Consider the following 57671-nt stretch of genomic DNA (forward strand, 5'->3'; position numbering starts at 1 on the left):
GTCGTGCGCCTGCGCCGCCTCCGCCTGCTGCGGGGCGGGCTCCTCGTCGGCGGCCTTGTCCTCGGTGGGCTCCTCGCGCGACGCCTGCGCGTCCTCGTCCTGCGGGGCGTCGCCGTCCGGCCGCTCGTCCTCGCCGGCCTTCGCGGTCTCGGCGGGGCCGCCGGCGTCGGCGCTCTGCCGCTCGTCGTCGTCCCGGGCTTCCTCGGTCGCCACGGGCCGCGGGTCCTCGGCCGCGCTCTGAGACGTCCCGGTCTCCTCGGCGGGCTCCGCGTCCTGAGCCGTGCGGTCGTCCCCGGCGGACGCCTCGGCCTCGGCGGGACGCGCCTCCTCAAGGGTCTCGGGGGCGTCGCTCGCCGTCTCGGGACGCGACTCCTCGCGCTCCGAAGGCCCGGCCGCCTCGGCGGCGCTCTCCGCGCGGGACTCCGCGTCGTCGGCGGGCGCCTCGGCGGCCGGCGGCTCCCGGCGCGCCTGCGGGACGCGCGGCTCCTCCTCGCGGGCGGAGCGGTCGTCGCGTGCCCGGACGTCCTCGGCGGGACGGGCGGGCTCGGGGGCCTCGCGCAGCCGCGGGGCCTCGCGGGGGCCGTCGGCGGAGAGCGGGCGGGACGCCTCGCGCAGCGGCGCGCCCTCGCCGGGCGCGTCCCGGAAGGCGGGGCGCGGGTCGACCATGCGGCCGCGCTCGACGATGTACTGCGGCGGCTCGGCGGGGCGCAGCGGGCCGGGCGCGGCGGGCTGCTCCGGCTCGGCGGGCAGGCCGCGCGCGCCGGCGTCCCGGTCGCCCGGGAGCCGGTCGTTCTGCACGACCTTCATCGCGGGACGACGCGGGACGAGCGGGGTGACGGTGTCCGACAGCGTCTCCTCGTCCCACTCGACGGCGGTGAGGCGGGCGGCGATCTCGTCGAGCGGGGAGACGTGCCGGCGGCGCGGGTCGAAGGACCACTCGGCGGCGTGCGGGCGGCCGTTGTCGAAGAACGACAGCCGGACCCGCCAGGTGGAGTCCTCGCACTTCCAGGAGTCCCACTCGACCTCCTCGAGGTCGACGCCGCCGCGGCCGAGCCGCTCCTCGACGGTCTCGCCGAGCGGCGGGCCGAGCGTGGTCTCGCCGGGCCGGCGCACCGCGACGCGCTGCGCCTGCTGCGCCATGTACTCGCGTTCCTGCAGGACCGGGCCCTCGAACCAGCGGACGCGTTCGACCGGGATCCCCGCCGACTCGGCGATCTCCTCCGCCGTCTCGCCGGACCGGATGCGGGCCTGGATCTCCTTGGGACGCAAGGGACTCTCCACTTCGATCTCGAACTGGCCGAGGCGGGAGAAGTGCCCACGGACCGCTGCGCGGAGCCGGTCGTCGACGGGCAGGGTGAACCGGGTGCCTCGGCCCGCGGTGGCCAGGACGAGGTACGTACCGTCCTCGCTGACCGCGACGAGGCGCAGCTCCTGCATGCGTGTCCTTCCTGCCCTTCCTGACGGCACGGAGGGCGCCGGACCGTCCGGCCGCGGTCTCACCGGCCGGTCGCCCGTTGCCCGCCGAGGGCGCATGCGTGCCCTTCCCCCGGGTTCCCGAGTCTCTCTTCCGGACACACCTGCTGCCAGCACCGTACCCGGCATGTCCGAACATCGCCGCTCTCGAAGCCCCCTTCACGAGGCCGAAGAGGGCACCTGACCTAGCTTGCCGGTGTCGCGGGGCGGCCGGGGGCGCCCTGCCGGATTCTTGTGGATCCTTTTCCACACTCTGCCTGAGCGCGGCCGTGCGCTCCACCCGTTCGAGGTTAGGAGCGTCACGTCTGTGGCAGGAACACTCCGATCTTCCGAATAGTTTGGTTTTCGGGGGTTTCGGGCGAACGAACAGGGGTGAAAGGGTCGATGCGGCGCACGCTGCCGGATGTCAGCACGACGCAGCTGATCGCCAGTGGGGTGGCCACGCTGGCCGCCGCCGTCGGAGCGTCCTACCTGGGGGTCTACGGGACGATCATCGGCGCGGGGCTGATGAGCGTGATGTCGACGGCGGGCTCCGCGGTCGTGAAGCACTACCTCGACCAGGGCCGCAACCAGATCAAGGACCTGACGCACCTCCAGGCGGCGGTGCACCGGCAGGGCGCGGCGGAGCAGGCGGCGGCGGAGGCGCGCAGCGCCGACCCGACGCGCACCGTGGCGTGGCCGGCGGGCGACCCGAACGCGACCCGTCTCGACCTGCACCTCCCCGGCGACCTCGGCGGCGGGGACCCGAACGCGACGCGCCTGGACCGCACCCCGGCGGAGACCGTCGCCGACGCGCTCGCCGCGGCGGCGGGCCCGGAGGCCGTCCGCGAGGTGGTCCGCCGGTCGGCCCTCGACGCCACCGCCGGCTGGGTCAAGCAGCACTGGGTGAAGCTCGTGGTGTCGTCCGCCGCGATCTTCGCGATCGTCATCGGCGGCATCACCATCTACGAGGCGGCCACCGGAGCGCCGATCGGCAACGGCAAGAGCGGCGGCACGACGCTCTCCAAGGCGCTGACCGGAGGCGGCGGCGGTGGCGGCGGCACGGACGAGTCCCCGACGTCGCCCGCCCCGTCGACGCACGCGACGCCGTCCGGCTCCGCGCCGAGCGAGGGGCCGTCGGGCGGCGTCCCGACGACCGGGGCGCCCACCACGGCGCCGCCCACCTCGCAGCGGCCGACCGAGCCGACGGCGCCCACGTCCTCGGCCCCCAGCACGCCGCAGAGCCCGCAGACCCCGTCGCCGACGAAGACCTCCGAGGGCGGCGCGGGCGGCGACGGCCAGCAGAACGACCAGAACGGCGCCGACCCCCGCATCACGCAGGGCCCGTGACGCCTAGTCCCCGAAGACCTGGCGGGTGTAGGGGTTGGCGAAGCGGCGGTCGGGGTCGAGCTCGTCGCGCAGCCGCTGGAAGTCGGTGAACCGGGGGTAGACCTTCTCCAGGTAGGTGGCGTCGCGGGTGTGGAGCTTGCCCCAGTGCGGGCGGCCGTCGAGGGCGGTGAGGAGGTCCTCGACGCCGCGGAAGTACTCCTGGTGCCGGTCCTTGTAGTAGACGTGGACGGCGATGAACGCGCTGCGGCGGCCGTGGGCCATCGACAGCCAGGCGTCCTCCTGCGGGAGCAGCCGCACCTCGATCGGGAAGCTGATGCGCCAGTCCTTGCGGGCGAACAAGGAGCGCAGTTCGCGCAGCGCGGGGACGAGCTCCTCGCGCGGGATCGCGTACTCCTGCTCCTTGAAGCGGACCGTGCGGGGGCTGGTGAACACCTTGTACGAGGCGTCGCTGTAGGTGCGGGCGCCGAGCGCCTTGGCGGAGATGCCGTTGACGAAGGGCGTGGCGGCGGGGGCCAGGTGCGTCAGCCGGTTGACGGCGCCGAAGACCTTGTTGGACAGGAACTCGTCGTCCATCCAGTACTTGAACCTCGGCAGCGGTTCGGCCGGGCCCTCGACGCGGTTGTTGCGCTTGGTGAGGCAGCCCTCGGTGTGCGGGAACCAGTAGAACTCGAAGTGCTCGTTGGCGTCGTCGAACTCGTCGACGCGGGCGAGGACCTCGTCCCACTTCATCGGCTCCTCCTGCGCGCGCAGGAGGAAGGCCGGGACGGTCTTCCAGGTGATGGCGGTGACGACGCCGAGGGCGCCGAGGCCGGCGCGGGCGGCGTCGAACAGCTCGGGCCGCTCGTCGGGCGAGCAGGTGACGGTGGAGCCGTCGGCGAGGACGAGTTCGAGGGCGGCGACCTGGGAGGCGAGGCCGGCGGCGTCGCGCCCGGTGCCGTGCGTGGCGGTCTGGAGCGCGCCCGCGACGGTCTGCTCCTGGATGTCGCCCATGTTGGCCAGGGCCAGGCCGTGCTCGGCGAGGACGCGGTTGAACGCGTGCAGCGGCATCCCGGCCTCGACGGTGACCAGGCCGGTCGCGGTGTCGACGGAGCGGACCGCGGTGAGCGCCTGCGGGCGCAGCAGCACGCCCTCGGCGACGGCGGCGCCGGTGAAGGAGTGGCCGGTGCCGGTCATCCGGACGGTGAGGCCGTCGGACGCGGCGGACCGGACGGCCGCGGCCACCTCGGCGGTGGTGCCGGGGGTCGCGACGCGGTGCGGGGTGGCCTGCTGGTTTCCCGCCCAGTTCTGCCACTTCTGGTGGGTCACGGGTGACATGCGGCGACTCTACTCGGCAATCGATCGTGAGGAAAGTTCACGTTTACTGAGGGTCCGGGACCCCGCCAGGCCGATCAGCGCGGCCGCCACCGCCGACCCCAGCGGGACGAGGAACGCCGCGTGCCCGCCATGCGCGTCCACGACCCGTCCGGACAGCGACGACCCGGCCGCCACCCCCACCCCGACCGACGTGGAGACCAGCGCCAGCCCCTCGGTCAGCTGGTGCGGCGGGACGAGCCGCTCGACCAGCCCGTAGCCGGGGATGATCGTCGGTGAGATCGCCAGCCCGGAGAAGAACACCACGGCCATCATCGGCCACAGGTTCCCGACCAGGACGGGCGGCACCAGCCCGGCCGTCAGCAGGCCGAGCCCGGCGAGGAAGCGGCGGGCGAGCGGGCGCCGCCAGTGCCGCGCCCCGTACCAGAGCGCCGCGGTGCCGCTGCCGAGCGCGTAGCAGCCGAGCAGCACGCCGGCGAGCGCCTTGTGCCCCTCCTCCTGGGCGAACGCCACGCCGCTGACGTCGATCGCGCCGAACACCATGCCGAGCGCCAGGAACACCGGCGTGATCACGACGACGCCGGGATTGCGGAACACCCCGCCGCGCATCCCGGGGGCGCGCGGGCGCGGCGGGGGTTCGGTGCCGCGCTGCGCGGCGAGCACCAGGCAGCCCGCCAGCGTGCAGGCGGCCGCCGCGCCGAGGCCCGCCGCCGGGTGCACGCCGGTGGCCAGCGCCGTGACGACCAGCGGCCCGGTGACGAAGATGCCCTCGTCCACCACCGACTCGAACGAGAACGCGGTGTGCAGCCGGGTGGGGGAGTCGCGCAGCACGTGCGACCACCGGGCCCGCACCCACGCGCCGAGCGACACCTGCGTCAACCCCGCCGCCGCGGCGGCGGGGAACAGCGTCCACACCGGCAGCCCGGCCAGCGCGAACACGATCAGCACGGCGAAGCTCGCGGTGTTGGCCGCCACCAGCGGGACCAGGACGCGGCGCTGCCCGTACCGGTCCGCGTACCGGGCGCTGAGCGGGGCACCGACGGCGTAGGCGACCGAGAGGGTCGCGGTCACAGAACCGGCGATACCGTACGATCCGGTAACCGCGGACACGAGAAGGACGATGCCGATCCCCACCATGGACATCGACATGCGGCCGACGAACCCGGCGGCGACGAACGGCCGGGCGCCGGGAACCGACAGCAGCTCCCGGTACGGACCGGACATCCGCGACTCCCCTCCCCACCGGGAGGAGGGGCGCCCCCGGCCCCATCGATCGACTTCAGCCCCATGATCACGTTACCTGGGGGAAAGAAGTGCCAAGACGTGTAACTCACCCGTAGCGACACTCGTTGGGAAATGTTGTGGCTCCTCCATCAGCACCGCGCGCGGCCGAGGACGGGGCGCCGGACGCTCCGGCGACCGCCGCGCGCCCGCCCCGGCAGAGGCCGCAGAAGAAGCGGCGCAAGGGCCGGTCGTCGCCCGGCGCCCCGGCGGGCGCGGCGGGCGGGGGCCGCCCGCGGCGCGTCCTGCCGCTGCTCATCGCGACCATCGCCGCGCTCGCCGTCGCCAGCACGTCCGCCGGCGTCTACGCGGCGCTGACCACGGACGGCTCCGGCGGGCACGCCGCCTCGCCCGGCGGGTCGCACGGCGACGCCCCGCCGAGCGCGGGCCAGGGCGACCCCGTGAAGGTCGTCGACGAGGGGCAGGTCGCGCCGCTGCGCCGGGTCGTGCCGCCGGACGTGCTCGCCGCCGAGGCCGGGTCCATCTCCGCCGCCAAGATCGCGAAGATCGCGAAGCTGAAGAGGGTCCGCGACGTCGTGGCGGTCGCCGGCGGGGCCGTCCAGCTCCAGGGCCGGCAGGTGAACGCGTTCGCGGTCGACCCGTCCTCGTTCCGCTCCTGGACGCCGCCCGGCACCGCGAAGAGGACCGACCTGTGGGCGGCGCTCGCGGCCGACCGGTTCGTCGTGTCGCCGGACGCCGCCAAGCAGCTGCAGCTGACCAAGGGCTACGAGTACCCGGTGGTCGGCCGGACGATCCCGAAGCTGACCATGGGCGGCTCGGGAGACCTCGGCCTGCCCGGGATCAACATGCTGGTCAGCAAGAAGTCCGGGACGCAGATGGGCCTCGTCCCGAACGTCGCGGTGCTCGTCAACGCGCCCGGGGTCAGCCCCGCGAAGGTCGTCACGGCGGTCCGCAAGATCCTCGGCCGCGGCGCGAACGTGGTGAACCTGCACGACGCCAAGTACCAGTCGTCCGGCACGGGCGGGAAGGCGAACAGCTACCTGGACCTGTACAAGCAGGCCGCCACGAGCTGCCCCGGCCTGTCCTGGACGGTGCTCGCCGCGATCGGGCAGGTCGAGAGCGACCACGGCCGCAACGCCGGCCGCTCCAGCGCCGGCGCGCTCGGCCCGATGCAGTTCATGCCGGCCACGTGGAAGAGCTACGGGGTGGACGGCGACGGGGACGGCAAGGCCGACATCATGAACCCCTACGACGCGATCCCGGGCGCGGCGAAGTACCTGTGCGCGAACGGCGCGGGCCGCGGCGGCCAGCAGCTCTACCGGGCGATCTGGCACTACAACCACGCCGACTGGTACGTCCAGAAGGTCCTGAACCTCGCCAGGGCGTACGCGGCCCGCTACAGCTGACCGGCCCGCCGCGCCCGGGCGCCCGGTGCTCCACCGGAGACGGGGCACCGGGAGCGGGCTGGTTGGATGGAGCCATGACGTCCCACGACGCGTTGCTTCTGCTGTCCTTCGGGGGGCCGGAGGGGCCCGAGGACGTGATCCCGTTCCTGGAGAACGTCACCCGCGGCCGCGGCATCCCGCGCGAGCGGCTCGAGAAGGTGGGGGAGCACTACCACCTGTTCGGCGGGGTCAGCCCGATCAACCGGCTGTGCCGGGAGCTGAAGGCCGCCATCGAGGCGGACTTCGCCGCCCACGGCGTCGACCTGCCCGTGTACTGGGGCAACCGGAACTGGACCCCGTACCTCGCCGACACCGTCCGGCGGATGCGGGACGACGGTGTCCGGCACGCGGCGGCGTTCGTCACGTCCGCCTACAGCGGCTACTCCACGAACGACCAGTACCTGCAGGACATCGCGCGCGCCCGCGAAGAGGTCCCCGGCGCGCCCGAGATCGACAAGCTGCCCGTCTACTGCGACCGCCCCGGCTTCCTCGATCCGTTCGTGGACGCCGCCAGGGACGCGCTCGGCCGGCTCCCCGACGGGGCGCGGCTGCTGTTCACCGCGCACAGCGTCCCGCTGTCGCAGCCGAACCGCGAGCTGTACGTCGCCGAGCTGGAGGAGGCCGCCCGGACCGTCGCCGGCCGCGCCGCCCCCGGGACCCCCTGGGACCTGGTCTACCAGAGCCGCAGCGGCCCCCCGTCCCAGCCGTGGCTGGAGCCGCAGATCACCGACCACCTGGAGAAGCTCGCCGGCGAGGGCGTGCGCGCGGCGGCGGCCGTGCCGATCGGGTTCGTCTCCGACCACATGGAGGTCAAGTACGACCTCGACGTGGAGGCGGCCGGACGCGCCGCCGAGCTGGGCATCGCGTTCGTCCGGGCCGCGACGCCGGGCCGCGACCCGCGCTTCGCCGCGCTGCCGCGCCTGCTGATGGAAGAGGAGGAGGGCCAGTGAGCCTGCCGGAGGAACTGCTCGACCTGGCCGCCGCGACCGCCCGCGAGGTGGGCCGGATGCTGGTCGACAAGCGGCCGGCCGGCGGTCCGGACGTCGTGCAGACCAAGTCGTCCCCGACCGACGTCGTCACCCAGATGGACCGCGCCGCCGAGGCGCTGATCATCGAGCGGATCCGGGCCGCCCGCCCGGACGACGCCTTCCTCGGCGAGGAGGGCGGCGAGCGCGGCGGCGGCAGCGGCGTCCGCTGGGTGGTCGACCCGATCGACGGGACCGTCAACTACCTCTACGACCTGCCGGACTGGGCGGTCAGCATCGCCGCCGAGGTCGACGGCGTCGCGGTCGCGGGCGCGGTCGAGATGCCGCGGCGCGGCGAGTCGTACACGGCGTTCCGGGGCGGCGGGGCGCTGCTGCGCACCGCGTCCGGCGCCCGCGAACTGCGGGTGACCGAGCGGGTGCCGCTGGGCCAGGCCCTGGTGGCGACCGGGTTCGGCTACGACGCCGTGCGGCGCGCCGCGCAGGCGCGGGTGCTCACCGGGGTGCTCCCGGCCGTCCGGGACATCCGGCGCGGCGGCTCCTGCTGCGTGGACCTGTGCTCGCTGGCGGCCGGGCGGCTCGACGCCTACTACGAGCGCGGCGTCCAGGCGTGGGACATCGGCGCCGGCGCGCTGATCGTGCAGGAGGCGGGCGGGCGCGTCGAGGGCCTCCACGGCGCCCCGGCGGGGCCCGAGCTCACCATGGCGGCCGGGCCGGGCACGTTCGAGGCCCTGCACGACCTGCTGGCGCCCCTCGACCCCCTCACGGACTAGCGGGGCCGGGAGAGGCGAGCAGAGGCCCGGAGGGACGAGAAGAGCCCGGGACGTGGGCGTCCCGGGCTCCCTGCGGTGGGGCGTCTCAGTCGCAGCGGGGTGGTTCGACGCCGATGTCGTTGTTCGCTGCGATCCGGCGCAGTTCGTTGATCTCCTCCTGACGGATGTCCGCCAGGTAGGTGTCGCCTTCCGCGTGGGCGCTGCGCAGCGACGCGTACGCGTCGTCGAGCCGCTGCTGAATCGTGCGGGACAACTCGCCCATGGGCCTCCTCCCGGATCGTGCCCATGCCTACCCAGCCGTAGGCTGAAGGTAAACCTGTTCGCCGGTGCAATTTTCGCGGATCCTTACGCCGCCAGTTAACGCGCCGAGGCGAACGCCGTCTTGAACAGGTGTTTACGGGCGTCTTACGACTTCCGTGGCATATCTGGACCACGGGGCGACCGCGCCCCGACCGGAAGGGGACGCAGAGTGCGTGTTCTAGTCGTCGAGGACGAGCGGGTGCTCGCCGACGCGATCGCGACCGGGCTGCGCCGCGAGGCGCTGGCCGTGGACGTGGCCTACGACGGCGCCGGCGCGCTGGACCGCGCCGGGGTGAACGAGTACGACGTGATCGTCCTCGACCGCGACCTGCCGCGGGTGCACGGCGACGACGTGTGCAAGCAGCTGGTGGCGCAGCGCTACCCCGCGCGGATCATCATGCTGACCGCCGCGGGGGAGCTGGACGACCGGGTCGAGGGGCTGTCCATCGGCGCCGACGACTACCTGGCCAAGCCGTTCGCCTTCGCCGAGCTGATCGCCCGGGTGCGGGCGCTCGGCCGCCGCGCCGCGGCGCCGCTGCCGCCGGTGCTGGAGCGCGCCGGGGTCGCGCTCGACCCGGCCCGCCGCGAGGTGACCCGGGACGGGCGCCCGGTGGAGCTGACCCGCAAGGAGTTCGCGGTGCTGGAGGTGCTGCTCAGCGCGGACGGCGCCGTCGTCAGCTCCGAGCAGCTGCTGGAGAAGGCCTGGGACGAGCACATCGACCCGTTCACCAACGTCGTCCGCGTGACGATGATGACGCTGCGCAAGAAGCTCGGCGACCCCCCGGTCATCGAGACCGTGCCCGGAGTGGGATACCGCCTTTGACTTCCGAATCCGCACCGCAGAGCGAGCCGAACGGCCCGAACGGCCCGAACGGCCCGAACGAAGCGAACGAGCCGGGCGGGCCGCAGGCCCGCCAGCAGCCGGCGCAGCCGGGGACGGACGACCGGTCCGCGCGCCCCGGCCGCTGGCGGCGGCCCGGGCCGCAGCAGGTCCCCGGCCCCGAGCCGGGCGGCCGGAACGTGTGGCGCGGCGAGGGCGGCGCGTCGTTCGGCGAGCTGAAGAAGCTGCCCGGCCGGATGAGCGTCCGGCTGCGGCTGACCCTGCTGTACGGGCTGCTGTTCTTCATGGCCGGGGCGCTGCTGCTGTTCGTGATGTCGGTGCTGATGGCCAACATCCTCGGCAACGTCAAGGTCATCGGCCTCGGCATCACCGACGCCGAGGCGGCCGAGCTGCAGCACCAGTTCGTCGAGCAGACGATGAAGCAGCTGGTCGGCCGGTCGCTGATGGCGCTCGCCGGGGTCGGGGTGATCACCCTCGTGCTCGGCTGGTTCGTCGCCGACCGGGCGCTCAGCCCGCTGCAGCGGGTCACCACGACGGCCCGCCGGCTGTCGGAGAGCACCCTGCACGAGCGGATCGCGCTGGAGGGCCCCGACGACGAGATCAAGGAGCTGGCCGACACCTTCGACGCGATGCTGGAGCGGCTCGGCCAGGCGTTCGACTCCCAGCGCCGGTTCGTCGCGAACGCCTCGCACGAGCTGCGCACCCCCCTCGCGATCAACCGGACGCTGCTGGAGGTGGCGCTCGGCGACCCGGAGGCGTCCGACGACCTGCGCACCGTCGGCAGGACGCTGCTCGCCACCAACGCCCGGCACGAGCGGCTCATCGAGGGCCTGCTGCTGCTCGCCCGCAGCGAGCGCGAGCTGACCGCCCGGACCCCCGTCGACCTCGCCGAGGTCGCCGCGACGGTGCTGGAGCACTCCGCGCGCCGCGAGCACGACAACGACGTGGCCGTGCACCGGGAGCTGACGTCCGGGACGGCGCTCGGCGACCCGGTGCTGCTGGAGCACCTGGTGTCCAACCTCGTCGAGAACGCGATCAAGCACAACGACGCCGAGGGCGGCGAGCTGTGGATCCGCACCGGCATGCTCGACGGCTACGCCACCGTCCAGGTCGAGAACACCGGCCCGGTGGTGCCCGCCTACGAGGTCGAGCGGCTGTTCGAGCCGTTCCGGCGGCTCAACGCCGACCGGGTCGAGTCCGCCAAGGGCGCGGGCCTCGGGCTGTCGATCGTCCGCTCGGTGGTGCTGGCGCACCGCGGCGCCGTCTACGCGGTGCCGCGCCCCGGCGGCGGGCTGATCGTCACCGTCCGGCTCCAGCCCGGGTGAGATCCCGGTCCGCTACTTCAGCGCGGCGGTCGCCACCGTCGGGTCGCCGTCGTAGTCCAGCCGCAGGTTCACGAACCGGTCGCTCGCCAGCGCGCCCGTCCCGGTGTAGACGAGCGGGATGAGGGCCATGTCGTCCAGCGCGGTCTTCTCGGCCTGCTGGTAGAGCCTCGTGCGCTGGTCGTCGGAGGGGGTGCGGACCGCGTTGGAGATCAGGCCGTCGAACGAGGAGTTCTTCCAGCCCGACAGGTTGTAGCCGTCGCTCCTGCCGACCAGCGTGCCGCCCAGCAGCGACCACAGGCTCGTGTACGGCGACGGATAGTCCGGCCCCCACGCGAACAGCGCCAGCCCCGACGCGTCATCGGCGGTGACCGCCTGCCGGAACTTGCTCCAGTCGGACAGCGGCGTCGTCTTCAGCTCCACGGACCAGCCGAGCACCTGCCGCAACCGCGCCTGGACGGCCTCCGCCGCCGTGGTGGAGGTGCTCGTCTGCTGCAGGTAGAGGGTGATCCTCGTGCCGGACCCGAGCCCGGCCTTCGAGGCGAGCTCCTTCGCCTTCACCGTGTCCGGCGCGTCGCACGACGGGCACACGCCCGCCTTCCCGAAACCGGGCAGCGCGGCCGGGACGATCCCGTGGGCGGGCGCGTACCCGGTGCCGTAGAGCCCGGCGAGCGCGCTGCGGTCCAGCGCGTACGACACCGCGAGCCGCGCGTCCCGCGACTTCATCGGCCCGCGCGCCGTCACCGGGACGAGCATCCGGGTGTACGCCAGCGTCCTCGTCACCACCGTCCCGCCGGACGGCGAGGTCGCCGAAGCGGCGGCGGCGCCGGTGGCGCCGGTCAGCGGTGCCCAGTCCGTCCCGCCCGACGCGAACGTCGCGCGGCCCTGCGTCGTGTCGTCGAGCGCGTTGACCTGGACGGTGTCGAGCTTGGTCTTGCCGAACGCCCACCGGTCGTTGCGGACCAGCGTGTAGCTCCTGCCCTTGCTGGAACCCTGCAGCTTGAACGGCCCGTTGCCGACCGGGTTCTGGTTGTAGGACGCGTTGTCCCACGACCCGGCGGACTGCGGCAGCGGCGCGAACGCGGGGTCGCCCAGCCGCTTCGGGAAGTCGCAGCTCGGCGAGGTCAGGTGCACGTCGATCACGCTGCCGGACGCCGACACCCCCGACAGCGTGCCCGCCTGGCCGGTCGAGGCGTCGGCGTACCCGGCGATGTCGGCCATCAGGACCGGCCCGCCGCCGGTCGAGGTCCGCGCCGCGCGCGTCCAGCCGCGCTGGAACGCCGCCGCGTCGACCGGCGAGCCGTCGCTGAAGGTCGTCCCCTCCCTGATCCCGATCGTCCAGTTCGAGCACGTCCCGTCGGACTTGATCGAAGTGGCGAGGCGGTTGCGGGCGGTGCCGTCCGGTTCGACCTCGGTGAGGCCGGTGAACAGCAGCTTGGCGAGGAACCGCTCGGTGCCGGTGTAGGCGTGCGAGGGGTCGATCTCGCCGCTCGTCGAGCCGAGGCTCGCGGCGGCGATCCGCAGCGTCCCGCCGACCCGCCCGGTGGGCCTGGGGGAGGGGTGGTCGCCGCCGTTCGACAGGACGATGATCAGCGTGGTGGCGACGGCGACCGCGACGGCCGCGGCGCCCCCGGCCCCGGCGAGCACGCCGATCCGCCTGCGCCGCCGCGTGCCGGGCGGCCCGGTCCGGTCCGTCCCGGACGGGGCGCCCTGGCCGCCGCCCGAGGGCCACGTCGGCTGCCCCGCGTAGCCGGACGGCCCCGCCCACGGCGGGGAGGGCGGCTGCGGCCCCGGCGGCGTCTGCGCGTACGGAGTCTGCGGAGGTGGCGTCTGCGCGAACGGGGAGGCCGGCGAGGGAGGCGTCTGCGCGAACGGGCTGGACGGGGGAGGCGTCTGCGCGAACGGTGAGGCCGGCGGGGGAGGCGTCTGCGCGAGCGGGGACTGCGGGTGCTGCGCGAGCTGCGGGTAGGACGACAGCGACTGCGGCGCGAGCGACTGCAGCGGGTTCGACGGCGACCGCGTGTCCTGCAGCCGCGCCGAATCGGCGGCGGCCGTCTCCGCGCCCTGGCTGAGCATCGCCTCGCCGCCACCGCCGCCGGGCTTCGGCGGGTTCCCCGCGAGCGTCAGCAGCGTCGCCAGGACCTGCTGCGACGCGGGCCGCAGCGCCGGGTCCTTGCTGAGGCAGTCCGCCACGACGCCGCGCAGCGGCTCGGGCATCATGCCGAGGTCAGGCGCCATGTTCAGGATCCGGTGCATGACCGCCGGGATGGAGTCCTGCCCGAACGCGGGACGGCCGGTCGCGGCGACCGCCATCGTCGCGCCCCAGGCGAACACGTCGGCCGCCGGTCCGACCGGCGCCCCCGAGATCTGCTCCGGCGCCATGTAGGCGGGCGTCCCGACGGCGGTGCTCGACAGCGTGCCCGTCGCGTCGAGCGCCCGGGCGATGCCGAAGTCGATCACCCGGGGCCCGTCCGCGGCGAGCAGCACGTTCGCCGGCTTGAAGTCGCGGTGTACGACCCCGGCCTGGTGGATGGCCACCAGCGCGGTCATCGTGCCGATCGCCAGCCGGTCCAGGTCCGCGCCGCGCTGCGGGCCGCCCTCCGCCAGCGCCGCCGACAGCGACGGGCCGTCGATGTACTCGCTGACGATGTAGGGCCGGTCGCCCTCGACGTCGGAGTCCAGGATGCGGGCCGTGCAGAACGCCGAGACCCGCTGCGCCACCGCCACCTCGGCGGCGAACCGCGACCGGGCCTTCGGGTCGGCGCTGAAGCGCGCGTGCAGCAGCTTCACCGCGACCCGGTGGCCCGGCTCGTCCTCGGCCAGGTAGACCGCGCCCTGCCCGCCCTCCCCGAGCAGCCCCGTCAACCGGTAGCCGCCCAGCCTTTCCGGATCGCCCGGGCGCAGCGGGCGGATGTCGGGCATCTGGATCCTTCGGGGGGAGGCGCGGATGTCGTCGTGTGTCCGGGTCCGGCCGGTCCGGCCGGCGGAGCGGTCAGTCGCTCACCGTCCCGGACGCCGAGGGGCTCACCGCGTCGCGGGTCTGCCGCCACTCCCAGCGCATGGTGCTGCCGCCGGGGTTGACGAACCGGACGTAGCCGGGCGCGCAGTTCTCCGTCTTCTGCCCCGCCATCGGCGTCTCCTGGTACTCGACGTAGCTGCTGGTCTCGTCGCCCGACAGCAGCGCGAGGTTCGTGTAGCAGGTCGGCTGGACGCTGCCGTAGTCGTACTTCGCGGTGCCGTGCGTGTAGACCAGCGCGAACTCCGCCTTGAAGTTCTGGTGGCCGGCCGGGGCGCCCGGCTGGTAGCCGTCGCCGTTCCACACGCCGACCAGCCCGCCCTGGGACGAGCCCGTCGGCGAGCTCTCGGTCGGCGGCGTGTAGATCGACGACGTCGGCGTCGGGTCGGCGTCGTCGCTGTTGTTGGCGGCGATGATCACGAACACCACGACGCCGATGAGCGCGATCAGCGCCAGCACGCCGCAGCCGATCGCGATGGCCGGGCCCGGCGAGCTCGACTTCGCGGGCGGCGGCCCGTAGGCCATCGGCGGCTGCATCGGCCCCTGCACGGGAGGACGCTGCCCCATCGGCATGTTCGGCGGCGGGGGCTGCATGCCGCCCTGGTACATCGGCATGGGCGGCGGCGTGATCGGCTGCGGGGGCGGCGTCGCCGGCCCTCCCATGCCGCCCTGCACGCCCGCGCCCTGCATGCCCGCGCCCTGCATCCCGGCGCCCTGCATCCCGCCCTGGTGCAGCGGCATCGGCGGCGGGGTGATCGACTGCTGCGGCGGCTGCGGGCGCGGCGCCGGCGGCACGCGCGGCGGCGCGGGCATCTGCGCGGCGATCCGGGTGCCCTGGTTGAGCAGGTCCTCCGGGTCGGCGCCGGGGTTCGACGGCGCGGCGCCGACCGCGCCGAGCAGGTTCAGCAGCAGCTGCGGCGCCGGCGGGCGCAGCCCCGCGTCCTTGGACAGGCAGCGCGCGACCAGGTCCCGCACCGGGCCGGGCGGCAGCGCCGACAGGTCCGGGTCCTCGTTGAGGATGCGGTTGATGATGACCGGCAGCGTGTCGGCCTCGAACGGCGACTGCCCGGTGGCCGCGAACACCATGGTCGCGCCCCAGGCGAAGATGTCCACCGCGGGCGTCAGCGGCGCGCCGGTCAGCTGCTCGGGCGCCAGGTAGCCGGGCGTCCCGACGACCATGCCGGTCGCGGTGACGGCGCTCTCCTGCGAGTTGACCGTCCGGGCGATGCCGAAGTCCACGACGCGCGGGCCGTCGGAGGCCAGCATGACGTTGTTGGGCTTGAAGTCGCGGTGCACGATCCCGGCCTCGTGGATGGCCGCGAGGGCCGTCACGGTGCCGATCGCCAGCCGCTCCAGCTCGGCGGCGCCGAGCGGCCCGTTGTGCGCGACCACGTCGTGCAGCGACGGGCCGTCGATGAACTCGCTGACGACGTACGGCTGGTCGCCGTGCACGTCGGCCTCCAGCACCCGCGCGGTGCAGAAGGGCTCGACCTTCTGCGCCGCCGCCACCTCCCGCGTGAAGCGGGCGCGCGCGGCGGGGTCGTTCGCCATCTGGGCGTGCAGCAGCTTGACGGCCACGTACTCGCCGCCCGGCGCGCGGCCGAGGAAGACCGCGCCCTGCCCCCCGGCGCCGAGCCGGCCGACGACCTCGAACTGACCCAGTGCCCTGGGATCGCCCGGCTCCAGCGGAGCGGCATCCGGCATCTGATCCTCCAGTGACCCGCAGTGATGTCCCGCGACATTGTGCGTCCGGACCTCGTCGCGAGGCCCGGGTCCCCCTGCCGGCCCCGCACGGCGCCGGCGAGCCCGGCCCCCGACCTCAGGCGGGCACGATATCGCGTTAGTTCAGACGTTTCACCGAAGCGTCTGGTTCAGCGGTCCACCAGCCGGTTCGGGCCGTCCCGCGCGCCGCGGGCCGGTCGGCGCGCGCAACGCTCCCGGGACCGATATGATCCCCGCCGCCGCGGGAACCCCGGCAGGCGCACCGGCCCTTCGGGAGCATGCCGGAACGCCGGCCGGGGCGTGTGACGGACGACACAACCTGGGGGTGGGAAGCGGGTGATCGGTGTCACCCGTGGGAACGGTCGCGCCTTGTGTGTCACAGCTCACCAACCGTGACAGAATTTCCCGCCCGGATCGGGCACAAGAACGGTCCCCCGAGCGTTAGTTCCGCGCGACGGGGCGCATAAAGCACTGAGGGGGATGGAGATAGAAGATGGCGACCGACTACGACAGCCCACGCAAGACAGACGACGACCTGAGCGAGGACAGCCTCCAGGAGCTCCAGGCCCGGCGCGCCGACAAGGCCGCCAGCATCATCGACGAGGACCTGGACGCCGGTGAGGTCGCCGAGCTGCCCGGCGCCGACCTGTCCAACGAGGAACTGACCTTCCGGGTCGTCCCCCGGCAGGCCGACGAGTTCACCTGCACGCGCTGCTTCCTCGTGCACCACCGCAGCCAGCTGGCCACCGAGAAGAACGGCCAGCCGATCTGCACCGAGTGCGCCGCCTGACACGTCCGGGGGGTCGGCCCTTCGGAGAGGCACCAGCGGGAGCGGCATGACGGGAGAACTGGAACGACGGCACGACGACGTGGAGCCGGCGCGCGGCGACGGCTCCACGGAGCTCGGCGAGCTGATCGGCAGGCTCGCCGGCGACGAGGAGATGGACCGGGAGACCCGGCGGCGGCTGCTCGGCCGGCTGGTCCGGCTGCTCGGGCAGGGCGCCCGCCGGGCCGGCGCGGCGGGCATCGGGCGCGGCCGCTGGCTGGCCGACCTGCTGCTGGAGGCGGCCCCGCACATCCCGATCCGTGATCTGGAGACGCTGAGCCGCCACCACCACGGGCTGTCCGGCGAGGATCTCGCCGACAACCTGGTGAAGGTGGCGGGCAACGCCACCACCGCCGTGGGCGCGGCGGGCGGTGCGCTCGCCGCGGTGGAGTTCGCCGCTCCGCCGCTGCTGCTGACCGCCCCCGCCCAGATCGCCGCCGAGACCCTCGTGGTCGCGGCGATCGAGGTGAAGCTGATCGCCGAGCTGCACGAGGTGTACGGGGTCAGCGTCCAGGGCACCGGCACCGTGCGGGGGGCGGCGTTCGTCACCTCCTGGGCGCGCCAGCGCGGCGTCAATCCGCTGGAGGGCGGGACGTTCACCAGCGCGCTCGGCTCGGCGGCGAAGGCGGCGCTGCGCAAGCGGATGATGCGCACGTTCGGCCGCCACATGACGACGATGGGCCCGCTGCTGACCGGCGCCGCCGCGGGCGCCGCGCTCAACCGGGCCGCGACGAAGGCGCTGGCCGCGAAGGTCCGGCAGGACCTGCGCGGATCCGCGGGGGCCCTGCCCCCGCCGCCGGGCGGCACGTTCGGCTGAGCGGCGTCCGGCCGCGGCGGATCCGCGTCCCCCTCGCGGAGCCGGACGGCGCGCGCCGGCGGCGGCCGCGGCCGCCCCATCCCCCTGTATCCATCCCCGTCCCCCGGCCCGAAGGCGGCACGAGAGCACCGCGCCGAAGGCGACATCGGGCACGAAAGCAACCGGTCGCGATCACCGGGCCGACAACGACCGGCCAACGGCCACAGGCCAAGGCATCAGGTGAAGGCATCAGGACCGCAAGCGTCGTGGCCGGTCCCGGACGAACCGGGACCTGCCACGACGCGTTCGGGCCCTCGACCGGGCCCGCCTGATCAAGCGCTCGCGATCAGGCGTCCACCTTGAGGTGGGAGGGGAGCTCGCCGGTCCCCTTGGCCCACTGGTGGGCGGCGGCGCGGGTGGCCACCAGCCGCGCGACCTCCACGCCGACGCCCACCACGACCGCCCAGCCGATCGCCTCGGCCAGCGCGACGTCCGGCGACTCGGGGTTGGTCGGCGGCTCCTTGCCGGTGCTCTTCTTCCACACGAGCGTGATCGCCTTCTTCGCGGCCCAGCCGCTCGCGAAGGCCGCGGCGCCGGCCATCACGCGATAGCCGATGTCGCCCTTGTCCGCCATCATCGTCCTCCAGTCGTCCTGTCGCCTCCGACGCTACCGGAACGCCCCGCTCCGGGCGGGAAAGGCCGCCGCGTCGGCGCGGGCAAGTGGCATGCGGAGGGGACGGATGTCAATACCATTGCCCCATGACAGAGCAGCCGCGTACGCCGAGCGTCCCTCCCAAGCCCTCCCTGGACGGCCTGGAGGACAAGTGGGTACGCGCCTGGGAGGACGCCGGCGTCTACCGCTTCGACCGCACCCGGCCGCGCGGCGAGGTCTACTCGATCGACACCCCGCCGCCCACCGTGAGCGGCTCCCTCCACGTCGGCCACGTCTTCTCCTACACCCATACCGACACCGTCGCCCGCTTCCACCGCATGCGCGGTCGCGCCGTCTTCTACCCGATGGGCTGGGACGATAACGGGCTGCCCACCGAGCGTCGCGTGCAGAACTACTTCGGTGTGCGGTGCGAGCCGTCGCTGCCCTACGACCCGGAGTTCGAGCCGCCGGCCAAGCCCGACCCGAAGCGCCAGGTCCCGGTGTCGCGGCGGAACTTCATCGAGCTGTGCGAGCGGCTCACCGAGGTCGACGAGAAGGCGTTCGAGGAGATGTGGCGCCGCGTCGGCCTGTCGGTCGACTGGACCCACCTCTACTCCACCATCGGCGAGGCGTCCCGGACGGCGTCGCAGCGCGCGTTCCTGCGGAACCTGGCGCGCGGCGAGGCGTACGTGTCGGAGGCGCCGACGCTGTGGGACGTGACGTTCCGCACGGCCGTCGCGCAGGCCGAGCTGGAGGACCGCGAGCAGCCGGGCGCGTTCCACCGGATCCGGTTCCACGGCGACGAGCGGCCCGTCTACGTCGAGACGACGCGCCCGGAGCTGCTGCCGGCGTGCGTGGCGCTGGTCGCGCACCCCGACGACGAGCGGTACCAGGAGCTGTTCGGGACGACGGTCCGCACGCCGCTGTTCGGCGTCGAGGTGCCGGTCCTCGGGCACCGGCTCGCCGAGCCCGACAAGGGGTCGGGCATCGCGATGATCTGCACGTTCGGCGACGTCACGGACGTCACCTGGTGGCGCGAGCTGAACCTGCCGACCCGGGCGGTGATCGGCTGGGACGGCCGGCTGTCGGCCGAGCCGCCGGCGGGCGTCCCGGCGGGGCCGTACGCGGAGCTGGCCGGCAGGACGGTGTTCTCCGCCAAGGAGCGCGTCGTCGAGATGCTCCGCGAGTCCGGTGACCTGGACGGCGAGCCGCGCAAGATCAGCCGTCCGGTGAAGTTCTACGAGAAGGGCAACAAGCCGCTCGAGATCGTCACGACCCGGCAGTGGTACATCCGCAACGGCGGGCGCGACGCCGCGACCCGCGCCGAGCTGCTCGCGCGCGGCGCGGAGCTGAACTGGCACCCGCCGTACATGCGGGCCCGCTACGAGAACTGGGTGGAGGGCCTGAACGGCGACTGGCTGATCTCCCGGCAGCGGTTCTTCGGCGTGCCGATCCCGGTCTGGTACCCGCTGGACGCGGCCGGGGAGCCGCGCTACGACGCGCCGATCGTCCCGCCGGAGGACGCGCTGCCCGTCGACCCGTCCTCGGACGTCCCGCCGGGCTTCACCGAGGACCAGCGCGGCAAGCCGAACGGGTTCACCGGCGACCCGGACGTCATGGACACCTGGGCGACGTCGTCGCTGACGCCGCAGATCGCGGGCGGCTGGGAGCGCGACGCCGACCTGTTCTCCCGGGTGTTCCCCTATGACCTGCGGCCGCAGGCGCACGACATCATCCGGACGTGGCTGTTCTCGACGGTCGTCCGGTCGCATCTGGAGCACGGGTCGCTGCCGTGGACGGACACGGCGCTGTCGGGCTGGATCCTCGACCCGGACCGCAAGAAGATGTCGAAGTCCAAGGGGAACGTCGTCACCCCGATCGACCTGCTGCGCGAGTACGGCTCGGACGCCGTCCGGTACTGGGCGGCGAGCGGCCGGCCCGGCACCGACACCGCGTTCGACACCGGCCAGATCAAGGTCGGCCGGCGGCTCGCCATCAAGATCCTCAACGCGTCGAAGTTCGTGCTGGGGCTCGGCGAGGTGGACCGGGACGCGGCGGTGACCGAGCCGCTGGACCGGGCGATGCTGGCGTCGCTGTCCGGTGTCGTCGCGGACGCGACGGAGGCGTTCGAGGGCTATGACTACACGCGCGCCCTGGAGCGCACGGAGCGGTTCTTCTGGGAGTTCTGCGACGACTACCTGGAGCTGGTCAAGGCCCGCGCGTACGGGGAGGGGCCGGAGGCGCGGTCGGCGCGCGCGGCGCTGCGGTCGGCGCTGTCGGTGCTGCTGCGGCTGTTCGCGCCCGTGCTGCCGTTCGTGACCGAGGAGGTCTGGTCGTGGTGGCGGAAGGGCTCGGTGCACGCCGCGTCCTGGCCGCTGCCGGGCGAGCTGCCCGCGGGCGGCGACCCGGCGGTGCTCGCCGCGACCGGTGAGGCGCTGCGGCAGGTCCGCAAGGCCAAGTCGGAGGCGAAGGCGTCGATGCGCGCGGACGTGTCGCGGGCCGTGGTGCGCGGCGCGGAGGCCGGCCGGGTCTCCCGTTCCGACCTCGCCGCCGCGGGGCGGATCGCCGAGCTGACGCTGGAGAGCGCGCCCGCCGACCTGACGGTGGACGTGACGCTGGCGCCCGCCGGCTGAACCCGTCGGGCCGTCCGGTCCCGCGCGGCGCGCGGGACCGGACCGTGCCGGACCAGGCGGCGGCGTCCCGGCGGGGTCAGATCGCGCAGGGCAGGTGCTTGATCCCGTTGATGAAGCTGGAGAACAGCCGGTCGGGCTCCCCGGTCGCGCGGATCCGCGGGACGCGGGTGAACAGCTCGCGGTACATCACCGTGATCTCGCGGCGGGCGAGGTTGGCGCCGAGGCAGAAGTGCGGCCCGGGGCCGCCGAACCCGACGTGCGGGTTCGGCGAGCGGGTGATGTCGAACGCGTCCGGGTTCTCGAAGACCGTCTCGTCGCGGTTCGCGGAGTTGTAGAAGAGCAGGACCTTGTCGCCCGCCTTGTACTCGTGGCCGTTCATCTCGTGGTCGCGGGTCAGCGTCCGGCGGAACTGGATGACCGGCGTCGCCATCCGGACGATCTCCTCGACCGCGCCCGGGATGTGCGCGTCGAAGTCCTCCAGCAGCAGCGCGCGCTGCTCGGGGTTGTCGGTCAGCAGCTTCAGCCCGTGCGACATCGCGTTGCGGGTCGTCTCGTTGCCGGCGACGACGAGCAGGATGAAGAACGAGCCGATCTCCTGGTCGGTCAGCGACTCGCCGTCCACGTTCGCCGAGATCAGCGCCGACACCAGGTCGTCGCCGGGATTCCTGCGGCGCTGCCGGGCCAGCTTCATCGCCAGGTGGTTCAGCTCGTACCCGGCGGCCAGCACCTTGAGCAGCCCGTAGAGGGCGCCCATGCGGGTGATGCCGTCGCGGGCGTAGTTCTTGCCGCCCATGTACTCGGGGTCGCCGAGGCCGAGGATGAGGTTCGTCCGGTCGTACACCATCGGGCGGACGTGCTCGGGGATCCCCATCATGTCGCAGATGACCTGCAGCGGGAGCCGCGCCGCGACGTCGGTGACGAAGTCGGTCGAGCCCTTGGCGAGCAGGTCGTCGACGATCCGGGTGGCGCTGCGCTGGAGGTCGTCCTCCGTCTTCTCCAGGACGCGGGGGGTGAACGCCCGCGACACGATCCGGCGGATCTTGGCGTGCCGCGGGTCGTCCATGTTGATCATCGAGCCGAAGTAGCGGGCGAGGAACCGCGGCAGGTCCGCGATGCTGTTGGAGCACGGCTCGCTGCTGAAGATCTGCGGCGTCCGGCTCGCCTCGACCACGTCGGCGTGCCGGGCCAGCGCGTAGAAGCCGGCGCCCGACTTGACGAACGGCAGCTTCAGCTCCCGGAAGAACGCGGGATGATCCCGCTCGCGCAGCCGGGCGAAGGCGGCCAGCCGCCGCTCCTGGGGCAGGGCCCAGAACTCCAGCGTGGACAGGTTGCCGTCGATCTCGTCCCGCGCAGCGGTCGTCACGCCCGCTCACCGCCCTCGGCGTCGTGTCCAGAATCGGGTTCGGTTTCTATCGAACCGGCGTCCAATGGAGCCGTCAAGGCGAACCCGGCGATTCAGGCCGCCGGCGCCGCCGTCCGCCCGTGCAGGACGGCGCGCTCCACCGCCGTCCACATGCCGGACGCCAGCAGGTACAGCACGGCGGCCAAAGGCACGAACGCGGCGAAGACCACCGTCCCGAACGGTGCCACCCGGGCCAGCGCGCCCGCCGCCCCGGCCGGAGCGGTCCGCGCGGCCCGCCGCGACGACCACACCGCCAGCGCCGCGAGCAGCGCGAACAGGCCGAGGAACACCAGCGACGGCGGCGCGAACAGACCGCCGCCGACCAGCCCGATCCAGTTCTGCCCCAGCGGCGCGCCGAGCAACGTGTGCGCGAGCAGGACGTTCTGGTGCCCCGCCACCGTCGCCGACCGGAACAGCCGGTACATCACCATGAAGAACGGCACCTGCGCGAACATCGGCAGGCATCCCGACAGCGGGGTCGCGCCCTCCGCCTCGTACAGCGCGGCCGTCTCCCGCTGGAGCCGCCGCGGGTCCCTCCCGTGCTTCTTCTGCAGGGCCTGGACCTGGGGCAGCAGCCGCGCCCGGGTCCGCTCGCCGCGGGCGGCCGAGACGGCGAGCGGCAGCATCGCCAGCCGGACCAGGAGCGTGAACAGGAGGATCGCGGCGGCGGCCGCCGACGGGCCGGCGACCGGGCCGATGCCGTCGGCCAGTCCCTTGACCAGGGTGTACGCGAGCGAAACGGGAACGTCGAACACGGGCATGAGCACCTTCCGGTGGGAGGGGGATCGAGGGCGTGCCGGCCGCGCTCAGGCGGCCGCGATCTCCGCTCCCGGTGCCCGCGGGCGGGGGCGTCCCGCCGCGTCCGGATCGCGCTGCGGGAGGAAGGCGGTCCGCAGCGTCCGTTCCCGCAAGGTCGTCCGCACGCGCGCCAGTGCCGCCCGGTGGCCCGGCCCGGCCGCGCGCACACGCACCACGGCCAGGACGACCAGTCCCGCCACGGTGACCGTCGCCAGCGCCACCAGCACCGGCTGCCCCGGCGCCGTCCCGGCCCACTCGGCCGCGGCGAGCACCCGCAGCAGCGCGGCGACCACCAGCGACCAGAACACGAACGGACCTTCCTGACGATACGGACTATCCACAGTGTCCCACTCATCCCCGCCGGTACGCCATCGGTGCCGGGTGCCGGGTGCCGGCGGGGAAACGGGGTAGGGTCGCGCGCGAAACAGGACGCGAGGGCGTTTCACATGCGGCCCGCCGCCCTCGGCCCCGGTATTGTCGTGTGGCTTCTCGGCGGGACCGCCGGAACGCTCCCGAACGCGAGGTGGACGTTGGGCAAGGTCGATGTGCTGATCAAGCGGCTCGATCCCGGGCTGCCCCTGCCGCAGTACGCGCACGCGGGCGACGCGGGCGCCGATCTGGTCGCCGCCGAGGACGTCGAGCTGCCGCCGGGAGAGCGCGCCGTCGTCCCCACGGGCATGGCGATCGCGCTGCCCGACGGCTACGCCGCTTTCATTCACCCCAGGTCCGGTTTGGGCGCTAGGTTGGGGGTCACCATAGTCAACGCACCCGGTACGGTCGACGCCGGCTATCGGGGTGAGATCAAGGTGACCCTGCTGAACACCGACCGCCGCGCCACCGTGCGGCTGCGGCGCGGCGACCGCATCGCGCAGATGGTCGTGCAGCGGGTGGAACAGGCTGTGTTCCACGAGGTCGCCGACCTTCCCGGATCGGCCCGCGGGACCGGCGGATTCGGCTCCACGGGCGGGTACGGCGGGCCGGAGGCTCCCGGGCATGGGTGACACTGGTAACGAGCACAGTCGAGAAGGAGCGTGAGTCGTGGCTTTTGGACGTCGCCGGCAGGCCGAGGAGCCCGAGAAGGGGCCCGAGGCGACCGAGGAACCGGCGGAGGCCGTTGACGAGGCCGCCGAGGAGGCTCCCGCCGAGGCCGCGAAGGCCGAGGGCGGGCCCTGGGACTCCGAGGACTCCTTCCCCGAGATGCAGCGCCTGGACTTCGGCTCGATGCGGGTGCCGATCGCGCCGGGGCTCGGTTTCCAGGTGAACTTCGAGGCCACCCAGGTCGACGAGGAGGGCAACCCCCTCGACGGCCGGCCGGTCGCGGTGCTCGTCCAGTACGAGGAGAGCGCCATGCAGCTCCAGGTGTTCGCCGCGCCCAAGCGCAGCGGCATCTGGGACGACGTGCGCCGCGAGACCGCCAAGGACATCGAGGAGGAGGCGCAGGGGCAGACCCAGGAGGGCGAGGGGCCGTTCGGTCCCGAGCTGCTGGCGATGATCCCCGCCGCGCTGACCGAGGAGGTCCTCGCGGAGATGCCGCAGGAGGTCCGCGAGCAGATCCCGCAGGAGTTCGTCGACCAGGGCTGGGCGCCGCAGATCATCCGCTTCCTCGGCGTCGACGGCCCCCGCTGGTTCCTCCAGGCCGTGGTGCAGGGCGCCGCGATCGAGGACGAGGAGCAGTGGCAGGTCCTGGAGGACGTGCTGCGCGGCGTGGTCGTCGTCCGCGGCGACGCGCCGATGCCGCCGCGCGACCTGCTCGAGCTGCAGATCCCCAAGGAGTTCAGCGAGGCCGGGGAGAACGGCGAGGAGCAGGGCGGCGAGGAGACCTTCAACCCGTTCGAGCGCGGCCCCGAGATCACCGAGGTCCGCTGACCCGGGACCCCGTTGCGGGACCCCGTCCCGGGACCGCCGTCGCCCGCCGGGCCGTGCGCCGCTTTTCGGTCGCACGGCCGGCGGGTTTCTGCGGTCCGGGGGGCGCCGGGTTCCTTGCGTCCGCCGCCCCCCGGGTGGTCAATCGGGACATGTCGAAGAGAACGCGGAAGCGCCGGGCCCGCAAGCGCAGCAAGCACAACAAGGGCAAGCGGCCCAACGCCCGGCACTGAGCCGCGCGCCGGGTCGCGGTCGCCGCGCTCAGGCCGCGTTCGGCGCCGTCACCCTCCGATCATCTCGAAGGGCATGGCGTGCTCCACGCCCACGGCCCGTCCGGTCGGCTCGACGATGCCGGTGAGGAACGCGGCGGCGTCGAAGCCCGCGCCGAGGTTGCCGAAGTACACCTCGTGCGCCAGCAGCGAGTCGATGCCGTCCTGCAGATGGCCGGTGACGTCCACGTAGTGCCCGGCCTGCGGCGACCCGCCGAACAACGCGAACCGGACGCCCTGCCACGGCTCCAGGCCGAGGTCGCGGAACACCCAGCGGTTCGCCGCGTCCCTGATCGCGTCGGCGACCGCGAGGCCGAGCACCCGGTGGTCGGCCATGTTGAAGCCGCCGCCGGGGAAGGTCTCCCGGAAGTTCACCGACAGCACCACCTCGGGCCGGTGCCGCCGGATCGCCGCCGCGAGGAGGCGCCGCAGCGGCAGCCCGTACTCCAGCACGCCGTCCTGCAGGTCCAGGAACTCGACGTTCTCGACGCCGACCCGGCGGGCCGCCTCGATCTGCTCCAGGGTGCGGACACGGCGCACCTCGTCCGGGTCCATGCCGTCGATCCCGGCCTCGCCCCGGGTCGCCAGCACCTGCGTCACGCTCTTGCCCTGGGACGTCCATTTCGCGACCGCGGTCGAGCCGCCGTACTCCAGGTCGTCGGGGTGCGCGACGATCGCCAGCGCCCTGTCCCAGTCCTCCGGTACCGGTTCCATGGCCCCATCCTGGCGGACGGGCGGCGGCCGCCGAAGCTCCTAAGATCGCGCCATGACATCGGCGCCGGAACCCGTCCGTCCCGCGGGCCTGCTCGATTCCGGGACCGCGCCCGCCGCACCGCCCGCGCCGGACGGTGCGCCCGCGTTGACCGGGCCGCCCGAGGCGGCGCTCGCGCTGGCGCGCCTCCACCTGCGCGGGCACGTCCGGACCTGGCCGGAATGGCGGTCCGCCGGCCTGCCGGAGGCGGTCCGCACCGCGTGGCTGAGCGCCGAGATCGCCGCGGGCCGCACGGACGTCCGCGACGAACCGGCGGGCGAACCGCTCTACCAGGCGGTGCGGGCCCTCCACGCGGCCGACGCGGACGACCCCGGGGCGCTCGTCCGCGCCCTCGCCGGACGGCCCGACGCCGTGCCGCGCGCGGAGGCCGTCCGGCTCGCGCGCGAGGCGCTGGACGCGGCGCTGCTGCCGCCCCGCGCCGTCCGGGAGGTCATGGCGGGGCTCGCCCGCGACGTCCCCGCCGCGCTGCGCGAGCTGGCCGAGCCGTGGGCGGCCCTCGACCCGCTGCCGCACGAGCGGGTGCGCCGCCTCCTCGGCGGCGGGCGGGACGGCGCCGCGATCGAGGTCGCGGCCCGGCACGGGCACCGGGACCTGCTCCGGGGCGTCGCCGCCGACCCGTCCCGGGCGCCGGCGGTGCGGCGCCGGGCGCTCGAGCTGCTCGGCGACCTCGCGGACCGCGACGGCCTCGCCGACCTGCTCGGCCTCGCCGCCCAGGACCCGCCGCTGCTCGCCGCGCCCGCCGCCGCGTGCCTGCGCGGCCTGCACCGGCGCGGCCACTTCCCCGCGGCGCACCACGTCCCCGCGATCGTCGGGCTCGCCCTCGCGGACCACGGCGTGCCCGCGGCCGAGATCGCGGTGGTCCTCTTCTCCCGCCGGCACGAGGCGCTGCGGGAACTGGCCCGGCCGGAGCCGCAGGGGGCGGACGGCGGCTCGTGGGCCCGCCGCCTCGACCTGCTCGTCGCGCTCGACGCGCAGGGCGCCCCCGGGCTCGGCGTGGCCGGCGCGGTCGCCCGCCTCGCGCGCGACGCCGCCGACCCGCGGCCCTTCCTGCGCGCGCTCCGCGAACTGCGGGACCCCGCGGCGGAGGAGACCGTCCTCGCGCTGCTGCCGGACGCGCCCCGGGAGGCGCTCGACGCCCTCGAAGCCGTCGGCGGCCCCCGGACGGCCGCCGCCCTCTGGACCGGCCTCGGCCTGGACGGAAGTGATCCGGACGGGAGCGATCCGGACGGGAGTGATGTCGTCCCGCATCTAGTCCCGTTCCGGCGCCGCGCGCTGGAGCTCCTCTGGCACCTCGACCGCGACCCGGAGCGGCGCCGGACCCTGCTCGACCGCCTCGACCCCCGCCACCTGCCGCGCCGCGTCGCCGACGACCTCGGCGGCCCCGATCCGCGCGAGCTGGCGGTGCTGCGCGCGGCCCCGGACCCCGGCGACCCCGCCGAGGCGCTCGCCCGGCTCGCGCGCAACGGCGACGCCACCACCCTGCCCGCGGTCGCCGACCTGCTCCTGCGCGTCGTGTCCGGGCTGGCCGGAGCGTGGACGCCCGGCGGCCCGGGGCCCGAGCCCGCCGTGCCGGACGGCGTCCTGGACGCCGTCCGCGACCTCGGCGGCCGGCTCTTCCGGCGGGGCGCGATCCGGCCGCGCTGCCTGCTGGACGCCGAGGACGCGCCCGCCGCCGGGAACGCCGTGCTCGCGAGCACCCTCCTCGACCTCCTCGACCGGCCCGGGCTCGTCCCGGCGGAGCGGGCGATCCTGCTCACCGTCCTGCGCGGCGCCCCGTACCGGCGGACGAGGGCGCGGGTCCATCCGCTGCTCCGGCACCGCGACGTGCACGTCCGGGCCCGCGCCGCCGCGCTCTTCGCCACGGACGCGGAGGGCGCCCGGGTGCTGTCGGCGAGCCTGGTCCCGCTCACCTCGGCGGACGACCCGGCGACCGTCCGGCAGGCGCTGCGAGCCCTGGCCGAGGCCCGCGCGACCTGGGCGGCTCCGGCGATCGCCGGGTGCCTCGACCATCCCGAGATGAGCGTCAAGAAGACCGCGGCGGCGGCCCTCGCGTCGGCGGGCGCGCCCGCCGCCGTCCCGAAGGCGCTGTTCTGGCTGGGGCACCACGGCAATCCCGGCCTGCGCGAGGCCCTCATCGAGGCGCTCCGCGCCGTGCTGGGCGACGCGTCGGCCGCCGTCGTCCTCGCGGCGGCGGACCAGGCCGCCGACGACCGCGCCCGCGCGCTCCTCCGCGCCGCGCTGCCCGCACTCGCCCCCGGCCGGTTCTCGGAGGAGGCGGACACCGCCGCCGACGTCCGAGGGCTCGCGGAGCACGGCTGGGACATCGAGACCGCCCGCCGCGTCCTCGACGCGCGGACGCGCGGCAAGGCGGTCCCCGCGTCGTTGCGTCCGCTGCTGCCCCGCTGGCTCGACCTCGCCGAATCGGACCCGCGCGCGCTGCGCCTCGCCGTGGACCTCTGCGTCCCGCCGTGGACGGCGACGGAACTGGAGGTCTTCGCCCGGTCCGCCGCGCTCCTCGTCGAGGCACTGGTCACCGGCGAGGAGCGCCGCGACGCCCCGTCCGGCGCGACCGGGCGACGGCTCCGCGAGCTGGTGAAGCAGGTGGTGCCTCGGCTCGGCGCGGGGGAGAGGTTCCAGGTCGCCGAGCGTGTACGGGCACTGCCGCCGAGCACGGCGTCGATCACCCTGCTGAACCTGTGCGGCGCGGTCGTGACACGCGACGATCTCGAGCGCGCGCTCGCCGCCGCACGGCACGTCCCCGATCGGGCGGCGGACGAGGAGGCCGTCCTGCGGGAGGCGTTCGCGCAGGACCCGCTGGAGCACGCGACCGCCGCGCGCGAGGCGGTCAGGGACGCGGCCCGCGAGCCGGACGAACTGCGGCGCCTCCGGGACGTGCTGCGGAGCCCGTCCCGCGAGGTGCTCGACGCCCTGATCCGGGCCTTCCCGGACGCCCCCGCCGCCGCGCGGCCGCTCCTGCTCGACTGGATGGAGGCGGTGCAGCCGCTCGGCGCACCGCCGTGGACGCTCGCGGAGCGCCGTGAGGAGCCCGAGGAGCGGACGCCGCGCGCCGGCGACCTCGACCAGCCGCCGTCCGTGGCGCAGCGGCGCCGCCTGCTGGCCATGCTCGACACCGGCCCGGCCGACCGGCGGGCGAAGGCGGCCCGTCTGCTGCTCGACCGGCCCGAACCCGAGGGCCGGTTCGCCGTCCTCCGCGCGTTCCTGGACGGCCGCGACGGGCTGACGGCGACCCACGAGCTGGCGCACGTCCTGCTGGAGGCGCCCGAGGTGCCGGGCGGCGGCGACCGGTTCGTCCAGCTGGCCGCCCACCTGTACGGAGCCGACCTCGACCGGTTCGTCCCCGCGCTCGTGTCGCGCTGGGAGGACGGGGACGCCGCCGCCGGGCGGGTGCTCCGGCAGGCGTCCGCCGACGCCGTCGCGGGGGAGATCGCCGAGCGCCTGGCGGACGGCGCGCGGGGCCTGCTCGACCTCGTCGCCGGCCGGAGGCTGACCCGCACCGCGGCGCTCGACCGGGCGCGGCGGCGCCTCATCGAGGAGGGACGCGACGACCTCGCGGACCGGCTCGTCTTGGTGGACGGCCCCCTCCGGGCGCCCGGCGCCACCCGCCGCGACGCGGCCGCCCTGGCGGCGATGCGCGAGCACGAGCCCCCGGCGGCGAGCGAGCCGTCGTCGGCGATGCTGTTCCGGGAGGCGCGGGGCGGCGGCGCGAGAGTGGTGCGCCGCGCGCTCTCGCTGCTCGCCGATCGCCGCGCGGAAGGGCTGGAGGACCTGCTCGCCGAGCTGATCGGCCACCGCGAGACGAAGGTGAGGCTGCACGCCCACCGCGTGTCGCGCAGGGTGCTGAGCCGCGAGGCGTACCTGGAGCAGACCGTGCGGCTGCTCGACGACCCCGAGCCCGACGTCGTCCGCTCGGCGGTCCGGACGCTGAGCCACGCCGGCTGGACGCCCGCGATCCCCGGGCTGGTCGGCCTGCTCGGCCACCCGCGTCCCCAGGTCCGGCAGGCCGCCGCGGACGGGCTCGTCCGGTTCGGCGAAGCGGCGGTCCCGGCGCTGCGGCACGCCGCCGGGCGCGCCCGCCCCGACCGCCGGTCCCGCTACACCGCCCCGTTGGCCGAGATCAACGGTTCTGACGCATGATGGGGCGCGGGACACCGGGGAAAGGGGGGCGATGAACATCTACCTGGGGGTCTTGCTGATCGCGGCGGGGGCGCTGCTCGTGGTGGTGGGCGTGCTGACGGCCGACGGCCGGATCCCGCGCAACCAGTTCGCCGGCATCCGCACCAAGCGGAGCATGGCCGACGACCAGGCGTGGCTGACCGTGCACCGGGCCGCCCGGCCGTGGATGATCGGCGCGGGCGCCGTGCTGGCCGTCGCGGGCGTCCTCGCGCTGGCGGTCCCGTCCGAGCTCGCGGGGTCGCTGTCGGCGGGGATCGGCGCGATCCTGACCGCCGTCCTCGCGCTCCGGGGCACCGCCGCCGGGCACGCCGCGCTGCGCCGGAGGTAGCGCGCCGCCCGGAGCCGTGGCGCCGTCCGAAGGTGGGGTTTTGCCTACCCCGATCGGCGTGCTGGACCCATCCTCCGCCGCCCTCGCTCTCCGTAGCGTCGTTTCCGGAGGCGCTCCACGGGAGGGGCGCCGGGCGGAGAGGTGAAGGCGATGTTCGGACACAAGGCGCGGCCGGGAGGGACGGCCCCGTCCGGCGGCGAGGCGCTCCGGCTGGAGGACGTCCGGAAGGTGTACGGCGCGGAGGACAACCGGGTGGTCGCGCTCGACGGCGTGTCGCTGTCGCTGCCGTCCGGGTCGTTCACCGCGGTGATGGGCCCGTCCGGGTCGGGGAAGAGCACGCTGCTCCAGTGCGCGGCGGGGCTCGACCGGCCGAGCGCCGGCCGGGTCGTGGTGGACGGCGCCGAGCTGTCCGGCGACGGCGAGGCGGCGCTGACGAGGTTCCGCAGGGAGCGGATCGGGTTCGTGTTCCAGCAGTTCAACCTGCTGCCGACGCTGACCGTCATGCAGAACGTCACGCTGCCGCTGAAGCTCGCGGGCCGCCGCGTCGACAAGGCCCGCGCCCGGGACGTCCTCGACCGCGTCGGCCTCGGCGACCGGCTCGCGCACCTCCCGGCGGAGCTGTCGGGCGGGCAGCAGCAGCGGGTCGCGATCGCGCGGGCGCTGGTGACCGAGCCGCGGATCCTGTTCGGCGACGAGCCGACCGGCGCGCTCGACAGCCGCAGCGCCCGCGACGTCCTCGGGCTGCTGCAGGAGGCCGTCCGGGTGTACGGGCGGACGGTGGTGATGGTGACGCACGACCCGGTCGCCGCGGCGCACGCCGACGCGGTGCTGTTCCTCGCCGACGGGCGGATCGTCGGCTACCAGACCGCGCCGACGGCCGAGGCCGTCGCCGAGCGGATGACGCACCTGGCCGACGAGGTCGAGCGGCAGCGGGCCGCCGGCCGCACCCAGGCGGGGGTGTGACATGGGCGGGCTGGCACTGCGGTCCCTGCGCAGGCGCGCGGGCGCGTTCACGGCGAGCTTCCTGTCGATGCTCCTCGGCTCGGCGATCATCATGGCGTTCGCCTCGATGTACGACACGGCCGAGGCGAGCGGGGCGACCGGGCAGACCCGGTCCACGCTGGTCACGATGGCGATGGTGGTCGGCGGCTGGGGACTGCTGCTGGTCGTCTTCGCGGTCACCTCCACGCTGACCCTGGCGGTCCGGCAGCGGGCGGCGGAGATGGCGCTGCTGAAGAGCGTCGGCGCGACGCCGGCGCAGATCACCCGGATGATCGTCGGTGAGGCGGCGGTCCTGGCCGTGCTGGCGGCGCTCCTCGGCGCCGTCCCCGGCGCGCTCGGCGGGCGGGGCCTGCTCGGGCTGCTGCACGGCACCCACCAGGTCCCCGGCGACGTGTCCTACGCGTTCGGGACGTTCGCGCTCGGCACCGGCGCCGGGGTGACGTTCCTGTCCGCGACCGTCGCCGCGCTGATCAGCGCGCGCCGCGCCGCCCGCGTCCGCGTCACCGAGTCGCTGATGGCGGCGGCCGCAGACCCGGGCCGGCTCGGCCGCAGGCGCGCGGTCTTCGCGGGGGTGTTCCTGTTCCTCGCGGTGGACGAGGCGGTCGTGACGATGACGATGATGCGCGGCAAGGGCACCGACGCCATGGCGGCGTCCGGGCAGGCCGACATCTTCGCCGCGATCGGGCTGGCGCTGCTCGCCCCGGTGATCGTCCGGCGGGCGACGGCGCTGCTGGCCGGGCCGGTGCGCGCGTTCGGCGTCGCCGGGGACCTCGCGGTGACGAACCTGCGGCGCCGGACGGGCGCGATGGCGTCCGCGGTGACCCCGATCATCCTGTTCACCGGCATCGCCGTCGGGACGCTGTTCCTCCAGGCCACGGAGAACGGCGCCATGGACCGGTCGGGCCTCGCCAAGACCGCCGACCAGAAGGGGATCGAGACGCTGAACCTGGTGGTCATCGGGATGGTGGTGCTGTTCGCCGCGATCATGCTGGTGAACACGCTGGTGGCGGCGACGGTGCACCGGCGCCGCGAGTTCGGCCAGGCCCGGCTGGCGGGCGCCACCCCGGCCCAGGTGCTCGGCACGGTGGCGCTGGAGTCGGCGGCGCTGACCGTCGTCGGCGTCGCCTGCGGGACGGTCGCCTCGGTCTTCACGATCATCTCCTTCGCGGTGGCGCGCAAGGGCTCTGCCGTCCCGGACGGAAGCGCCTGGATCTACGCCGGGGTCGTCGCCCTCGCGGCCGCCCTCACCGCGGTCACGGCCCTGGCCGCCGCCCGCCGCACCCTCCGCACCCCCGCGGTGGACGCCGTCACCGCCTGACCGCCCCGTCCACCTGCGGCGAGTCGTCGCCATGGAGCCGTCCATGGCGACGACTCGCCGTACGCGGTGGAGGCGAGGTAAGCTGGGTGAGCACTCACTCATTGGAGGCGGCCATGGACGGAACGGCCGGTGCGGTCCGCGGCGGGCGCCCGCCGGCGGCCGCGATGCGCGCGGCGATCGCCGGGATCTGGACGGACGGGCGGCGCGTCGAGCGCGCCTGCTACGCCGTCGGCGGGCTGCTGATGCTCGGCGGCCTCGCCCACCTGCTGGTGTTCGCCGTCGACGGCGGCCCGTGGACCGGGCCCGTCTCCTGGCGCAAGCCCGTCACCTTCGGCCTGTCCTTCGGGCTCACGCTGATCACCATCGCCTGGGCGGGCTCCCACCTCGAACTCGGCGAGCGGGCCCGGCGCGTCCTCCTCGGGGTGTTCGCGGCCGACTGCGTCGCCGAGGTCGCGCTGATCACCCTCCAGGCGTGGCGGAAGGTCCCGTCCCACTTCAACATGGAGACGCCGTTCGACACCGCCGTCTCGCGGACGCTGGCGGCCGGCGGCGCCGTCCTGGTGGTCACGCTCGTCGCGCTGACCGTCGCCGCGTTCCGCGCGAACCCCGGCACCGCCCCGAGCATGCGCCTCGCACTGCGCGCCGGGTTCGCCGCGCTCATGGTCGCGCTGGCGTCCGGCGCCGCGATGATCGCCAGGGGAGTGGCCGAGGCGCAGAGCGGCCACCAGCAGGCCGCCTACCACGTCGCCGCCGCCCTGAAGCCCGCGCACTTCGTCACGATGCACGCCGTCCTGGTGCTCCCGGCGCTGGCCTGGCTGCTGACCTTCACCGGATCCACGGAGGCGCGCCGCGTCCGGGTCGTCGCGCTCGCCGCCGCCGGCTACGGCGTCGCGGCCGCCGCCGTGGTCGCCGTCTCCGCCGTCCGGTTCGCCACCGCCTGAGACGGGCCGCACAACCAGGCGGGCCGACCGGTCCGATTCACACCGGGATGCCATACGCTTCCACTTATGGACGAGGTTTCGGCCCGCACTTCCCCGGAGACCGACCCGGCCCCGCCGGAACGGGGCAAGGGCGGCCTGCGGCGCTTCCTGCGGCGCATGGCGTCGAGCAAGGCCGAGCTCGAAGCCGAGGAGCTGCAGAAGACGAGCGGTGACGAGGGCGCCACCCCCATCACCGCATGTTCGGCGCGCAAGCGGCACTGCGTGGCGGGTACGCTGCGTACGGTGACCCTCCGGCCCCGGGGCGGCGCCCCCGCGCTGGAGGCCGAGCTCTACGACGGCACCGACGTGATCAACCTGGTCTGGCTCGGCCGGCGGCGCATCGCCGGCATCGACCCGGGCCGCCGGCTGCGCGCCGAGGGGCTGGTCAGCGTCCAGGACGGGCGCAAGGTCATGTTCAACCCGCGGTACGAGCTGCGCGGCGGTTCCTGATCCCGCCCGGCGCGGACGCGTGGGGCGGATCCGGGGACGCGAGGTCGCCCCGCAGCGATACGGCCTGGAGTGCGATGTGAGCGAACGGGAAGCGACAGAGACGGCGGCCGCCACCGGTGACCCCGCGGCGGCGCCCGGCGGCCCCGCGCACGCCCCTGCGCCCGACACGGCGCCCGACGCGGTGCCTGCCCCGGTGCCCGCCACCGTGACGGAGTCCTCCGGGGCGACCGCCGCCCCGGGCGACGCCCACGACACCGTCGAGGCCGCCGTGCGGGCCCAGCTCAGCAAGGCGCTCGGCGGCGTCCGCGGCATGATCGAGGCCGCCGTCCCCACCATCGGCTTCACCGCGACCTACGTCGCCGCCAAGGACATCAAGCTCGCCGTCGGCGTCGGGATCGGCGCGGCGGTGGTGCTGCTCGCGCTCCGCGTCGCGCAGCGCACCAGCGTCCAGTTCGTGCTGAACAGCCTCGTCGGCATCGCGATCGCGGCGTTCTTCGCGCTGCGCTCCGGCAAGGCCGAGGACGCGTTCCTGCCCGGCATCATGCTGAACGCCGGCTACGCCGCCGCGATGATCTTCTCGATCGTGGTGCGGTGGCCGATCGTCGGGTTCATCATCGGCTCCGTCACCGGCGATCCGACCGCTTGGCGGTCCGACCCCGGCATCGTGCGGCTGTGCTCACGGCTGACCTGGCTGCTGGTGCTGCCGTGCGCGCTGCGGGTCGCCGTGCAGTACCCGATCTACCTCGCGGCCGGCGACCAGAGCGGGCTGCTCGGCCCCGCGAAGATCATCATGGGCTGGCCGCTGCAGGTCGCCGCGCTCGCCACGATGGTGTGGCTGCTCGCCCGCGGCCGCACCCCGCTCCCCGCCGGCGAGGGCGCCGACGAGCCCGAGCGCGCCTGAACCACCGGCCCCCGCGCTCTGAACCACCGCACCCCACACGGCCCGCGGCCGACCGCGGCGCGGGGACGGGCCGTCCGGCCCGTCCCCTCCGCTCCCGGCGGCCTACCGGCCCCCGAGCAGCTCGGCGAGCTCGTCCTCCACGTCCTGGCTGGCGACGAACATCAGCTCGTCGCCCGGTTCGAGGGTGTCGTCCGGCGTCGGCACCAGCACCCGGCCCTCGCGCAGGATCGCCACCAGCGCCGTGTCGCGCGGCCAGCTCACCGACCCGACCCGCTCGCCGCCGAGCGGCGCGTTGTCGGGCAGCGTCAGCTCCACCAGGTTCGCCTCGCCCTGCCGGAACGTCATCAGCCGGACCAGGTCGCCGACGCTGACGGCCTCCTCGACCAGCGCCGACAGCAGCCGCGGCGTGGACACCGCGACGTCCACCCCCCACGACTCGTTGAACAGCCACTCGTTGTTCGGGTGGTTGATCCGCGCCACCACCCGGGGCACCCCGTACTCGGTCTTGGCGAGCAGCGACACCACCAGGTTGACCTTGTCGTCGCCGGACGAGGCGACCACCACCTGGCAGCGCTCCAGCGCCGCGTCGTCCAGCGCGGAGATCTCGCACGCGTCGGCCAGCAGCCACTCCGCGCGCGGCACCATCTCGACCTTGATGGCCTTCGGGCTCTTGTCGATCAGGAGCACCTCGTGGCCGTTCTCCAGCAGCTCCTGGGCGATGGAGCGGCCCACCGCGCCGGCCCCGGCGATCGCGACCCGCATCAGGCGCCCTCCTCGTTCCGCGCCGCGACGGCGGCGTTGATCCGCTCGACCTCGTCGGCGCGCGCGATGATGTGCACGATGTCGCCGTCCTGGATCACCGTGTTCCGCTCCGGGACGAGCGCCTCGCCCATCCGGGACAGGAACGCCACCCGGCAGTCCGCGTGCTCCTCCAGCGCCCCGACCTTCTCGCCGACCCACAGGTGCCCGGAGTCCAGCTCCGCGAGCAGCACCGCGCCGGTCGGGTCCCGCCACAGCGGCTCGGCCCCCTCGGGCAGCAGCCGGCGCAGGATCTGGTCGGCCGTCCAGCGGACCGTCGCGACCGTGGGGATGCCGAGCCGCTGGTACACCTCGGCGCGCCGGGGATCGTAGATCCGGGCCACCACGTTGTCGACGCCGAACGTCTCGCGGGCCACTCGCGCGGAGATGATGTTGGAGTTGTCGCCGCTGCTGACGGCCACGAACGCGTCCGCGTTCTCGATGCCCGCCTCGACGATCACGTCGCGGTCGAACCCGAACCCGGTGATGCGCCGGCCCTTGAAGCCGCTGCGCAGCCGGCGGAACGCCTCCGGGCTCTGGTCGATGATGGCCACGGTATGGCCCTTGTCCTCGAGGATGTGGGCGAGCGTCGACCCGACCCGCCCGCAGCCCATGATCACGATATGCACGGCCGTTCCTTCTTCCGTCCAGGGGGACGTCCCCCCTGTACCCCCCGCGCCGTGCACGGCATCCGCCGCCGGTCCGCCGACGCCGTGCTGCACCCGAGGATCGCTTTCCTGAATGATCCCTGCCGGGCTGCAAAACTACACATCCGCCCAGGCGAGCACTACCCGGTGGCCCAGAAGGCGGGGCCGGGGAAGCGCGTTCGGCGGACGGGCTAGGCTCTCCTTCCGTGTCAAAGGTTCCGGACCTTGCGAAGCGGCTCATCTTGGGCCGCGCTCTCAGCAGCGCCCAGCAGCACGAACAGCTGCTGAAGAAGAGGGTCGCGCTGCCGATCTTCGCCAGCGACGCCCTGTCCTCCGTGGCGTACGCCCCCCAGGAGATCCTGCTCGCGCTCGCCGCCGCGGGTCTCGTGACCTACCACTACACCCCCTGGGTCGCCGCCGCCGTCGTGGTGATCCTGCTCACCGTCGTCGCGTCGTACCGCCAGAACGTCCGGGCCTACCAGAGCGGGGGCGGCGACTTCGAGGTCGCCACCACCAACCTCGGCGGGAACTGGGGAGTGGTCGTCGCCAGCGCCCTGCTCGTCGACTACGTCATGACCGTCGCGGTCTCGGTGTCGTCCGGCGTGGAGAACCTCGGCGCGCTGCTGAAGTTCATGCAGCCGCACGAGGTGGCCGTCGCCATCGGCATCGTCGTGCTGCTCACGATCGGGAACCTGCGCGGCCTCAAGGAGGCCGGGGTCGCCTTCGCGATCCCGACCTACCTGTTCATGTTCTCCATCGTCGCCATGCTGGTGTGGGGCCTCGGCCGGCTGGTGACGGGCGCGCACCTGGACGCGGAGACCGCGCACTACCAGATCCACGGGGACGAGACGGGCGTCGCCGGGTTCGCGCTGGTGTTCCTGCTGCTCAGAGCCTTCTCCTCCGGCTGTGCCGCGCTGACCGGCGTCGAGGCGATCAGCAACGGCGTGCCCGCGTTCCGCAAGCCGAAGGGCGAGAACGCCGCCAAGACGCTGCTGGCGCTCGGGATCGTCGCGATGACGATGTTCGGCGGGGTGACCGCGTTCGCCTACATCACGCACGCCAAGTTCGCCTCGCCCGACCAGGGCAGCCACCTGATCAACCCCGCCACCGGCCGGGAGGTCACCGACGCCGACCCGGTGATCGCGCAGGTCGCGCACACCGTGTTCAGCAACTTCGAGGTCGGGTTCGGGCTGGTCACCACGATGACCGCGCTGATCCTGTTCCTCGCCGCGAACACCGCCTTCAACGGGTTCCCGGTGCTGGCGTCCGTGCTCGCGCAGAACCGGTACCTGCCCCGCCAGCTGCACACCCGCGGCGACCGCCTGGCCTTCAGCAACGGCATCATCATCCTCGCCACCATGGCGGGGCTGCTGATCTACGCCTACGACGCGTCCGTCAGCCGGCTGATCCCGCTGTACACCGTCGGCGTGTTCGTCTCGTTCACGGTCAGCCAGGTCGGCATGGTCCGGCACTGGAACCGGCTGCTCGCCATCGAGACCGACCAGGCGCAGCGGCGGCGGATGCGCACGTCCCGGGCGATCAACGCCTTCGGCGCCACGCTGACCGGCATCGTCCTGATCGTCGTGCTGCTCACCAAGTTCCTGCTCGGCGCCTACATCGTCTGCATCGCGATGCCGCTGCTGTTCCTGCTGATGCGGGCGATCCGCCGGCACTACGACCGGGTCGCCGAGGAGCTGGTGCCGTCCGGCGAGGACGTGGCGCTGCCCGCCCGCAACCACGCCATCGTCCTCGTCTCCAAGATCCACAAGCCGACGCTGCGCGCGCTGGCGTACGCCCGCGCGACCCGCCCGTCCTCGCTGGAGGCCGTCACGGTCGCGGTGGACGCCGAGGAGTCCAGCCGGCTCCAGGAGGAGTGGGACGCCCTCGACATCCCGGTCCCGCTGAAGATCCTCGACTCCCCGTACCGGGAGATCACCCGGCCCGTCCTCGCCTACGTCAAGAGCGTCCGGCGCCGCAGCCCCCGGGACGTCGTCACCGTCTTCATCCCCGAGTACGTCGTCGGACACTGGTGGGAGCAGCTGCTGCACAACCAGAGCGCGCTGCGGCTGAAGGGCCGGCTGCTGTTCCAGCCGGGCGTCATGGTCACCAGCGTCGCCTGGCAGCTGCACTCCTCCGACCGGCTGAAGGGCCGGGTGGAGCCGCCGGGGCCGGGCGCGTCCCGGCGTCCGCCGCGGGTCGAAGCGCGCCCGTCCGGCGGTAGTGTTGCGGACCGTGAGTGAAACCGACGGAGTCGGCCCGGGGGGCACGTCCCCCTCGCGAGGCACCGGCTCGGACCCCGATGTCCCCGAGATCCTCGAACTGGAGATCGGCAACGTCGCCAACGGCGGCTTCTGCGTGGCGCGGTACGAGGGGCGCGTGGTGTTCGTCCGGCACGCGCTGCCCGGCGAGCGGGTGCGGGCCCGGGTCACCGACCGCACCAAGAACTTCCTGCGCGCCGACGCCGTCGAGATCATCGAGGCGTCCCCGGACCGGGTCGAGCCGCCCTGCCCGTTTGCCGGGCCCGGCCGCTGCGGCGGCTGCGACTGGCAGCACGCCTCGCTGCCCGCGCAGCGCGCCCTCAAGGCCGCGGTCGTCGAGGAGCAGCTGAGCCGGCTGGCCGGGATCACGCGCACGGTCGTCGTCGAGGAGGTCCCGTACCCGGTCGACGCCGAGGTGATGCCGCAGCCGGGGCTCGGCTGGCGCACCCGCGTCCAGTTCTCCGTCGACGGCGGCGCGGTCGGCCTGCGCCGGCACCGCTCGCACGACATCGAGCCGGTCGACGAGTGCCTGATCGCGCACCCCGGCGTCGAGCTGATGGGCATCGAGCGCAAGCGCTGGCCCGGCGCGTCCGGCGTCGAGGGCATCGTGTCCGCCACCACCGGCGACCGGCTCGTGGTGCTCCGCGGCCGGGACCGCCGCAAGATCCGGGTGCCCCGGCTGGACGTTCCGGTCCGGCTGGTGCGCGGCAAGCCCGAGCCGGGATCGAACCCGCCGTACGTCCGCGAGAGCGTCTCCGGCCGGATGTTCCAGGTCAGCGGCAGCGGGTTCTGGCAGGTCCACCCGGGCGCCGCGCAGCTGCTCGCCGACGCCGTCGTGGACGCGCTGGAGCCCAAGCCGGGCGACATCGCCCTCGACCTGTACTGCGGCGTCGGGCTGTTCGCCGGCGTCCTCGCCGACCGGATCGGCCGCGACGGCCTCGTCGTCGGCGTCGAGTCCGACGGGCAGGCGGTCCGGGACGCCCGGTTCAACCTCCGCGACCTGGACAACGTCTCGATCGAGCGCGGCCCCGTCGAGGAGATCATCGCCGACCTGGAGTTCGGCCGCGCCTCCGGCGGCTCGCGCACGCAGAACAAGCGCGGCGGCGGCCACCACCGGGGCGAGCGCGTCCGCCGCGCCGACGTCGTCGTCCTCGACCCGCCCCGCACGGGCGCGGGCCGCGACGTCGTCGAGCACATCACCCGGCTCGCCGGCCGCAAGATCGCCTACGTGTCCTGCGACCCCGCCACCCTGGCCCGCGACCTCGGCTACTTCGGCGAGCGCGGCTGGACGCTGGAGACCCTGCGGGCGTTCGACGCGTTCCCGATGACCCAGCACGTGGAGTGCCTCGCGACGCTGGTCAGGGGCTGACCGGCCGCCTCCGGAAAACCGGTTGCGGGCGCTGGTTACCGTGGGCGCATGACCGATCTGGAGATCAGGGACGTCCCCGAGGACGCCCTGGACGGCATGATCGACTTCTCCGGGCTGGTGTTCCACCAGCGCATCCGCGAGCGCGACCTGGAACGCTGGCGCTGGCTGATGCGCCGCGCCGAGCGGATCGGCGCCTGGTCCGGCGACGTCCGGGCGGGCCAGCTCGCCGCGCTGCCGATGCGGCTGGCCGTGCCGGGCGGGACCGTCGACTGCTCCGCGATCACCGCGGTCGGCGTGCTGCCGACGCACCGCCGCCGCGGCGTGCTGTCGGCGATGATCGAGCGGATGCACGCCGACGCGACCGCCGCGGGCCGCCCGGTCGCGGTGCTGTGGGCGTCCGAGGGCGCGATCTACGGCCGCTACGGCTTCGGCCTCGCGGACCGGGCCGCCGAGCTGGAGGTCGACACCTCCCGCCCGCTGGACCTGCGCACCGAGCCCGACCCGCGGCCGCTGCGGTTGGTCGACCCCGCGGAGGCGCCCGCCGTCCTCGGCCCGATCCACGAGACCGCCCTGTCCCGCCGTCCGGGCGGGCTGGTGCGCGACGGGGAGTGGTGGTCCCGCAACGTCCTGCCCGAGGAGGAGCTGAGCGACGAGCGGCTCACCGAGCCGCGCGTCGTCGTGCACCCCGAGGGCTACGCGATCTACCGGACGGGCCACGGCACCGTCCGGCTGGAGGACCTCGTCGCCGCGGACGCCCGGGTCGAGGCGGCGCTGTGGCGGTACCTCGCCGGGATCGACCTGACCTCGCGGATCAAGGCGCCGAGCCGCCCGGTGGACGACCTGCTGCCGCACATGGCCGCGGACCCCGACCAGGTCCGGGTGACCGGGGAGTACGGCGCGCTGTGGCTGCGGCTCGTCGACGTCCCGGCCGCGCTCCGGGCCCGGTCCTGGGCGTCCGGCGACGCGTTCGTGCTGGACGTCGCGGACGCCCGCATCCCCGCGAACCACGGCCGGTGGCGGCTGACGACCGGGCCCGCGCCCGGCTGCGCGCCCACCGCCGACCCGCCGGACCTGTCCCTGGACGTCGCGGACCTCGGCGCCGTCTACCTCGGCGGCGCCAGGCTGAGCACGCTGGTGCGCATCGGCGCGGTCACCGAGCACACGCCGGGCGCCGCCGTGCGCCTGGACGCCGCCCTCGCCGTCCCGCTGGCCCCCTACACCAACGACGACTTCTGAGATCGAGCCGCGGCGTGCCGCTGCCATGAGCGCCTCATGACGACGACACGCCGCGGCTCAACGGGGCGGCGCCGGGCGGATCAGCGCCAGAAGAAGACCTTGGCGCTTCCTCCGGTGGCGACCTTCGCGGCGCCGGAGCCGTGCTGGACGACCTGGAACCGCACCCGGTAGCCGTCGCCCACGGTGTCGGCGCCCAGCGAGTACACGATGTGGGTCTGGTCGCCGGCCGACACGTAGTCCTGCACGGGCCCGCCGGTGACCTTGCTGTCGTCCTTGCTGTCGACCTCGACCGTACGGGCCTGGATCAGCGTGCCCGCGGGCACCCCGGTGACCGTGACGGCGGCGGTCAGCGCGTAGCGGGCGGAGCCCCACAGGATGCTGGGGCCGCCCGCGTCGCTGTGCTGGTGCTCGGAGTCGGCGTAGTCGTGCTGCCAGCTGACGTTGGTCCACTGGCCGGCGGGCAGCTGCTGCTCCTTGGTCGTGCCGACGGACACGTAGCTCGGCATGTCGTCGTTCTCCTCCTCGGGCGAGACGCCGACGCGCCACTGCCCGTAGTCGCTCTTGACGGCGCGGTCGTAGTCGAGGCCGACGCCGTTGATGGTGTGGTCGTTGGAGTACTGCTGGAGCTGGGCGCGCGCGTCCCACCGGCCGCCGGACCAGGCGTAGGTCTGCCACCCGTAGGTGATCTTCCCGGCGTCGAACGCCCGGTTGACCGGCCCGTATCCGGCGTACAGGCCGACGCGGTCGCGGCCGAGGACGGACGCGGCGCCGTCCAGGTAGGCGTTGATCGCGCTCTGCTGGGAGGACGAGGCGTCCCAGTCGACCGCGAAGTAGATCGGCCGGTCGTCGGGCATGCCGCACGCCTTGGCCTGGCCCGCGGCGGCCTGCGCGTCGGCGGTCCCCGCGGCCTTGCCGTCCAGCGCCCGGTTCGCGGCGGTCTCCCACACCACCACCAGCCAGATGCCCGCCTCCGACAGCTCGTCCGCCTCGGCGCGGGTCAGGTTCTTGCCGGTGGTGTCGTGCGAGAGGTAGCGGCACGCGAACTTCGCCCCGGCGCGTTTCAGCGCGGACGCGCCGGGGCGGCCCCACGCGTAGTCGACGCCGAAGACTGCCATGTCAACTCCATGATTCGGATCCAGGTCATTGCCGATTCAACAGCTTGTGCCCTTTTCGTCGCAGGAGATTCCCGAGGTTGGATCGCCCAGAACGGGCCGCTCCGCCCGAAGTGACTCTCCGTCACGACACGCCCACGTTGCGCTAGCGCCTTTACCTCCCGCTCGCTACAACGGACCTGTCCGCTACGTAAATGCAGGCCACGGGGGGTTTCAGGATGATGCGGAAGAGGACGGGGCACGCCGGCGCGCGGGCGCTCGCGGTGCTGGCGGCCGCGCCGCTGCTGGGCGTGGTGCCGCTCGCGGGCGCGGCCGCGCGGGCCGACGGCCCAGGCCCGTCGGGGCACAAGGGGCAGCACGGACACCAGGGCAAGGGGCACGAGGGCGAGCACGGCCACAAGGGCAAGGGCAAGGGGCAGGGGCACAAGGGCAAGGGCAAAGGCAAGGGACGGGCCCGCCCTGCGCCGCACCGCAAGCCCGTCAAGCAGCAGAAGAAGGCCAGGTCGGTGCGGCTGCACACCAGCGGTCCCGGCCAGGCCGTGCTCCCCGGCCGCACGTACGACTGGCCGTTCGCGGTGACGGCGAACGGACCGGGGAAGGCGGGCCGCGCGGTGGTCCGCGCGACGCTGCCGAAGTCGCTGGAGTTCGTGTCGGGGCGGCGCGACTGCGCGGTGAGCGGGTGGACGGTCGAGTGCGATCTCGGCGCCGTCCGGCCCGGTGAGACGGTCGCCGGGATGATCCGGGCGAAGGTCGCCCGGCGCGCCCGGCCGGACGAGGCGCTCCGGATCCCCGCGACGGCGACGTGGCGCGGGATGCGCGCCGCCGCGAGCTTCCCGGCGGTGCGCGTCGCCCGGACGGCGGACCTCGTCATGCAGAAGACCGCGCCCGCGACCGCGCGGGCCGGCGCGCCGATCTCCTATCAGCTGAAGATCGGCAACCGGGGCCCGGCCACGGCCGAGAACGTGTTCGTCCACGCGTCGGGACCGGTGCGGCTGCTCGTCGGGAACGCCGCGTGCGTCCCCGAGCGGCGGGGCTTCGTGTGCGGGGTCGGCTCGCTGCGGCCCGGCGAGACGCGGACGCTGCGCTTCAAGGTGCTGCCGGCCGGGAACGTCCGGGCCGGGAAGGTGCTCCAGTACGCCTCGCGGGTCACGTCGTCGACCATCGATCCGCGCCCCGGCAACAACTCCGCGACCGTCCGCACCAGGATGACGGCGCAGAAGAGCCCGGTGAAGAAGAGCCCGGTGAAGAAGGGCCACGCCGAGCAGGCCGGGGGCAAGAAGCACGCACCGAAGGGAACGCCGAAGCACGCGCCGAAGAAGGCGCCGAAGAAGGCGCAGGCGGGCGCGCCGCAGTCCAAGCGGGCGGCCGGGAGGTAGGTCCCGCGGCGCGGGCAGGGGCGCGGACGTACGAGGATGGACCCATGCGTCTACGGATCTTCACCGAGCCCCAGCAGGGGGCGAGCTACGAAACACTGCTGTCGGTCGCCAAGGCGGCGGAGGACCTCGGCTTCGACGCGTTCTTCCGCTCCGACCACTACACCAAGATGGGGGACGTGTCGGGCGAGCCGGGCCCGACCGACTCCTGGGTCACGCTCGGCGCGCTGGCCCGCGAGACGAGCCGGATCCGGCTCGGCACCCTGGTGACGGCCGGGACGTTCCGCTACCCGGGCCCGCTGGCGATCTCCGTCGCGCAGGTCGACCAGATGAGCGGCGGCCGCGTCGACTTCGGGATCGGGACGGGCTGGTTCGAGGAGGAGCACGTCCACTACGGCATCCCGTTCCCCAGCCTGAACGAGCGGTTCGAGCGGCTGGAGGAGCAGATCCGGATCGTCACCGGGCTGTGGGGCACGCCGGACGGGGAGACGTTCTCCTTCGCCGGGAAGCACTACACGCTCAAGGACTCGCCCGCGCTGCCGAAGCCGGCGCAGGCGGGCGGCCCGCCGGTGATCCTTGGCGGTTTCGGGCCGAAGCGGACGCCGCGCCTGGCCGCCGCCTACGCCGACGAGTACAACGTGCCGTTCCACCAGGTCGAGGACACCGGTGGCGCGTTCGGCCGGGTCCGGGCCGCGTGCCGGGACGCAGGGCGGACCAAGCCGATGGTGTACTCCGCCGCGCAGGTCGTCTGCTGCGGGCGGGACGAGGCGGAGATCGCGCGCCGCGCCGACGCCATCGGCCGCCGGGTCGACGAGCTGCGGGAGAACGGCCTGGCGGGCACCCCGGCCGAGATCGTGGAGAAGATCGGGCGGTTCGGGGAGCTCGGCGCCGAGCGGCTCTACCTGCAGGTCCTCGACCTGAGCGACCTGGACCACCTGGAGCTGCTGGCGTCGGAGGTGCTGGCCAAGGTCTGACCGGCGCCGCTCCGGCGCCCGCTCGTCGAGAGGCGCCCGGTACGCCGGGCCCGGTATGGCGGAAGGCCCGCGGCGGGACGTGCGCTCCACGCAGGAGCGCTCGTCCTCGCCGCGGGCCTTTCTCCGGGGTTGCCGGGCCGGGTCGCGGAACCTCGGGGCCGCCGGGTCGCGGGACGCCGGGCCGGGAGCCGCCGGAGCCGTGGGGCGCCGCCGGGCACGGGGCGTCAGGCGACCGCGGGCTGCGCGCCGCCGCCGGCGGGGTCCTGCGGGCGAGCGTGCCTCGGCAGCAGGAACACGGCCAGGAACGTCAGGCCGAGCATGCCGACCACGATCCACAGCGTGATCTTCATGGCGCCGGTGAAGCCGACCTTGGCCGCGTGCGCCGCGTCCGCCGCCACCGCCTTCTGGATCGCGGGGGCGGAGGCCGGCGCCGCGGCGATCGCCGCCTTGACGTCCTCCTGCATCCGCGCGCAGGACGGCGGCACGGCCTGGGCGTCCTTGGCGGTGGCCCGGTCGTGGCCGCACGCCCGCAGACCCGTCACGATGCGCTCCTGCTGCGCGGCCGGGACGGACGCGGCGGTGAGCCGCCCGCGCAGCGCGGCCGACCCGTCGTCGGCGGCGGTGGCGACGTGGCCGCCGAGCAGCCCGAAGAAGATCGTGCCGAGGACGGCGGCGCCGAGCGAGCTGCCGAGCTGCTGGATCGCGGTGAGGGTGCCGCCCGCGGAGCCGGCCTCCTCGGGCTCGACGCCCGCCAGGGCGGTGTCGAAGAACGGGGCCATCAGCAGCCCCATGCCGAGCCCGGTGACGGTCAGGGCCGGGACGAGCTGCCACGGCGTGACGCCGGTGCCGGCGAGCTGCAGGGTGGCGAACATCCCGGCGATGCCGGCCGCCATGACGAGGGCGCCCGCCTGGATGACGATGCGGCCGAACCGCTGGACGGCCTGCGCCGCGCCGAAGCCGAGGACGATGCCGACCGACCACGGGATCTGCGACAGTCCGGCCTTGAGCGCGGAGAAGCCGAGGCCGAGCTGGAAGAACAGCGAGAGCACGAGGCCGGTGCCCGCCATGGCGCTGAAGAAGACGACGCCGACGACGAGCCCGCCGGTGAAGCCGCGCTTGCGGAACAGGCTGGGGATGATGAGCGGGTCGGCGCCGGCCCGCTGCTTGCGCGCCTCGTACCAGGCGAAGAGCGCCCAGACGGCCAGGGACGCGGCGATCATCGCGAACGTCCAGGCGGGCCAGTCCAGCTCGCGGCCCTGCACCAGCGGGTAGATCATCAGCCCGGCGCCGACGGACGCCAGCACGGCGCCGGTGAGGTCGAGCCGGGTGGCCTGCGGGGACTTCCCGGAGGGCAGGAAGCGCAGCCCGGCGAGCACGGCGGCCAGGCCGAGCGGCAGGTTGATCAGGAAGATCATCCGCCAGCCGGTGCCCCACAGGTCGGCGTCGATCAGCCAGCCGGCCAGCACCGGTCCGCCGACCGACGACAGCCCCATGACCGGGCCGAACGCGCCGAACGCGGCGCCCATCTCCTTCTCGCTGAACATCTGCTTGATCATGCCGATGCCCTGCGGCAGCATCATCGCGCCGAAGAGGCCCTGCATCAGCCGGGCGCCGATCAGCATGCCGGGCGAGACCGCCACGCCGCACAGCAGCGAGCCGGCGGTGAAGCCGGCCGCGCCGACGACGAACATCTGCTTGCGGCCGTACAGGTCGCCGAGCCTGCCGCCGGTGATGACGCCGACCGCCATGGCGAGGGTGTAGCCGGCCGCGAGCCACTGGATGGTGGCGGCGGATCCGCCCAGCTCGGCGCGGATGGTGGGGGCGGCGATGTTGGTGATCAGGGAGTCCAGCATGTCCATGATCTCGCCGGCGAGGATCACGAAGAGGGCGGCCCACCGCCAGCGGTAGCCGGCCGTGCCGGTGGCCCCCGCGGGGGTCTGCAGTGTCTCGGTCATGGTCGTCTCCATCACGGGGGGGGAACACCGTTCTTAACTACGAACACCGTTCTACGTTGGGAACGCCGTTCGTGTCAAGTACGATGTTCGTGAACGCGAGTTTGTCTCTCAGGTAGAGAAGATATATCGCGTTCCGGGATAGTCAAGATGTATCGCGAAATTGGGAGGTCCCGAGGTGGCCAGCGCACGTCCGGACATGCCGACGCCGCCGGGCCGCCGGCCGCGCAGGGCCGCGCCGTCCCGGCAGCCGCTCACGCAGGAGCTCGTCGTCGAGACGGCGATCGCCGTCCTGGACGCCGAGGGCCTGGAGGCCGTCACCATGCGCCGCGTCGCGCAGGAGCTCGGCACCGGCCCGGCCTCCCTGTACGCGCACGTCTCGGACAAGCAGGAGCTGCGGGAGCTGATGCTCGACCGCGTCGCCGCCGAGATCAGGCTGCCCGCCGAGCCCGACCCGGCCCGGTGGCGCGAGCAGCTGAAGGAGGTCGCGATGGAGATCCGCCGCGTCTACACCTCGCACCGGGACATCGCGAAGGTCTCCATGGGGCTGATCCCGACGGGCCCGAACCTGCTCGCCGTCGCCGAGTCGCAGCTCGCCCTCATGATCGCGGCCGGCGTCCCTCCGAAGATCGCCGGGCTCGCCGTCGACACGCTGGGCATGTACATCGACGCCGACGCCATCGAGGACACCTTCTACACGGCGACGATCAAGGGCGACGAGGACCCGTGGGAGCACTTCCAGAAGTACCTCGCCCAGATCCGCGAGTACTACAAGGCCCTGCCGGCCGACCGGTATCCCCGCATCGTCTCGCTGGTGGACGACCTCACCGACGAGGGCGGCGCCGAGCGCTTCGAGTTCGGGCTCGACGTCCTGCTGCGCGGCATCGCCTCCTACATCGAGGACGGCGGCGGCGCGTAGGCCCGCGGTGCCGCCGCGGGCGGCACCGCGAGGGCGTCAGCCGAAGACGCGGCGGAACGCGTTGCGCCTGGGGGTGTCCTTGGCGGACTCCCAGACGGCGAAGACGACGTGCTCGAAGCGGTTCTCGAACTCGCCGCCCGGCCCGAGCGGACCGGCGAACGCCTCCGCCACCTCCGCCGGGTCGTTGCGGAACACGCCGCAGCCCCACGCGCCCAGGACCAGCCGCCCGTGCCCCCGGGCCAGCGCCACCGCGAGGACCTTGCGCGCGCGCACGCGCAGCACGTCAGGGATCCGCTCCGCCTTCTCGGGGTCGCGGATCGCGCCCCGGTTCGGAGCGGGCGAGGTCAGGAACGCCACCTCGTACGGCTCGTCGAGCAGGCGCCCGGCGTCGGTGCGGATCACCGGCACGCCGGGGGAGTAGATCATGTGGTCGCTGTAGAGCAGGTCGCCCTGCGCGCGGTGGAACTCGTAGTACTCCCTGGCGGCGCGCAGCGACGGGTACAGGCCGGACGAGCGGGCCAGACCCTCCTCCTGGGCGTGCGCGCCGTTCAGGAACCCTCCGCCGGGGTTCTTGGCGGAGGCGAAGTTCAGCGCCAGCGGGACCTTCCCGGGCGCGACCAGGCGCCGCGCCGCCGCGAGGGTGGTCTCGTCGGTCACCTCGATGCGCGTCGCGGCGCCGCCGGCGGGGCCCGCGCCCGGTGCCGTGCCCGGCAGGTCCTTGAGGAGGGCGTCCAGCTCCTCCGGGCGGTAGAGGACGGTGTCGCGCACGCAGCGCGCCAGGTCGTCGGCGATGGAGACGGTGTGCCCGGCCGGGGCACGGTACTCGCCGCGTTCGAGGACGGCCACGGTCTCCTGCGCGGTCATCCGGCGGGGGTGTCTGCTCATGTCGCTCCGGATTGTGGCGGTCCCGCGCCGCCGGCCGCAAACCCTTTTCGCGCTCGGCACGCCACTCTTCGTGGTCGGGCGAGTCATGCCAGAGATGTTGGCACTTGTCGCGCTACCTGGGGATTTGTGGGAAATGATCATATTCTGACTACTTTCTGGCATGCTGGCCCGCGATGCAGCCTCCACGATCCCGAGAAGGCCGGCGCCGGGCGTCGTCCCACCGCCGGGCCCCCGCGCCCCCGCCCCAGCCGCCGATGCCGCCCGCCGGGTCCGGGTACCCGGGCCCGGCGCAGGAGCCGTTTCCGGGACAGGAGCCGTTCCCGGGAGAGGCGTCCTTCGCGGCGGAACCCCCCGCACCGCGCGGCGGACGCGGGGGCCAGGGCGGGCGCCGGCGCGGCGGGCGCGGGCAAGGCGGAGGCGGGCGCGGCGGGCGCGGTGGAGGCGGGCCCCGCCGTCCGTCCACGGGGGACTGGCTCGGCGACGACCTGGAGCGCGAGTTCGAGGGCGCCCGGCGGACGCGGCTGCGCGGAGTGATCCTGGGCGTCACCGCCCTGGTGCTGATCAGCGTCGCCGGGCTCGGCGCGATGGCCTACCTGAGCTTCGGCGGCGGGACCAAGCACGCCGCCGCGCCGCCGCCGCCCGCACGGGAGACCGGCAAGGGGGACGGCGGCGCGCGGGTCGAGACGGAACCGCCCGACGCGCCGTCCGCCACGCCCAAGAGCTCGCTGTACATCCCCACGAAGGGGACGGGGAAATTCCTTCTGCCCGCTTCCGGAAGCCGCGTGTTCGGCCACGGAAAGGTCATGCGCTACATGGTCCAGGTGGAGGGCGGCTTACGGCAGAACCCCACGAAGTTCGCGCGCAGCGTCGACAAGATACTCGCCGATCCGCGCGGGTGGACGGCCAGCGGCAAATGGGCGTTCCAGCGCGTGAACTCCGGCCAGTACGACTTCGTGGTGCAGCTCGCGTCGCCGAAGACCGTCGACCGGATCTGCGGCTCGTACGGCATGACCACGAACGGCACGGTGAACTGCAGCGGCGGCAAGCAGGTCGTGGTGAACCTGCGGCGCTGGCTGCTGCTGACGAAGTACTACCGCGGGCAGCCGGACGCCTACCACGCCCTCACCATCAACCACGAGGTCGGCCACCGGCTGGGATTCGGCCACATGACCTGCCCGGGGCGCGGCCGCCCCGCGCCCGTGATGATGCAGCAGATCTACGGGCTGAAAGGCTGCAGGATCAACCCGTGGCCGTACGACACGCACGGCCGTTTCCTGACCGGCCCCTCCGTGCCCGGAAAATGAATTAGAAGCGCATCGCCGGGTTCCGCCACACTCGAGGCGTGCTCCTCACGATCAGTACCACCGCGGACCAGGCGACCGACCTGGGCTTCCTGCTGCACAAGCATCCGGACAAGGCGCAGAGCTTCGGCCAGTCCTTCGGCACCGCGCACGTCTTCTACCCCGACGCGGACGCGGGGCGCTGCACGGCGGCGCTGCTGCTGGACGTCGACCCCGTCAAGCTGGTGCGCACGCGCGGCAAGGGCACGCCCGACTTCTCCCTCGGCCAGTACGTGAACGACCGCCCGTACGCGGCGTCGTCGCTGCTGGCGTCCGCGATGGCGAACGTCTTCCGCACCGCCATGCGCGGCAAGTGCGCGCTGCGCCCGGAGCTGGCGGAGTCCGCGATCCCCCTGGAGATCGTGCTGCCGGCGCTGCCGTGCCGGGGCGGTCCGGGGCAGGCCGAGCGCTTCTTCGCGCCGCTGGGCTGGGACGTGTCGGCGGTGCCCGTGCCGCTGGACCCGGAGTTCGCCGAATGGGGCGACTCCCGCTACGTGACGCTCACGCTCACCGGCCGTATGCGGCTCGCCGACGCGCTCAACCAGCTCTACGTGCTGCTGCCCGTGCTGGACGACGCGAAGCACTACTGGATGGCGCCGGACGAGGTCGACAAGCTCATCCGGGCGGGGGAGGGGTGGCTCGGCACGCATCCCGACCGGGCGGCCATCACCCGCCGCTACCTCGCCAACCGGCGCGCGCTCGTGCGCGCCGCGCTGGGCCGCCTGGCCGACGCGGAGGACGCGCCGGAGGAGGCCCTCGACCCGGTCGAGGTCGAGGAGGAGCCCGCGCGGGCGGAGAACGGCGCCACCGCCGCGAACGGCGCGGACGGGGCCGCCGCCGAAGAAGAGGCGCCGGTCTCGCTGTCGGAGCGGCGGGTCCAGGCGGTCGTGCAGGCGCTCCACGACGAGGACGCGCGCCGCGTCATCGACATGGGCTGCGGGTCGGGGAAGCTCCTGGCGCGCCTCGCCCGGGACGACTTCTTCGCGGAGATCGCCGGTACGGACGTCTCGTACCGCGCGCTGGAGGGGGCGGCGCGCCGGCTGCGCCTGGACAAGCCGCGGCACCGTCCCGACAAGCGCGTCCTGGACGTCTTCCAGAGCGCCCTCACCTACGCGGACGACCGCTTCCGCGGCTACGAGGCGGCCGTGCTGATGGAGGTCGTCGAGCACATCGACCCGCCCCGGCTCCGTGCCATGGAGCAGGTCGTGTTCGGCCACGCCCAGCCCCGCGTCGTCATCGTGACGACCCCCAACGCCGAGCACAACGTCCGCTACGAGGGGCTGGCGCCCGGCGCCATGCGCCACCCCGACCACCGCTTCGAATGGACCCGCGCGGAGTTCCGCGCTTGGGCGGACGGCGTCGCCGCCGCGCACGGCTACCGCGTCCGCCACGTGCCCGTCGGCGACGACGACCCCGAGGTGGGCGCGCCGACGCAGATGGGAGTGTTCGTCCGATGACCGAGATCCGGCTTCCGGAGATGGGGCTCGTCGTCCTGGTCGGCGTGACCGGGTCGGGCAAGTCGCACTTCGCGCGCAAGCACTTCGCGCCGACGCAGGTGGTGTCGTCCGACCGCTGCCGCGGCATGGTGTCCGACGACGAGAACGACCAGTCCGCCACCGGCGACGCGTTCGACCTGCTGCACTACATCGTGGCCAAGCGGCTGCGGCGCGGCCTGCTCACCGTGGTGGACGCGACGAACGTGCAGAGCAAGGCGCGCCAGGCGCTGCTGCGGCTCGCCAAGGAGCACGACGTGCTGACGGCGGCGATCGTCCTGGACGTCCCCGAGCGGCTCGCCGCCGAGCGCAACGCCGTCCGGCCCGACCGGGACATGCCCGCGCACGTGATCCCGCGCCAGCGGCGCGAGCTGAACCGCGGGCTGCGGACGCTGGGCCGCGAGTTCCGGCGCTGCTACGTGCTGTCCGGCCAGGAGGAGATCGACGCCGCGACGATCGTCTACGAGAAGGCGTGGAACGACCGGCGGGACCTCACCGGGCCGTTCGACATCATCGGCGACGTGCACGGGTGCCTCGCCGAACTGGAGGACCTGCTGGGCGACCTCGGCTACGGGATCGAGCGGGACGCGCAGGGCCTGGCCGTGGACGCGAACCACCCGGGCGGCCGCACCGCCGTCTTCGTCGGGGACCTGGTCGACCGCGGCCCGGACTCACCGGGCGTCGTCCGGCTCGTCAAGGGGATGGTGGAGGCCGGCAACGCGCTGTGCGTCTCCGGCAACCACGAGGCGAAGCTCGTCCGGGCCCTGCGCGGGCGCCAGGTTCGGCTGTCGCACGGGCTCGCCGAGTCGATGGAGCAGTTCGGCGCCGAGACCGAGGAGTTCCGCGACGGCGCGCTGCGCTTCATGGACGGGCTCATCAGCCACTACGTCCTCGACGAAGGCCGACTGGTCGTGGCCCACGCCGGGCTCAAGGAGGACTACCACGGGCGCGCGTCGGGCCGTGTCCGGTCGTTCGCGCTGTACGGCGACACCACCGGGGAGACCGACGAGTACGGGCTGCCCGTCCGGTACCCGTGGGCGCGCGACTACCGAGGCAAGGCGATGGTGGTGTACGGCCACACGCCCGTCCCGGACGCCGAGTGGATCAACAACACCATCTGCCTGGACACCGGCGCGGTGTTCGGCGGCAAGCTGACCGCGCTGCGCTACCCGGAGCGCGAGCTGGTGTCGGTGCCCGCGCGGCAGGTCTGGTACGAGCCGACCCGGCCGCTGCACGCGGCGTCCGCCTCGGCGCCGGGCGGCCACCGCGAGAGCGACGTCTTGAAGATCGACGACGTTCTCGGCAACCAGGGCGTGGAGACCCGGCTGATGGGGCGCGTCACCGTCCGGGAGGAGAACGCGCTCGCCGCGCTGGAGGTGATGAGCCGGTTCGCCGTCGACCCGCGGTGGCTCGTCTACCTGCCGCCCACGATGGCGCCCGCCGCCACCTCGCCGCTGCCCGGGTACCTGGAGCACCCCGCCGAGGCGCTCGCCGCGTACCGGGAGAAGGGCGTCCTGCGCGCGATCTGCGAGGAGAAGCACATGGGCTCGCGCGCCGTCGCGGTCGTGTGCCGCGACGCGTCCGTCGCCGAGACCCGCTTCGGCGTGGACGACGGGACGACCGGCGCGGTCTACACCCGCACCGGGCGGTCCTTCTTCCGCGACGCGTCCGCGACCGAGGAGGTGCTCGGCCGCCTCCGTTCCGCGATCGGCGCCACCGGGCTGTGGGACGAGCTGGAGACCGGATGGCTCGTGCTGGACTGCGAGCTGCTGCCCTGGTCGGCCAAGGCCATGGACCTCATCCGCACCCAGTACGCCGCGACCGGCGCGGCGGCGCGCGCCGCGCTGCCGATGGCGTCCGACGTCCTCGCGCGCGCACACGAGCGCGGCCTCGACATCGGCGGGCTCCGCGAGCACATCGACCGGCGCGCGGCCAACGCGGCGCGCTTCCGCGACGCCTACGCGCGCTACTGCTGGCCCGTGAACGGGCTGGAGGGAGTGCGGATCGCGCCGTTCCAGGTGCTCGCCGCCGAGGGCCGCTCCCTGGCCACGGCACGCGACCACGACTGGCACATGGACGTGGCCGCCGGGCTCGCCGCCGCCGACCCCACCGGGCTGCTCCAGCGGACCGAGTCGGTCGTCGTGGACCTGGCGTCGCCGGAGTCGGAGGCCGCCGCGACCGAGTGGTGGGAGAAGCTCACCGCGTCGGGCGGGGAGGGGATGGTCGTCAAGCCGCTCGGCCCGCTCCCGGAGGGCACGAAGGTCCAGCCGGGCGTGAAGTGCCGGGGCCGGGAGTACCTGCGGATCATCTACGGGCCGGACTACACCGAGCCGGAGAACCTCGACCGGCTGCGCGGCAGGTCGCTCGGCCGCAAGCGGTCGCTGGCGATGCGCGAGCACGCCCTCGGAACCGAGGCGCTCGACCGGCTCGCCGCCGGGGAGCCGCTGTGGCGGGTCCACCAGGCCGTCTTCGCCGTGCTGGCCCTGGAGTCGGAGCCCGTCGACCCGCGCCTGTGACGGCCGCCGCCGCGGCCCGCCGGGCGCGCTTGCGCGGCCCATAGGGCCGGGAACGACCGCGGCCCGCCTCCCAGAGGGGCGGGCCGCGTGCGGGTCAGGTCGAGAAGAGCATGTGGAAAACGCCGCCGTGGTGGCCGTGGTGCCCGTGGTGGCCACCGTGGTGATGGTGGTGCACGGCCGCCGCCGGGGCGCCCCATCCGGGCGGCGGCGGAGCGGCCCGGTGCCGGGCCTCCATCTGGCTGAGGGCCTCGAGCTCGCCGTAGTCGAGGAAGATGCCCCGGCAGTTGTCACACTGCTCGATGTGGACGCCGCTGCGGTTGTAGGTCCGCATCAATCCATGACACTTAGGGCAGTGCATCGCCTTGTCGTCCTTCCGTTATGGATCCCCAGGTAGAGGCTAAACGTAGGGCGGGTTCCGCGCCACGTCACGCCGGCCGTCATGCCGCGCCCCCCGTCGCGGAGATTCTGCCGCAGGCGTCCACCATCGCCTGCTCCGGTCCGTCCAACGGGCGCTCATCCTCCCGTGCGGATATGACGCACGTGGCGGCGATCTGGATCGCCAGACTTCGCGCGGGCATGTCGAGGTGCGTCCAGGGGGCGCCGGCGTCCGGCACCGCGGGGCCGCCGGCCTCGACGTAGGCGTCGAGGAACCGCGCCCAATCGTCGGGGTGCAGGACGCCCGACAGGTACAGCGCCGCAGGGCGGGCGAGGTCCCACGCGGGGTCGCCCCTGCCGAGGTCCTCGATGTCTATCAGCCGCCAGCGGCCATCCCGCGCGCGCACCATCTGGCCGAGATGCCAGTCGCCGTGAATGAGGCACTCCGCGCGCGCGGGACGCGCGTCGCCCGCCCCTTCACCGCGAATCCAGGCGGGCAGGGTCGCGAACGCGCGCCGCACCTCCTCCTCGGCAGGGCCGTCGCCGAGGCGCGCCACCTGCGTCGCCACGCGCGTGGGACGCCCCCAGGACGGTGCGTCCGCCGGTATGGGCGTGGAGTGGAGCGCCGCCAGAAGCCGTCCGGCGTCCTCCCACGGAAGTTCCTCGTGCGGATCCACCGGCTCCCCGTACGCGGAGAGCGTCACCGTACGGCCGTCCACGATCGACGGCGGACCGAGCGGCCCCAGCAGGAGGTCCGGCAGGGACGCCGCCACCTTGATGCGTTCGAGGAACGGCTCCCCGTAGTCGCGGCCGGGCTGATGCGCCTTCACCACGACGTCGCCCACCCGCACGACCAGCACGCCGTGACGGTCGTACAGCGTCTCCGGATCGAGCGGCGCGTCCGAAGCGCGCGCGGCGACGCGGGACGAGTCACGCCCGATCTCGACGAGCCGGGCGGAGAGCTCCGGCGGGGCGGTCTCGGTCTCCACGGGGACAGTCAACCACCCGGCGGGCGCCCCCTACGCCGGAGAATTCACCGATTCGTCGCGCAGCTTGCGCCGCACGACCTTCCCCAGGACGTTCCGCGGCAGCTCCGTGCGCGGGCGGAACTCGGCGGGCACCTTGTAGTGCGAGAGGTAGCGCTCGCAGTGCCGCCGCAGCTCGTCTGCGGAGAACGGGTAGGCGGGGTGCTCCACCACGTGCGCGATGACGCGCTCCCCGCGCCGCTCGTCCGGCCCGCCGACCACGGCGCAGTCGTACACGGCGGGATGGCGCCGCAGGACCTTCTCCACCTCGGACGGGAAGACGCTGAAGCCGCTCACCTTGATCATGTCCCGCTGCCGCTCGAGGATCGTGATGAACCCGTCCTCGTCCATCACCGCGATGTCGCCCGTGCGGAGCCAGCCCTTGGACAGGGCCTGCGCGGTGGCCAGCGGCGCGTTCCAATAGCCCGCGAACACCTGGGGGCCGCGCACCACCAGCTCGCCGACCTCCCCGGGAGGCAGGTCCCGCGTCGGCTCGTCGATGTCCACGATGACGGCGTCCGTCATCGGCAGCGGCAGCCCCACGGTCGTGTTCCGGGCGCCGCCGCCCAGCGGGTTGCCGGTGACGGCCGGAGACGCCTCCGTCAGCCCGTAGCACTGGATCAGCCCGCGCGCCCCCAGCTCCTCGAAGCGGTCGAGCGTCCGCTGCCCCAGCGCCATCGCGCCGCAGATGTACACGCGCAGCGACCGCAGGTCCGACGGCCGGAACCGCGGGCTGTCCAGCACCTGCTCGTAAAGCGTCGGCACACCGGGGAACACCGTCGGACGGTACTTGCGGATGGCGCGCAGCACCCGGTCGCGGTCGAAGCGCGGGAGCAGTACCACCGCCCCCGCCGTCATCACCGGCGCGATGAGGCAGCTCATCAGGCCGAACGAATGGAACAGCGGCAGCACCCCGAGCGTCACGTCCTGCCCATCGCGCCCGCCGACGTCCCAGGCGTGCTGCTGGCACGCGTTAGCGACGAGGTTGCGGTGCGTCAGCATGGCACCCTTGGGGCGCCCCTCGGTCCCGCCCGTGTACTGGATGGCCGCCAGGTCCCGCGACGGTTCCACCGGAAGCTGCCGCACCTGCCGCTGCGGGATCCGCTGCAGCTCCTTGAACGGGACGACGCCCGCGTCGCCGGGCACGTCCGCGGTGATGGCCGCGCGGCGCCGCTGCGTCTGCACCAGCGGGAGCCGCAGCACGGCGCGCCTGGCCGGCGGCAGGTAGTCGACGAGCGAGGTGACGACGACGTGCTCCAGCCGCAGCCGGTGCCGCACCGCCCGCACCGTCGCGTAGGAACGATCCAGCACGACGGCGACCCGGGCGTCGCAGTCGGCGAGCTGGTGGAGCATCTCCTCCTCGGTGTACAGCGGGTTGTGCTGGACGGCGATCGCGCCCCTGCGCAGCACCCCGAAGAACGCGATCACGGCCTGCGGGCAGTTCGGCAGGATCAGCGCGACCCGGTCGCCGGGCTGCACGCCGAGCCGGTGCAGCCCGTCGGCGAAGCGGTCCGCCGCGTCCCGCAGCTCCCGGTAGTCGAGCCGCCGCCCGAAGAAGACGAGCGCGGTCCGCCGCGGGTACCGCTCCGCGGCGTCGTCGAGCAGCCGGGTGACGGGGACGTCCGGGATCTCGATGTCGGTGGGAACCCCCGGCTGATACCTCCGCCGCCACGGGAGTGATCTTTGTGACGAGGGCCACATAATCGAGAATTCAACCACGACCCGCCCGATCCCGGAACTCGCCGCGGCCCTCCGCCCGCCGCTTGGGGTGCCGTTCGCGGGGTGAGAGCATCGACCTGGATCGGAGAGGGCAACATGCTTTTTCGGGTCAAGACAAACGAGCGCACTCGAACGTGTGTTTAATGAGAACGCAAGAGAGGTCCATGCCGCGCGGGCGTGGGGGCGAAAGCCAAGCCACCGTGCCCGTACCGGTCACCTGGTGCTGTGCTCGCCTCCCCTGGTCTCGGCCGGGGTGTCGGTGCTGCCCCAGCCTGTTCGACCTCGCCGCCAGTGGGGCGGAGAGGCTAAACGCCTGTGGAGGCGATGTAAGACCCGGCTCATCCGGGCAGGCGCTTGTGAAGCAGGAACCCGGCTCCGTGCATGCGGGTGAGACCGGGACCGTCGCCGCGCGAGCGGCGGCTGCCTGGACGGCGAATGCTTGCGTTCGTTTCGTTGCAGGTGACGGGAACGATGCCCGCGGAAACGCAAGAGTACGAACGTGCGACCAGGGCTACACGGCTCAGCGGGACGGCACGCGCCCGGCCCGCTGAGCCGCCTCCTGCCGCCCGTCATGGGGTCGCTGCTGGAGTTCGGCCCGCCGGACGGCGAACCGAGGTTCCGGCTGTGCATCAGCGGCGACACGCTCATGTACGACGAGATCGGCGAGATCCGCCGCCGGTTCCCCGGCATCGACGCGGGCGTCGTGCATCTCGGCGGCACCCGGCTGCTCGGGCTGCTC

47 protein-coding genes (2 of these 47 cut by a window edge) are annotated in these 57671 nt (G+C 74.0%); 28 read left to right on the forward strand and 19 right to left on the reverse strand.

All coding sequences use genetic code 11. The annotated features are described in order from the left end of the window. Positions 1-1437 carry the 5' portion of a septation protein SepH gene (sepH, locus tag amrb99_RS24355; RefSeq protein WP_190859984.1) on the reverse strand. It extends 423 nt beyond the left edge of the window, so only the first 1437 of its 1860 coding nucleotides appear in the window; it begins with the start codon at positions 1435-1437; its stop codon lies beyond the left edge, outside the window. Between the two features lie 420 nt (positions 1438-1857). On the opposite strand from sepH, the gene amrb99_RS24360 reads away from it, so the two are divergent. Continuing rightward, on the forward strand, positions 1858-2802 hold the full coding sequence (locus amrb99_RS24360; protein WP_190859986.1) for a hypothetical protein: 945 nt from the start codon (positions 1858-1860) through the stop codon (positions 2800-2802). Positions 2803-2805: 3 nt separating this feature from the next. On the opposite strand, the gene amrb99_RS24365 is transcribed toward amrb99_RS24360, so the two are convergent. Together amrb99_RS24365 and amrb99_RS24370 are read right to left on the reverse strand one after the other, a co-directional pair. Beyond that, a complete protein-coding gene (locus amrb99_RS24365) occupies positions 2806-4116 on the reverse strand; it encodes a D-arabinono-1,4-lactone oxidase (RefSeq protein ID WP_190859987.1) in 1311 nt (436 codons plus the stop codon). 9 nt (positions 4117-4125) lie between these two features. Further along, entirely contained in the window at positions 4126-5337 is a 1212-nt protein-coding gene (locus tag amrb99_RS24370) for an MFS transporter (protein ID WP_190859989.1), read from the reverse strand. Positions 5338-5462: 125 nt separating this feature from the next. Between amrb99_RS24370 and amrb99_RS52560 the strand changes: the two genes are divergently transcribed. From amrb99_RS52560 to amrb99_RS24385, 3 genes are all read left to right on the forward strand, one after another. Then, positions 5463-6761, forward strand: coding sequence for a lytic transglycosylase domain-containing protein (locus tag amrb99_RS52560; RefSeq protein WP_277820012.1), 1299 nt, complete (start codon positions 5463-5465; stop codon positions 6759-6761). Between the two features lie 74 nt (positions 6762-6835). Then, positions 6836-7750 carry a ferrochelatase gene (locus tag amrb99_RS24380; RefSeq protein WP_190859992.1) on the forward strand — a complete coding sequence of 305 codons (915 nt, stop codon included), beginning with the start codon at positions 6836-6838 and terminating at the stop codon, positions 7748-7750. Continuing rightward, entirely contained in the window at positions 7747-8556 is an 810-nt protein-coding gene (locus tag amrb99_RS24385; protein ID WP_190859994.1) for an inositol monophosphatase, read from the forward strand. The genes amrb99_RS24380 and amrb99_RS24385 overlap by 4 nt, the downstream gene beginning before the upstream one ends. Positions 8557-8641: 85 nt before the next feature. Here the strand turns inward: amrb99_RS24385 and amrb99_RS24390 are convergent, their stop codons facing one another. Next, complete coding sequence (locus amrb99_RS24390; protein ID WP_190859996.1) at positions 8642-8818, reverse strand: hypothetical protein; 177 nt, start codon at positions 8816-8818, stop codon at positions 8642-8644. A 207-nt stretch (positions 8819-9025) separates the two neighbouring features. Between amrb99_RS24390 and amrb99_RS24395 the strand changes: the two genes are divergently transcribed. Together amrb99_RS24395 and amrb99_RS24400 are read left to right on the forward strand one after the other, a co-directional pair. Next, positions 9026-9679 (forward strand): response regulator transcription factor, encoded by a 654-nt coding sequence (locus amrb99_RS24395; RefSeq protein ID WP_190859998.1) that lies wholly within the window; start codon positions 9026-9028, stop codon positions 9677-9679. Continuing rightward, positions 9676-11022, forward strand: coding sequence for an ATP-binding protein (locus amrb99_RS24400; protein WP_241755868.1), 1347 nt, complete (start codon positions 9676-9678; stop codon positions 11020-11022). Before amrb99_RS24395 ends, amrb99_RS24400 begins: the two co-directional genes overlap by 4 nt. 12 nt (positions 11023-11034) lie before the next feature. On the opposite strand, the gene amrb99_RS52565 is transcribed toward amrb99_RS24400, so the two are convergent. Both amrb99_RS52565 and amrb99_RS24410 read right to left on the reverse strand, forming a co-directional pair. Continuing rightward, a complete protein-coding gene (locus amrb99_RS52565; protein WP_190860000.1) occupies positions 11035-13941 on the reverse strand; it encodes an ABC transporter substrate-binding protein in 2907 nt (968 codons plus the stop codon). A 70-nt stretch (positions 13942-14011) separates the two neighbouring features. Next, a complete protein-coding gene (locus amrb99_RS24410) occupies positions 14012-15739 on the reverse strand; it encodes a serine/threonine-protein kinase (RefSeq protein ID WP_190860002.1) in 1728 nt (575 codons plus the stop codon). A gap of 511 nt (positions 15740-16250) precedes the next feature. Here amrb99_RS24410 and amrb99_RS24415 point away from each other — a divergent pair. Both amrb99_RS24415 and amrb99_RS24420 read left to right on the forward strand, forming a co-directional pair. After that, the gene (locus amrb99_RS24415; RefSeq protein ID WP_190860004.1) at positions 16251-16547 is read left to right on the forward strand and encodes a DUF4193 domain-containing protein; all 297 of its coding nucleotides are present in this window, start codon (positions 16251-16253) and stop codon (positions 16545-16547) included. 46 nt (positions 16548-16593) lie between these two features. After that, positions 16594-17400 (forward strand): hypothetical protein, encoded by an 807-nt coding sequence (locus tag amrb99_RS24420; protein WP_194737123.1) that lies wholly within the window; start codon positions 16594-16596, stop codon positions 17398-17400. A gap of 325 nt (positions 17401-17725) precedes the next feature. Here the strand turns inward: amrb99_RS24420 and amrb99_RS24425 are convergent, their stop codons facing one another. Then, positions 17726-18013: a DUF4235 domain-containing protein gene (locus amrb99_RS24425; protein WP_190860091.1), complete on the reverse strand. Its 288-nt coding sequence runs from the start codon at positions 18011-18013 to the stop codon at positions 17726-17728. Positions 18014-18138: 125 nt separating this feature from the next. On the opposite strand from amrb99_RS24425, the gene valS reads away from it, so the two are divergent. Then, entirely contained in the window at positions 18139-20664 is a 2526-nt protein-coding gene (gene valS, locus amrb99_RS24430; protein WP_190860006.1) for a valine--tRNA ligase, read from the forward strand. A gap of 76 nt (positions 20665-20740) precedes the next feature. Here the strand turns inward: valS and amrb99_RS24435 are convergent, their stop codons facing one another. From amrb99_RS24435 to amrb99_RS24445, 3 genes are all read right to left on the reverse strand, one after another. Further along, positions 20741-22027 (reverse strand): cytochrome P450, encoded by a 1287-nt coding sequence (locus tag amrb99_RS24435; RefSeq protein WP_190860008.1) that lies wholly within the window; start codon positions 22025-22027, stop codon positions 20741-20743. Between the two features lie 92 nt (positions 22028-22119). Beyond that, the gene (gene yidC / locus amrb99_RS24440; protein WP_190860013.1) at positions 22120-22827 is read right to left on the reverse strand and encodes a membrane protein insertase YidC; all 708 of its coding nucleotides are present in this window, start codon (positions 22825-22827) and stop codon (positions 22120-22122) included. Positions 22828-22872: 45 nt separating this feature from the next. Next, complete coding sequence (locus amrb99_RS24445; RefSeq protein WP_190860014.1) at positions 22873-23172, reverse strand: DUF6412 domain-containing protein; 300 nt, start codon at positions 23170-23172, stop codon at positions 22873-22875. 222 nt (positions 23173-23394) lie between these two features. On the opposite strand from amrb99_RS24445, the gene dut reads away from it, so the two are divergent. Then, entirely contained in the window at positions 23395-23865 is a 471-nt protein-coding gene (gene dut, locus amrb99_RS24450; RefSeq protein ID WP_241755869.1) for a dUTP diphosphatase, read from the forward strand. A gap of 37 nt (positions 23866-23902) precedes the next feature. Then, positions 23903-24730 (forward strand): DUF3710 domain-containing protein, encoded by an 828-nt coding sequence (locus amrb99_RS24455; RefSeq protein ID WP_190860018.1) that lies wholly within the window; start codon positions 23903-23905, stop codon positions 24728-24730. 278 nt (positions 24731-25008) lie between these two features. On the opposite strand, the gene amrb99_RS24460 is transcribed toward amrb99_RS24455, so the two are convergent. Next, positions 25009-25710, reverse strand: a complete 702-nt coding sequence (locus amrb99_RS24460; RefSeq protein ID WP_190860020.1) for a PIG-L deacetylase family protein — start codon at positions 25708-25710, stop codon at positions 25009-25011. 52 nt (positions 25711-25762) lie between these two features. On the opposite strand from amrb99_RS24460, the gene amrb99_RS24465 reads away from it, so the two are divergent. The 7 genes from amrb99_RS24465 (at position 25763) to amrb99_RS24495 (ending at position 34941) form a co-directional block, all read left to right on the forward strand. Then, a complete protein-coding gene (locus amrb99_RS24465; RefSeq protein ID WP_190860022.1) occupies positions 25763-29923 on the forward strand; it encodes a HEAT repeat domain-containing protein in 4161 nt (1386 codons plus the stop codon). 31 nt (positions 29924-29954) lie between these two features. Then, complete coding sequence (locus amrb99_RS24470; RefSeq protein ID WP_190860024.1) at positions 29955-30290, forward strand: SdpI family protein; 336 nt, start codon at positions 29955-29957, stop codon at positions 30288-30290. 150 nt (positions 30291-30440) lie between these two features. Then, entirely contained in the window at positions 30441-31253 is an 813-nt protein-coding gene (locus tag amrb99_RS24475) for an ABC transporter ATP-binding protein (protein WP_190860026.1), read from the forward strand. Position 31254: 1 nt separating this feature from the next. After that, entirely contained in the window at positions 31255-32610 is a 1356-nt protein-coding gene (locus amrb99_RS24480) for an FtsX-like permease family protein (protein ID WP_190860028.1), read from the forward strand. A 113-nt stretch (positions 32611-32723) separates the two neighbouring features. Continuing rightward, on the forward strand, positions 32724-33551 hold the full coding sequence (locus amrb99_RS24485; RefSeq protein WP_190860030.1) for a hypothetical protein: 828 nt from the start codon (positions 32724-32726) through the stop codon (positions 33549-33551). 66 nt (positions 33552-33617) lie between these two features. Next, positions 33618-34040 (forward strand): OB-fold nucleic acid binding domain-containing protein, encoded by a 423-nt coding sequence (locus amrb99_RS24490; RefSeq protein WP_173095319.1) that lies wholly within the window; start codon positions 33618-33620, stop codon positions 34038-34040. A 193-nt stretch (positions 34041-34233) separates the two neighbouring features. Continuing rightward, complete coding sequence (locus tag amrb99_RS24495; protein ID WP_347256830.1) at positions 34234-34941, forward strand: DUF3159 domain-containing protein; 708 nt, start codon at positions 34234-34236, stop codon at positions 34939-34941. Between the two features lie 102 nt (positions 34942-35043). Here the strand turns inward: amrb99_RS24495 and amrb99_RS24500 are convergent, their stop codons facing one another. Then, a complete protein-coding gene (locus tag amrb99_RS24500; RefSeq protein WP_151545913.1) occupies positions 35044-35703 on the reverse strand; it encodes a TrkA family potassium uptake protein in 660 nt (219 codons plus the stop codon). Beyond that, positions 35703-36368 (reverse strand): TrkA family potassium uptake protein, encoded by a 666-nt coding sequence (locus amrb99_RS24505; protein ID WP_151545914.1) that lies wholly within the window; start codon positions 36366-36368, stop codon positions 35703-35705. Before amrb99_RS24505 ends, amrb99_RS24500 begins: the two co-directional genes overlap by 1 nt. Before the next feature lie 224 nt (positions 36369-36592). On the opposite strand from amrb99_RS24505, the gene amrb99_RS24510 reads away from it, so the two are divergent. From amrb99_RS24510 to amrb99_RS24520, 3 genes are all read left to right on the forward strand, one after another. Beyond that, positions 36593-38626: an amino acid permease gene (locus amrb99_RS24510; RefSeq protein ID WP_190860035.1), complete on the forward strand. Its 2034-nt coding sequence runs from the start codon at positions 36593-36595 to the stop codon at positions 38624-38626. A 70-nt stretch (positions 38627-38696) separates the two neighbouring features. Next, positions 38697-40013: a class I SAM-dependent RNA methyltransferase gene (locus amrb99_RS24515; protein WP_347256831.1), complete on the forward strand. Its 1317-nt coding sequence runs from the start codon at positions 38697-38699 to the stop codon at positions 40011-40013. A gap of 48 nt (positions 40014-40061) precedes the next feature. Then, positions 40062-41249 (forward strand): GNAT family N-acetyltransferase, encoded by a 1188-nt coding sequence (locus tag amrb99_RS24520; RefSeq protein WP_190860039.1) that lies wholly within the window; start codon positions 40062-40064, stop codon positions 41247-41249. An 80-nt stretch (positions 41250-41329) separates the two neighbouring features. Here amrb99_RS24520 and amrb99_RS24525 read toward each other — a convergent pair whose 3' ends face one another. After that, complete coding sequence (locus tag amrb99_RS24525) at positions 41330-42364, reverse strand: glycoside hydrolase domain-containing protein (protein ID WP_190860041.1); 1035 nt, start codon at positions 42362-42364, stop codon at positions 41330-41332. 215 nt (positions 42365-42579) lie between these two features. Between amrb99_RS24525 and amrb99_RS24530 the strand changes: the two genes are divergently transcribed. Together amrb99_RS24530 and amrb99_RS24535 are read left to right on the forward strand one after the other, a co-directional pair. After that, complete coding sequence (locus tag amrb99_RS24530) at positions 42580-43737, forward strand: DUF11 domain-containing protein (protein WP_190860043.1); 1158 nt, start codon at positions 42580-42582, stop codon at positions 43735-43737. Positions 43738-43781: 44 nt separating this feature from the next. Beyond that, positions 43782-44708, forward strand: coding sequence for an LLM class F420-dependent oxidoreductase (locus amrb99_RS24535; RefSeq protein WP_190860046.1), 927 nt, complete (start codon positions 43782-43784; stop codon positions 44706-44708). Positions 44709-44932: 224 nt separating this feature from the next. On the opposite strand, the gene amrb99_RS24540 is transcribed toward amrb99_RS24535, so the two are convergent. Next, on the reverse strand, positions 44933-46663 hold the full coding sequence (locus tag amrb99_RS24540) for an MFS transporter (RefSeq protein ID WP_206700088.1): 1731 nt from the start codon (positions 46661-46663) through the stop codon (positions 44933-44935). Positions 46664-46838: 175 nt separating this feature from the next. Between amrb99_RS24540 and amrb99_RS24545 the strand changes: the two genes are divergently transcribed. After that, entirely contained in the window at positions 46839-47579 is a 741-nt protein-coding gene (locus tag amrb99_RS24545; protein WP_347256828.1) for a TetR/AcrR family transcriptional regulator C-terminal domain-containing protein, read from the forward strand. A gap of 36 nt (positions 47580-47615) precedes the next feature. On the opposite strand, the gene amrb99_RS24550 is transcribed toward amrb99_RS24545, so the two are convergent. Then, complete coding sequence (locus amrb99_RS24550; RefSeq protein WP_190860050.1) at positions 47616-48464, reverse strand: TIGR02452 family protein; 849 nt, start codon at positions 48462-48464, stop codon at positions 47616-47618. 254 nt (positions 48465-48718) lie between these two features. Between amrb99_RS24550 and amrb99_RS24555 the strand changes: the two genes are divergently transcribed. From amrb99_RS24555 to amrb99_RS24565, 3 genes are read left to right on the forward strand one after another with little or no spacing between them, the layout of a single operon-like run. Beyond that, positions 48719-49768 (forward strand): DUF3152 domain-containing protein, encoded by a 1050-nt coding sequence (locus tag amrb99_RS24555; RefSeq protein WP_241755870.1) that lies wholly within the window; start codon positions 48719-48721, stop codon positions 49766-49768. Between the two features lie 38 nt (positions 49769-49806). Continuing rightward, complete coding sequence (locus amrb99_RS24560; RefSeq protein ID WP_190860053.1) at positions 49807-51261, forward strand: 3' terminal RNA ribose 2'-O-methyltransferase Hen1; 1455 nt, start codon at positions 49807-49809, stop codon at positions 51259-51261. Further along, complete coding sequence (locus amrb99_RS24565) at positions 51258-53813, forward strand: polynucleotide kinase-phosphatase (protein WP_190860055.1); 2556 nt, start codon at positions 51258-51260, stop codon at positions 53811-53813. The genes amrb99_RS24560 and amrb99_RS24565 overlap by 4 nt, the downstream gene beginning before the upstream one ends. 94 nt (positions 53814-53907) lie before the next feature. On the opposite strand, the gene amrb99_RS24570 is transcribed toward amrb99_RS24565, so the two are convergent. The 3 genes from amrb99_RS24570 to amrb99_RS24580 form a co-directional block, all read right to left on the reverse strand. Next, complete coding sequence (locus tag amrb99_RS24570) at positions 53908-54171, reverse strand: zf-TFIIB domain-containing protein (RefSeq protein ID WP_190860057.1); 264 nt, start codon at positions 54169-54171, stop codon at positions 53908-53910. A gap of 79 nt (positions 54172-54250) precedes the next feature. Further along, complete coding sequence (locus tag amrb99_RS24575) at positions 54251-55177, reverse strand: aminoglycoside phosphotransferase family protein (protein WP_347256829.1); 927 nt, start codon at positions 55175-55177, stop codon at positions 54251-54253. Between the two features lie 30 nt (positions 55178-55207). Beyond that, positions 55208-56914: an AMP-binding protein gene (locus amrb99_RS24580; RefSeq protein WP_190860059.1), complete on the reverse strand. Its 1707-nt coding sequence runs from the start codon at positions 56912-56914 to the stop codon at positions 55208-55210. A 517-nt stretch (positions 56915-57431) separates the two neighbouring features. On the opposite strand from amrb99_RS24580, the gene amrb99_RS24585 reads away from it, so the two are divergent. Further along, positions 57432-57671 carry the 5' portion of a hypothetical protein gene (locus tag amrb99_RS24585; protein WP_190860061.1) on the forward strand. The gene runs 240 nt beyond the window's last position, so only the first 240 of its 480 coding nucleotides appear in the window; its start codon is at positions 57432-57434; its stop codon lies off the right edge, out of view.

Source organism: Actinomadura sp. RB99 (genome assembly GCF_014706005.1).
Lineage (GTDB): Bacteria > Actinomycetota > Actinomycetes > Streptosporangiales > Streptosporangiaceae > Spirillospora.

Excerpts from the sequence above, each read along its gene's own strand:
- amrb99_RS24410 (WP_190860002.1), bottom strand. The coding sequence starts at position 15,739 with ATGCCGGATGCCGCTCCGCTGGAGCCGGGCGATCCCAGGGCACTGGGT.
- amrb99_RS24565 (WP_190860055.1), top strand. The coding sequence starts at position 51,258 with ATGACCGAGATCCGGCTTCCGGAGATGGGGCTCGTCGTCCTGGTCGGC.
- amrb99_RS24520 (WP_190860039.1), top strand. The coding sequence starts at position 40,062 with ATGACCGATCTGGAGATCAGGGACGTCCCCGAGGACGCCCTGGACGGC.
- amrb99_RS24525 (WP_190860041.1), bottom strand. The coding sequence starts at position 42,364 with ATGGCAGTCTTCGGCGTCGACTACGCGTGGGGCCGCCCCGGCGCGTCC.
- amrb99_RS24485 (WP_190860030.1), top strand. The coding sequence starts at position 32,724 with ATGGACGGAACGGCCGGTGCGGTCCGCGGCGGGCGCCCGCCGGCGGCC.
- amrb99_RS24570 (WP_190860057.1), bottom strand. The coding sequence starts at position 54,171 with ATGCACTGCCCTAAGTGTCATGGATTGATGCGGACCTACAACCGCAGC.
- amrb99_RS24535 (WP_190860046.1), top strand. The coding sequence starts at position 43,782 with ATGCGTCTACGGATCTTCACCGAGCCCCAGCAGGGGGCGAGCTACGAA.
- amrb99_RS24500 (WP_151545913.1), bottom strand. The coding sequence starts at position 35,703 with ATGCGGGTCGCGATCGCCGGGGCCGGCGCGGTGGGCCGCTCCATCGCC.
- amrb99_RS24540 (WP_206700088.1), bottom strand. The coding sequence starts at position 46,663 with ATGACCGAGACACTGCAGACCCCCGCGGGGGCCACCGGCACGGCCGGC.
- amrb99_RS24460 (WP_190860020.1), bottom strand. The coding sequence starts at position 25,710 with ATGGAACCGGTACCGGAGGACTGGGACAGGGCGCTGGCGATCGTCGCG.
- amrb99_RS24470 (WP_190860024.1), top strand. The coding sequence starts at position 29,955 with ATGAACATCTACCTGGGGGTCTTGCTGATCGCGGCGGGGGCGCTGCTC.
- amrb99_RS24530 (WP_190860043.1), top strand. The coding sequence starts at position 42,580 with ATGATGCGGAAGAGGACGGGGCACGCCGGCGCGCGGGCGCTCGCGGTG.
- amrb99_RS24465 (WP_190860022.1), top strand. The coding sequence starts at position 25,763 with ATGACATCGGCGCCGGAACCCGTCCGTCCCGCGGGCCTGCTCGATTCC.
- amrb99_RS24420 (WP_194737123.1), top strand. The coding sequence starts at position 16,594 with ATGACGGGAGAACTGGAACGACGGCACGACGACGTGGAGCCGGCGCGC.
- amrb99_RS24390 (WP_190859996.1), bottom strand. The coding sequence starts at position 8,818 with ATGGGCGAGTTGTCCCGCACGATTCAGCAGCGGCTCGACGACGCGTAC.
- amrb99_RS24490 (WP_173095319.1), top strand. The coding sequence starts at position 33,618 with ATGGACGAGGTTTCGGCCCGCACTTCCCCGGAGACCGACCCGGCCCCG.
- amrb99_RS24380 (WP_190859992.1), top strand. The coding sequence starts at position 6,836 with ATGACGTCCCACGACGCGTTGCTTCTGCTGTCCTTCGGGGGGCCGGAG.
- amrb99_RS52565 (WP_190860000.1), bottom strand. The coding sequence starts at position 13,941 with ATGCCCGACATCCGCCCGCTGCGCCCGGGCGATCCGGAAAGGCTGGGC.
- amrb99_RS24365 (WP_190859987.1), bottom strand. The coding sequence starts at position 4,116 with ATGTCACCCGTGACCCACCAGAAGTGGCAGAACTGGGCGGGAAACCAG.
- amrb99_RS24580 (WP_190860059.1), bottom strand. The coding sequence starts at position 56,914 with ATGTGGCCCTCGTCACAAAGATCACTCCCGTGGCGGCGGAGGTATCAG.
- amrb99_RS24480 (WP_190860028.1), top strand. The coding sequence starts at position 31,255 with ATGGGCGGGCTGGCACTGCGGTCCCTGCGCAGGCGCGCGGGCGCGTTC.
- amrb99_RS24425 (WP_190860091.1), bottom strand. The coding sequence starts at position 18,013 with ATGGCGGACAAGGGCGACATCGGCTATCGCGTGATGGCCGGCGCCGCG.
- amrb99_RS24415 (WP_190860004.1), top strand. The coding sequence starts at position 16,251 with ATGGCGACCGACTACGACAGCCCACGCAAGACAGACGACGACCTGAGC.
- amrb99_RS24555 (WP_241755870.1), top strand. The coding sequence starts at position 48,719 with ATGCCGCCCGCCGGGTCCGGGTACCCGGGCCCGGCGCAGGAGCCGTTT.
- yidC (WP_190860013.1), bottom strand. The coding sequence starts at position 22,827 with ATGCCCGTGTTCGACGTTCCCGTTTCGCTCGCGTACACCCTGGTCAAG.
- amrb99_RS24370 (WP_190859989.1), bottom strand. The coding sequence starts at position 5,337 with ATGTCCGGTCCGTACCGGGAGCTGCTGTCGGTTCCCGGCGCCCGGCCG.
- amrb99_RS24475 (WP_190860026.1), top strand. The coding sequence starts at position 30,441 with ATGTTCGGACACAAGGCGCGGCCGGGAGGGACGGCCCCGTCCGGCGGC.
- valS (WP_190860006.1), top strand. The coding sequence starts at position 18,139 with ATGACAGAGCAGCCGCGTACGCCGAGCGTCCCTCCCAAGCCCTCCCTG.
- amrb99_RS24360 (WP_190859986.1), top strand. The coding sequence starts at position 1,858 with ATGCGGCGCACGCTGCCGGATGTCAGCACGACGCAGCTGATCGCCAGT.
- amrb99_RS24550 (WP_190860050.1), bottom strand. The coding sequence starts at position 48,464 with ATGAGCAGACACCCCCGCCGGATGACCGCGCAGGAGACCGTGGCCGTC.